This window comes from Pseudomonas sp. 8_5_2 (genome assembly GCF_059295255.1).
Genome location: NZ_CM181238.1, coordinates 2065678 through 2119087 on the forward strand (window position 1 = coordinate 2065678; position 53410 = coordinate 2119087).

Genomic DNA, 53410 nt, shown 5'->3' on the forward strand with positions numbered 1-53410 from the left:
CCTGGTGCTGATGGCCAAGGAGCGCAGCGAGTCACGCCTGCAGCACCTTGCGCTGCGTGATGTGCTGACCGGCAGCTATAATCGCCGGGCCATTCTGCAGCGCTTTGCCGTGGAGCTGGACCGGGCGCGCGAACAACAGAGCAGCCTGGCCGTGGCGATGATCGACATCGACCATTTCAAACGCATCAACGACCTCTATGGGCATCTGGCTGGCGATGAGGTGCTGTGCCATTGCGTGCGCCAGCTGCAGCAGCGTTTGCGCCACGGCGACAACCTTGGTCGTTACGGCGGGGAGGAATTCCTGCTGCTGTTGCCAGGCACCGACCGCAATGGGGCGATGGTGGCGCTGCAAGGGCTGCGCGAGGCCATTGCGCGCAGCCCCGCCTGTTTTGCCGGTGACCAGATCGAGATGCGCTTCAGCGTCGGCTTGTGGTGCGGGGTGCCGGGCGCCGAGGACAATACTGCCAGCCTGCTGGCCCAGGCCGATGCGGCGCTGTACCAGGCCAAGGCCGCCGGGCGCAACACGGTGCACATGGCGGCGCTGGTCGAGGCGGGTTGAATCAGGACCCCGACTGGATCGCCAGCACTACACCATTGGTGGTCTGCACCAGCACGTAGTGGTCGCCCATGCGCACCCAGTGGCTTTCTTTCTCGGGGGCGGGCAGGCCCTTCGCTTTCCAGTCCTTGATTGCCGCGTCGTCGCGTTTGTACTGATCAGGCGCCTTGTCGCCGACCTTGAGCTCACGGTTGTGGGTTTCCGGCGCGGTGATGCTTTCTTCGGGCGCAGGCGCGGCGGTTGCAGCCAGAGGCAGGCAGGGCAGCGCGGCAAATAGCAGATAGTGCAGTTTCATGGCGGTCTCCTTTTGACGTCATGCCTTTATTGCGACAGCGGCAGGTGCGCGACAATTCACTCGCGATGCCAGCTGGTGCTAGAGTCGCGTTCTTTTTCAAAACCCTGAGGATGTAACATGCGTGCGATTCTGCCGATGGCCGCAGCGCTGATGCTGGTCGGTTGTGCTTCTTCGACCATGGAAACGGCACGCGGCGGCAAGCCGACTGCGCACCTCGACTCGCACAAGGCGCCACAGCTGGTTGCCCAGTGCATCCAGTTCAGCTGGCAGGAAGAGAAGGTGTTCGGCGACGATGCCAGTGGTTACCTGGAGTCGCGCAAGCAGGGTGGCTTGACCGTGTATACCCGCGGGGCCGAGGCGTTCGTCGACGTCTACCCGCAGGCGGGTGGTACGGGGGTCGATTACTACGCGCAGAAAAACGATGGTGTGGCGCTGCAGCGTCGCGCGGCGGCGGCGACCTGCTTGTAGCAATTGGCAGCTGCAACGCGCCGCGCCAGCCTTACAATTTTTAGCACGGCAGTGGTGTCGTCGGCGAGCAGGCAGAGGCTAGCATGAGCTTCTCCCCCTCAAGGACGACAGCATGGAACACTCACTGCAACTCAACCGCGCCAGCTGGGACGAACGCGCCCCGCTGCACGCTGCCTCCAGGGACTACGAAGTCGAGCGACTGGTCGAGGCCCCGGGCCACCTTTCCGAAACCGTGCGCTTCGACCTGCCATTGCTGGGCGATATCGACGGGCTCAATGCCGTCCACCTGCAGTGCCACATCGGCACCGACACGCTCTCGCTGGCGCGCCTTGGCGCCAAAGTCTGCGGTCTGGACTATTCGGCCGCGTCGCTGGCCGAGGCGCGGGCACTTGCCAAGCGCTGCGCGGCACCCATCGAGTATGTAGAGTCCGACGTCTACGCCGCCGACCAGGTACTGCCGGCAGGCACTTTCGACCTGGTCTATACCGGCATCGGCGCGCTTTGCTGGCTGCCCCGTATCGAGCCGTGGGCGCGCACGGTTGCAGCACTGCTGAAGCGGGGCGGGCGGCTGTTCCTGCGCGATGGCCACCCGATGCTGATGGCAGTCAACGAAGACCACCAGGACCGCCTGCAGCTCGAATACGCCTATTTCGAGCAGGAGCAACCGACGGTGTGGCACACCGACCAGACCTACGTTGAAACCGATCAACGCCTGGCCCATACCGAGACGCACGAATGGAACCACGGCCTTGGTGAGGTGATCACGGCTTTGCTGGCCAACGGGCTGCAGCTGACGGCACTGGCCGAGCACCAGAGCATCCCTTGGGAGGCGCTGCCGGGGCAGATGGTCAAGGGCGACGATGGCGAATGGCGCCTGCGCGACCAGCCGGCACGCCTGCCCCTGAGTTACACCCTGATCGCGGTCAAGGCCTGATCAGGACAGGTAGCCGCCGTCGACATTGAGCGCCGTGCCGGTGGTATAGCTGGACGCATCGCTGGCCAGGTACAACACCGCGCCGGCCATTTCCTTGGGGTCGGCCACGCGCTTGAGCGGGATCTGCTGCAGCGCGGCATTGAGGATGGCGTCGTTCTTCACCAGTGCCGAGGCGAACTTGGTATCCGTCAGCCCCGGCAGCAGGGCGTTGCAGCGGATGCCGAACGCGGCGCATTCCTTGGCAAACACCTTGGTCATGTTGATCACTGCGGCCTTGGTAACCGAATAGATGCCCTGGAACAGGCCTGGTGACACGCCATTGATCGACGCCACGTTGATGATGCTGCCACTGCCCTGTTCGCGCATCAGCTTGCCGGCCTCCACCGACATGAAGAAGTAGCCGCGGATGTTCACGTCCACGGTTTTCTGGAACGCGCCCAGGTCGGTGTCCAGCACATTGCAGAACTGCGGGTTGGTGGCGGCGTTGTTGACCAGGATGTCCAGGCGCCCGAACTGTTCGCGGATACTGGCGAACACCTGCTGGATCTGCTCCATTTCACCGATGTGGCAGGCCACTGCCGTGGCCTTGCCACCGGCCGCGATGATGGCGTCGGCCACCTGCTGGCAACCGTCCAGCTTGCGGCTGGAGACGATCACGTGGGCACCTTGCTGCGCCAGCAGGTGGGCGATGGCCTCGCCGATGCCGCGGCTGGCGCCGGAAACGAAGGCGATCTTGCCGTCGAGGTCGAACAGGTGGGTCTTGGGCATGCTGTTTTCCTTGTTATCCGTCGTCGTGGGCGCTGCTCAGAGGCTGGATTTGGCAATCACCTGCAGGCTCATCTGCTCCAGCAAGCGGTTCATGTGGATGAACTGGGCGAAGCGCTTGTCCTGGGTCTGGCCGTGGTAGTAGCGGTAGTAGATCTGCTGGACGATGCCGGCCAGGCGGAACAGGCCATAGCAATAGTAGTAATCGAAGTTGTCCAGCTGGATGCCGGCGCGTTCGGCGTAGTAATCGACGAACTGGCGGCGGGTGAGCATGCCGGGGGCGTTGCTTGGCTGGCGGCGCATCAGTTGTACCGGTGCCGGGTCGCCGGCCTCGATCCAGTAGGCCAGGCTGTTGCCAAGGTCCATCAGCGGGTCGCCCAGGGTAGCCATTTCCCAGTCCAGCACACCAATGATGCGCATCGGGTTGTCGGCGTCGAGGATCACGTTGTCGAAACGGTAGTCGTTGTGCACGATGGCGGGCCGCGGGTGGTCAGCGGGCATTTTGTCGTGCAGCCAGGCGGTCACCTTTTCCCAGTTCGGGGCGTCTGGCGTCAGGGCCTTCTGGTAGCGGCTGGTCCAGCCCTCGACCTGGCGCTGCACGTAGCCTTCAGGCTTGCCCAGGTCGGCCAGGCCGCAGGCGTCGTAGTCCACCTGGTGCAGCTCGACCAGACGGTCGATAAAGCTTTTGCACAGGGCTTCGGTGCGGTTGGCGTCGAGGTTGAGTTCTGCCGGAATGTCCGAACGCAGGATAATGCCCTTGACCCGCTCCATCACATAGAACTCACCGCCGATCAGGCTGCTGTCGGTGCAATGTACGTAGGCCTTTGGGCAGTACGGGAAGCCGCTGTTCAGCTGGTTGAGGATGCGAAACTCGCGACCCATGTCGTGGGCCGACTTGGCCTTCTGGCCGAACGGCGGGCGACGCAGCACGAAGTCGCGGCCCGGGTAGCTGACCAGATAGGTGAGGTTGGAAGCGCCACCGGGGAACTGGCTGATCCTCGGCTGGCCCTCCAGACCGGGGATGCTGGCCTTGAGGTAAGGGTCGATGACGGCCGCATCGAGTTCTTCGCCGGGGCGTACCTGGGTGGACTGGTCGGTGAGCGTCATGCGGTTTCCTTATTCTCGATCGCAAGGACTATTGGCTAATCTAATGCGCTGCCAAGGTTGGAACAAGCGTGCCAGGCGCCAAATAGGCGAGGGTGTTGCTGCCCGATCAGCTGCCTTGATAGACCCGCACCATCGGGCAAAAAAAAACCGAAGCCGGTCAGGCTTCGGTTTTCGATCATCCGGTATTCCCTGCCCTCAGGACGGGAACAGCTCGCTGAGCTTCATCGACAGCATCATGTCGCCTTCGACGCGCAGCTTGCCGCCCATGAAGGCCTGCATGCCGTCGGTTTCGCCGCTGACGATACCCTTCAGGGTTTCGCTGTCCATCACCAGGGTGCAGTTGGCATCCGGGTTCTCGCCTTCCTGCAGGTCGCAGGTGCCGTCCTTGACGATCAGTGCATATTTCTTGCCTTCGTCGGTGATGTCGAAGCCGAACACCAGGTCCAGGCCGGCGGCAGCGGATGGGTTGAACTTCTCTTGCATCTTTTTCACGGCATCAGCTACGGAGGTCATGGCGCATTCCTTATAGAGTGATTTACACGTCCCCGCAGGGACACAACTAGCCGGGCTTATCGGTAAGTGACAAGCTCCGGCGCCTTCAACAACTGCACATGGGCCTGGCTGTTGAAGGAAGCCAGTGCCACGTCGCGGCCGCGGAACTTGAGCTGGCTGAGCGACGTGTTGATGATCTGCCAGTTCAGCGCGAACGCCTGGCTGGGGGTAATACCGGTTACCAGGTGGAGCAGGGCGGCAATGGTGCCACCCGAGGTGAAGATGGCGATATTGTCACCGCTGCCGGCAGCGTCGAGTACACGGTGCAGGCCACCTTGCACGCGGGTGGTGAACGCCTGCCACGTCTCCAGGCCCTCGGCGGCATGCTCACCATCGTGCCAGCGCTGCACCATCAATGCGAACAGGCGCTGGAATTCGCTGCGGTGCTGGGCAGCGTTGCGCAGCACGTGCAGGGCATCGGGCTCATCTACCAGCAGCCCGGGCAACAAGGCCCGGATCACGCCGTCGGCATCGAACTCATTGAACGCCACGTCGGTCACAACAGCCGGCACCGGGCAGCCACTGCCGTGCAATGCCTCCAGGGCCAGGCGTGCGGTATCCTGCTGGCGACGCAGGTCGCCTGCCACGCAGCGGTCCAGCCGAACCCCCAGCTGTGCGAGGTGCTCACCCAGGGCCTGGCTCTGGCACACGCCCACAGGCGAGAGGACGTCGTAGTCATCGGCACCAAAGGAGGCTTGGCCATGTCGGATCAGGTAGAGGTTGCCCACGAAAGGTTCCGGCCTGTGGAGGTTGCTGCGAGGTTAGGATGCAGCACACGGGCTGTCAACGAAAAAACATACAAGCGTTTGAAAAGGTTGTTTGAAAGATGTTGCCAGCGTTTACACCAGCTGGCAGCACCTCAGGCGCAACGGTATGCTTGCAACAGTTACGCGCCGTAGTGGCGCATGCATTCAAGGAGTCAACGTGGAGTTTCTTGCCGAGTACGCAAGCTTTCTCGCCAAAACCGCCACCCTGGTGATCGCCATCCTGGTGGTGCTGTCGGCTATCGCCGGGCTGCGCGGCAAGGGGCGGCGCAAACCGGGTGGGCAACTGCAGGTCACCCGCCTTAACGAATTCTACAAGGACCTGCGCGAGCGCCTGGAGTCCGGCCTGCTCGACAAGACCCAGCTCAAGGCCCTGCGCAAGCAGCAGGCCAAGGCGGAAAAACAGCAGAAGAAGGGCAAGGCCAAGGCCGAAGAAAAGGGCCGGGTATTCGTCCTGGACTTCGATGGCGACATCAAAGCTTCGGCCACCGAAAGCCTGCGCAACGAAATCACAGCACTGCTGACCCTCGCCACCCCGCGTGACGAGGTGGTGCTACGCCTTGAAAGCGGCGGTGGCCTGGTGCACAGCTACGGCCTGGCTGCATCGCAGCTGGCGCGCATCCGCCAGGCGGGTATTCCGTTGACCGTGTGCATCGACAAGGTGGCCGCCAGCGGGGGCTACATGATGGCCTGCATCGGCGAAAAAATCGTCAGCGCACCGTTTGCCGTGCTGGGTTCGATCGGCGTTGTGGCACAGTTGCCCAACATCAACCGCCTGTTGAAGAAGCACGATATCGACTTCGAGGTGCTGACTGCCGGCGAGTACAAGCGCACCCTGACCGTGTTCGGTGAAAACACCGAGAAGGGCCGGGAGAAGTTTCAGGAAGACCTGGACATCACCCATCAGCTGTTCAAGGACTTCGTCGCCCGCTATCGCCCGCAACTGCACATCGACGAAGTGGCTACCGGTGAAGTCTGGCTCGGTGTCGCGGCGCTCAATCGGCAGCTGGTGGACGAACTGCAGACCAGTGACGAATACCTCAGCGACCGGGCGCGCAATGCCAACCTGTTCCACCTGCACTACGCCGAACGCAAGAGCCTGCAAGAGCGAATCGGCATGGCTGCCAGCGGCACTGTGGAGAACACCGTGGTGGGCTTGTGGAGTAAACTTGGCCGGCTGCGCTAACACCTTGAACCCGTTGAAATTTTTTTTCGTTCAGGGGGTTGCAAGGTTAGAAGAATGACGACATAATGGCGCCCATCGAAACGCAGCAAACTTTGAAAAAGGTTCAGCGTTTCAAGGAGATAGCAAAGCGCAAGCAGCTAGATCCGACCTTTGAGGCCGAGTAGCAAAGTGGTTATGCTCCGGATTGCAAATCCGTCTACGCCGGTTCGATTCCGACCTCGGCCTCCACCATTCGAAAGCCCCGCAGATTAACGTCTGCGGGGTTTTTCTTTGGGCGAGGGAAAATACCGAAATCCCAAAACCACTTACCGTCAGCTGCCCAAATCAAGGTTTCAAGCCCTGACGGGACATCTCTGGAGGACGACCAGAAAGCTGAACGGAACTGAGATCAGGTAGGCCTTTGGAAACGCCGGCCCGTTAACCCTCAGGCGGGTTGATACCGCAGACGAACTCACTCGAGCCAAGGCGGTGCGAGCCATACTCCACCACGTACTCGTCACCGCGGCGCTGCGCTTCCGCCACGGCTGTTTGCCGGTCGGCATAGACGTCGACAAAGTGCCATGGATGTCTATCCCGCAGCACGCCCCATCCCAGCACCCAGCCTTCGTTACCGGGGTCTGCAGGCAGGTTCTTTGCCAGGCTGCGAATGCTCATTGCGGCTATTTTTCTCAAACGACTATAGGTCGGAAGAAAGCCCGCAGACGAAGTCTGCGGGCTTCATGTGGGCCAGAAGTTTCCCCTGAGGCGAAAACCCCGAAACGTTGTTATCGCTCAGACCTGGTACAGGATGGTGTACGAAGCATCACACTTGGGCCCCAGCACAACCGGTTTCTCAAAGAGTGTGCCGCCACCCACGGCGTTGTAGTTGGTACCACATGCCCCCTCAAGTCGCGTCCATAACCCCACATCGTGAATTTCGATCCGCGTGGCGACGCGGCCATGGGGATGGCTCAGTTCGTACTGGATGCGCTCAACAACATCTTTGGCTTCTTCTTCTGTCATGCTGTCTTCTCCGTTCCAACCGGTACCGCACGGGCCGGCCCGATTACCGGGCAGGATTCACGCTTTTACACAGTTTAGAACTCAAATTGCGCCTGTTGGTTCGTTCCGCCGAGCGGCATGATCAGCTCGGCGCCCTGGTTGCGCACATTGCCTACGGCTTTGCCCACCGGGTACCAGTGAAACGATGCTGCCGGCCGAGATCCCTCCCGCACAATTTCAGCTGCGCGCTCGGCTGACGTGGTCGGGTCGAGCCATTCCCTGGCCGTGTCAGGTGTCAGCACCAGGGGCTTGCGGTCATGGATGTCCACCAGGCCCTGGTCTGCTGCAGCGGTAACGATCACAAAGCCGTCACACGGGTCTGGCTCCATACCTGGGTGAACTTCCGCCAGCGCGGCGAAGTACAGCGGGGCGCCATCGACGCCGGTGATGTACCAGGGTTGCTTGTGCTTCGGGTCGTGCTGGTCCGGGATCCACTCGAACCAGCCATTTGCTGGCGCCAGGGCTCTGCCGCCTGGCCACAGGTCTTTGAAAAATTCGCCGGTCATCACTGTTTCGGCCCGCGCGTTGATCGGGTCTGGTCGTTTTCCCTTCGCCCAGAAAGGCGACCAGCCCCATTTCACCCGGTCCACGCTCAGCCCGTCGTCAAGCTGGCGGACTACCTCTACGCGAGTCGACGGCGCCACGTTGTAGCGGTTGATCGGTTCATGGTCGTACCCGTTGATCACCACCAGGTCCAGCGACAGCTGGCGCAGGTAATGATCCATCGACTCGTAGATCGAGTACCGTCCACACATTTCCCACCTCTCGCCTGTCAGAAATTTCGTCGCTCAGGATTGACCGGACAACCGATGCCGGATTTACTGTATATGCATACAGTTTGCGTCGAGCCGTCCATCATGACCATTACTTTTCTGGGTACGCCCGCCGGCGGTACCCAACCCATCCCGCTTTACGCGTTCCAGATTCCGGCCGGGTTTCCGTCACCTGCGGCGGACCATCTGGAAGGCCATATATCGCTCGATGAATTGTTCGACCTCCGCGCGCCGCATGTGTATCTGGTAAAGGTAGAAGGCGACAGCATGCAGGGGGCCGGTATCTACTCTGGCGATATCGTCATCGTCGACCGTGGGCGCGAGGCGGAGCATGGCGATATCGTGATCGCCGCGGTCAATACCGAGCCGGTGTGCAAGCGCCTGCATCGGCGTGACGGGGTGGTGATACTCAAGTCGGAAAACCCGGCGTATCCGCCGCGCTACATCATGGAAGGCGACGATCTGCTCGTTTGGGGCGTGGTGCGTTATAGCGTGCGTGACCATGCGCAGTGACCCGGTGTTTGCGTTGATTGATTGCAACTCGTTTTATGCAAGTTGCGAGCGGGTGTTCCGGCCGGACCTGGCCAAGACCCCGATCGTGGTGCTGAGCAACAACGACGGTTGCGTGATCGCCAGGTCGTATGACGCGAAACCGTTCGTGAAAATGGGTGAACCGTACTTCCAGGCCAGGGACAGGCTGCGCCGTCACGGCGTCCTGGCCTTCAGCAGCAATTACGCGCTCTACGGCGACATGAGCGAGCGCGTCATGACATTGATCGAGTCGATGGTGCCGGCGGTCGAGATCTACAGCATCGACGAGTGTTTCGCCGACCTCAGCGGCATTGCGCAAAACCTTACCCAGTTTGGCCACAACGTGCGCGCCCGGGTGTTCAAGTGCACGGGCATTCCGGTGGGGGTGGGTATCGCCAGCACCAAGACGCTTGCCAAACTGGCAAACCACATGGCGAAACGCCTGCAGGCTCACACCGGTGGCGTGGTAGATATTTGCGACCCGTTCAAACGGGACTGGGTGCTGCGCAATACCGAGGTGAAGGAAGTCTGGGGAATTGGCCGGAAGATGACTGCGCACCTCGAGGCAATGGGCATACGCACGGCAATGGACCTGGCCAAGGCCGACGCCCGCACGCTGCGTGACAGGTTCAGCGTGGTGGTGGAGAAAACGGCCCGGGAGCTGGCCGGTACACCCTGCCTGGAACTGGATGAAGCCGAGCCGCCGAAGCAGGAAATCTGCTGCAGCCGGATGTTCGGCAAGCGGCTCACCGAACTGACGCCGATCACGCAGGCAGTGGCCACTTACGTCGGCCGTGCAGCGGAAAAACTGCGCGCCCAAGGCTCGGTGTGCAAGCGCATGCGGGTAAGTATCCGCACCGGCATGTTCAACCCGGACGAGGCCCATCATGCCCAGGGTGCGCTGGTCGAGCTGCCGTATCCAACGTGTGACACGTTGTTGCTGACGCGGTTGGCCACCGATGCGGTAGCGCGTATTTTTCGGCCTGGGTTTCGCTACAGCAAAGCCGAAGTGCTGCTGATGGATCTTCGCCAGCCGGGGGAGTTTTCAGAGGACCTGTTTGCGCTCAAGCAGTCAGTGGCGTGCGGCCGGCTGATGCAAGTGATGGACAACATCAACGAGCGCTGGGGCAGGGGGACGATGCGGGCTGCCAGTGTTCCGGCGGTACCGGACTGGGGCATGCGGCGGGAGCTGATGAGCCAGTCCTTTACAACGCGGATCGATCAGCTGTGGACGGTCAAATCTTGAACCTCCTGGCCGTTTTCCCGGTCATCAGAACAGACAGCGACTTGCTGGTCGCAGGATTCTGAAATATTCGGAAGCTATCGTTGGGATCTTCAAGTGGGTTCCACCGACGACGGAGTCATGAAATGGACTATTCAAGCATGGTTGAATCGTTGGATAAAATCCTGAAAGAAGCGGCCATGGCTGAAGATTGCAAAGCGGCGCACACGTGCCTGCACGCATCTGAGGCTGACGGTCACCGGTGCATACGTAGCCATTCATCTGCCACTTCACCCATGGTGGATGGCGTCCCGCTCTTGATCCAGGCCATGAATGTGCGGTCGAACCTGAATGCCTCGCCGCATTCGCTCAGCAGAAACTGACGAACTTTCTGGGTGTTGCGGTAATGCTTGTCCAGCGGGGTAGTGCGGGTGATCGGGCCGGCGTGCCAGTCGAAGCTCATGGTCTGTTCCTTGACGCCCAGCAAAGTAAAAAAGCCCGTAGAGGACGTCTGCGGGCTCATTACGGGTTGTGACATCGACCTTCAGGCTATCAGCCTTCGAACTGGATCACCATTCGCCCCTTGATCTTGCCCTCGAGCATCTCCTCAAAGATCTGGTTGATGTCCTCGATCGGCCGCAGGGTCACCTTGGGCACCACCTTGCCTTCAGCGGCAAACTGGAAGGCTTCCTGCAGGTCCTGCCGTGTGCCCACCAGCGAACCGATCACTTCGATGCCATCCAGCACCAGGCGCGGGATGTTCAGGTTCATGGCTTCTGATGGCAGCCCGACGGCAACCAGGCGGCCACCGGCGCGCAGGGCGTCGACGGCGGAGTCGAAGGCCGCCTTGGCTACGGCAGTAACCACAGCGGCATGGGCGCCGCCGGTCTTGGCCTGGATGACCTTGGCCGCGTCTTCGCTACGTGGGTTGACGACCAGGTCGGCGCCCATTTCGCTGGCGAAGCGCAATTGCTCATCGTTGACGTCGATGGCAATCACTTTGGCGTTGAACACGTTCTTGGCGTATTGCAGGGCCAGGTTGCCCAGGCCGCCGAGGCCGTAGATGGCGATCCACTGGCCGGGGCGAATGTTGGAAATTTTCACCGCCTTGTAGGTGGTCACGCCGGCGCAGGTAACGCTGCTGGCGGCGGCGGAGTCGAGCCCGTCGGGCACTTTTACCGAGTAGTCTGCATTGACGATGCAGGCCTCGGCCATGCCACCGTCCACGGTGTAGCCGGAGTTCTTCACTTCGCGGCACAAGGTTTCATTGCCGCTGGTGCAGTATTCGCAGTGCCCGCAGCCCTGGTAGAACCACGCAACGCTGGCGCGGTCACCGGGTTTGAGCGAGGTGACGCCGGGGCCTACCTGCTGGACCACGCCAATGCCTTCATGGCCCAGCACGACGCCGGTCTTGTCACCGAAATCGCCATTTTTCACGTGCAGGTCCGTGTGGCACACCCCGCAGCACTGCATCTTCAGCAGCGCTTCGCCGTGTTCGAGGGGGCGCAGGGTTTTTTCCACCACCTGCACGCGACGGCCTGGTGCAACAACAGCAGCTTTCATAAGAGCCTCCGTGTCTATCCGAGTGAGCTTGGGTTATGGCTGGGTTAGCATAGCCCTTGCCTGGTCGGGGAAAACTGCTTCAGGTCATGGGTCGGTATGGCGAATACCTGAAAAGCTTCAAAAAAGAAAAGCCCGCGGCAAGAATGCGGCGGGCTGCAAGAACATACGGAGCGAGGCCAGTGTGCCCACCTGGATGTCATCATTTTGTGAAGATCAGGTCGGCAGCGTGTCATGTCTCACTTGGGTAAATGCATAAAAAAGCCCGCCATGAAAGGCGGGCAAATGACGTTTTGAAGGGAGAGCCTGCAGACTGGACCTGGCCGGTTAACCCAGCATTAAGCGGCAACGCATTGACCTGCAAAGGCGATCAGCCTATACAGGCCTGCCACTTGCCCAGGAGCCAGCATGCACGACGAAGACGACCTGCACGAACCCGAACACGATCACCTGCTTGATCACGAATTTCTCTACGAAGACATGGAGCACGAGGCGGATGCCCAAGGCGCCGAGGATGAGGTGGAGGAGGACGAGGAAACGCTGGATGACCTCGATGATGAGGAGCGCGATCACCCAGCCTGGTTTGACGACTGCGTAGACGATTGAATCAGCGCCCGTCCACCGAGAAGCGCCCGGGACCGCTTACGGCCAGCAACAGCAAGCCGCCCATGATGGCGAGGTTCTTAAGGAACTGGGTCATGTTGGCGCTGCGCTCGGGGTCGACCATGTTCCAGAACGGATGCCCGAGCAGCGCCGTGCCCAGCACGAACAGGGCAAACAGCAAGGCCAGCGGCCGCGTATAGAAGCCGAGGATCAGCAGGATGCCGACAACGAACTCCATCAGCACGGCAATGCCAGCTGCCAGCATCGGGGCAGGGGCGCCCAGCGAGGTCATGTAGCCAACCGTGCCGTCGAAGCCAGTCAGCTTTGCCCAGCCAGACAGGACGAACAGGATCATCAGCAGCACGCGGGCAATCAGGATAATGATGTCGCGTTGGCCATCGAACAGGGAGTAGCGCATGGTGGCGTTCCAGTGGACGGGGACAAGCTCCACTTTAGCAGCTGCGCAAAACATTGCTGGCAGGCAGCAAAAAGGCGCCGCAGGGGCGCCTTTTCACAGAAGTTTGGTGCGAGTGGCGGGACTCGAACCCGCAAGGCTCACGCCGACAGATTTTAAGTCTGCTGTGTATACCAATTCCACCACACTCGCACGCTTGAAGGGGTCGCAACGACCAGCTCGCTTCTAAGTAGAAGGGCTTCGCAATCAAGCGCGCTTTATAACCCATCGTTATAGGTGAGTCAACCACAGCACCTATCATCAACAGAATGAACGGTCGATCAAATGCTCAATTGACACCTTGCTGTCATTGCGCCACTGTTGCGGTTTTACCTGGCCCAGTGCTTGTCGAAGAGTGCTGACTGGCGGTAGTTGTCTGGGTGCCCATCGGCGGGCGCCTGGGTTACCCTCATTTAGTTCCTGCTGCTGTGCCAGTGGAGTATTCATGGTTTCAGCTGACTGTCTCGACCACGCTGTCATGCCCGCCCACCGCTATGAACAGCTGGTTCAGTCGGTGGTCGACTACGCCATCTACATGCTCGACCCTTCCGGCCATGTGGTGTCGTGGAATGCGGGCGCGCAACGGATCAAGGGTTACCGCGCCGACGAAGTGATCGGCCAGCATTTTTCGCTGTTTTTCACCCCTCAGGATTGTGCCGATGGCCGACCCGATCGCTTGCTGCGCCAAGCGCTGGAACAGGGTGTGGCACAGGATGAAGGCTGGCGGGTACGCAAGGACGGCACGCAGTTCTGGGCCTTGGCGGCGCTGGATGTGATCCGCGATGATCTCGGCCAGATCGTTGGCCTGGCCAAGGTTACCCGCGACATTACCGACCGCCGTGAGTCGGCCATGCAGCTGGATGCCGTGCGCGCCCAGTTGTTCCAGGCGCAGAAGCTTGAAGCACTCGGCCAGTTGACCGGTGGCCTGGCGCATGACTTCAACAACATGCTGACCATCATCATCAGCTCGGCGCGCCTGGCGCTGGCTACCCAAGATCCGTTGCGGACCCAGCGCATGCTGCAGCACATCCTCGATGCCGGGCAGCGGGGCACTGAACTGACCCAGCAATTGCTCAGCTTTGCCCGCCATCGCAAGCTCGATGTGGCGTGCGTCGCACCGGCTGATCTGGTAACCGCGACCCGTGGCCTGCTGGAGCATGCATTGCCTGATGCGGTTGACCTGCACGTCGTGCTGCAACCGGACCTACCGTTGATCGAGGTGGATGCCGGGCAGTTGCAGATGGTGCTGCTCAACCTGCTGTTCAATGCCCGCGATGCCATCACCGGGCAGGGCCGGATCAGCCTGATGGTGGATGTGGTCGAACTGGTTGGCGAGGTGGAAGGGTTGCGCGGCAGCTTCGTGCGTTTCGAAGTGCAGGACAGCGGCGAGGGTATTGCGCCAGAGGTATTGCCACGTATTTTCGAGCCGTTTTTCACCACCAAGCCTTTTGGCAAAGGCACCGGCCTGGGCCTTAGCCAGGTGTATGGCTTTGCCAGGCAGAGCGGTGGTGCGATTTGCGTCGACAGCGACCCCGGCCATGGAACTTGCATGCAGCTTTACTTGCCAGTGTACCAGCCTCCGACAGACAGCCAACTCCACAGGTAGACAGCATGGCACAGGCACTCAAGCGGCTGGTGACGGGCATAGAAGGCCTTGATGCGTTGCTCAAGGGTGGCCTGGTTGCCGGTTCGTCCTACATCATTCAAGGCCCGCCGGGTGCCGGCAAGACCATCCTGGCCAATCAGCTGGCGTGTGGTCATGTGCGCTCCGGCGGCCGGGTACTGGTAGCCACGCTGCTCAGCGAATCGCATGAGCGGCTGTTCCAGTACCTGGCCACCCTGGACTTCTTCGACCCGGCACTGGTGGGCGACCAGATCCAGTTCGTCAGCGCCTTCGATACCCTCGAACAGGAAGGGCTGGATGCGGTGGTGCGCTTGCTGCGCCAGGAAATCGCCCGGCAGCAGGCCAGCCTGCTGATCGTCGACGGGGTGCTCAATGCCCGCGTGCGCGCGGAAACCGCGCTGGACACCAAGAAGTTCGTCTCCGAACTGCAGGGCCATGCGGCCTTTGCCGGCTGCACCTTGCTGTTGCTGACCAGTGCCCGGCTGGACGAGGGCAGCCCGGAGCACACCATGGTCGACGGGGTGATCGAACTGGGTGAACAGCTGGTGGGCAGCCGCGCCGTGCGCCATGTCCAGTTGCGCAAGACGCGCGGCAGTGCGGCGTTGTCAGGGCGCCACGAGTGCCTTATCGATGAAGCGGGCATGCACGTGTTTCCGCGGCTGGAGTCGCTGTTCAGCCACCCTAGCCAGATGGGCAACGCAAACCTTGGGCGTGTCACCAGCGGTGTGGCCGACCTGGATGAAATGCTTGACGGTGGCCTGGCTACCGGTTCGGTCAGCCTGCTGATCGGGCCTTCGGGCATTGGCAAGACATCGTTGGGCCTGGCGTTTCTCGGCGCCAGCACTGTGCAGGCCCCTGGGCTGCATTTCGGCTTTTACGAAACGCCCGAACGGCTGCGCAGCAAAGCCGCATCGTTGGGCTGTGACTTTACCGCAATGGAGCAGGGCGGCAGCCTTCAGTTGTTCTGGCAGCCGACCACAGAGGGCTTGCTGGACCAGGTTGGCGCACGCCTGCTAAAGCAGGTGGAGGCGCACGGTAGCAAGCGCGTGCTGATCGACAGCCTTGGCGCATTCAGCCGCCTTGCCATCGACCCGACACGGCTCAATGCGTTTTTCCGTGCCTTGGCTGGCGAGCTGCGCGCGCGCGATGTAAGCGTGATGCTGACCTGGGAAATGCGCGACATCTTCGGTTCGGAAATCAGCGCGCCCGCGCCAGACCTGTCGAGCATTGTCGACAATCTGGTGCTGATGCGCTTCGTCGAACTGGATTCGCAGCTGCGGCGCATGCTGTCGATTCTCAAGGTGCGTGACAGCCACCATGACCCCGCCTTGCACGAGCTGCTGATCGGGCCGCAGGGCATTAACTTGCGCAAGGCGTTCGAAGGTGCCAGTGGTGTGCTTTCGGGAACGCCCGTACCGCAAGGGAGCGGCTAACAGGATGAGCAGATGAACACCATCCTGATCGTCGATGACGAGTACCTGATCGCCGATATCCTCGGCTTCGCCCTGGAAGACGAAGGCTACGCGGTGGAAAAGGCGAGCAACGGCTGCAAGGCCCTGGAGGCGCTGAAGGAGAAGCGCGTGCAGCTGGTTATCACCGACTACATGATGCCGCTGCTCAATGGCGAGGAATTGGTGCGCTCAATGCGTGAAGACCCGTCCTTGAGCGAGTTGCCGGTCATCCTCATGAGTGGCGCGCAGGCCAACCAGGGATGCCCGGAACTGTTCGCCGCCGTGTTCGACAAACCGTTCGACATGGATTGTATGATCGCCAAGGTGCGCGAACTGCTGGGCACCTGAGGCGCGGGGCGATCAAGCGCATCCGTGCGGCTTGAGGCAAGTCGCTCAGTGCGAGTCGTCGTGCTTTTCCGGGGCCGGGCTGCCGGCCTGGATGCGTTTGAAGATCTCTTCGCGATGAACCTGGACATCTTTCGGTGCATCGATACCGATCCTCACCTGCATCCCTTTGACGCCCAGAATGGTGACTTTGATGTCATCGTTGATGACGATGCTTTCGCCAACCTTACGGGTGAGTATCAGCATGTAGTTCTCCTTGGTGATGTAAAAAACCGTCGGGCCAGTTGCCTCGGCGGCGGGAGCGTGTCCCTCTTCCTTCTCATTAAAGACGCTTTCGGCGGATAGTAATTCCCCGACAGACAAATTCTGTTGCGTGTCTTCAGTTGCAGGTGGCTGGGCAAACCGTCAGCGGTTTGTCGGCCAAGGTGCTCGGTGTCAAGGATAGGGCGCTTGGCGACCAATGGGAAATTTCTTCGCATCATGGGCTGAATAGACAGGCTCAATGGGCCTCCTGTTCCTCAAGTGCCTGTAAAAACAGCAGCAATGCGACTTCTTCGGGGTCCAGCCCCTTGCGTACCCGGTTTTTCGGCAGGTTGGCCAGACGCCCCAGTGCATAGTGCTCGAGTACAGCAGGGTGAATGTAACAGCGCCGGCACACCGCGGGTGTATTGCCCAGGCGCGCGGCCACCTGGCGGACAATGCCGGCCACCTGGCGCTTGGCCTCGGCTTCGGGTTCCCAGGCCAACGGCCGTAGCAGGTCCAGGGCCAGGCTGCTGCCGGCCCAGGTGCGGTAGTCCTTGGCGGTGAAGTCGGCGCCGGTAAGCTGTTGCAGAAACTGGTTGACCTCGCTGGAGCCGACACTGTGGCGCTGGCCGTCTTCATCCAGGTACTGGAACAGCGCCTGGCCGGGCAACTCCATGCAGCGCTTGAGCAGGCTGGCCAGGCGCCGGTCATTGAGGGTGACGTTGTGCTCGACGCCGCGTTTACCGCGGAACTGGAAACGGATAGTGCTGCCCTTGATCTGCACATGGCGGTTACGCAGCGTAGTCAGCCCGTAGGACTGGTTGTCGCGCAGGTAGCGCTGGTTGCCAATGCGGATCAGGGTATGGTCCAGCAGGCTCACCACCAGCGCCATGACCTTTTCGCGGTCCAGGCCTGGCCGGGCGAGATGGTTTTCCAGTTGCGCCCGCAGCTTGGGCAGGGTCTGGGCAAAGGCCAGCATGCGCCCGTACTTGTGCTGGTCGCGCAGCTCGCGCCACTGCACGTGGTAGCGGTACTGCTTGCGGCCACGGGCATCGATACCGGTTGCCTGCAGGTGGCCCATGGGGTCGGCGCAGATCCACACATCGGTATAGGCCGGTGGGATCACCAGCGCGGCGATGCGCGCCAGGGTTTCGCTGTCGCGCACCCGCTGGCCATCGGCATCCAGATAGATGAAGCGGTCGCGCCAGCGCTTGCGGGTCAGGCCCGGCTGGCTGTCGTCAACGTAATGCAGGGTACGCGGCAGAGGGCAGTCGAGCATGTGCGGCAAGCCTCGATCAAGTTACTGATCAATGGACAACAGCCGCTTCGGGGTTGCTCAGCCCAACAGCGCGACCGACTTGATCTGGGCAAACAGCATCTGCCCCGGGTGCAAGCCCAGCTGGTCAGCCGAGAAGCGCGTGATGCGGGCCAGCAGGGGGCTGCCGCCGGCATCCAGGCTGACCAGCACATGCGCGGGGTTCTCGGCCGGTCGGCTTTCGCGCACGCGCACCGCCAAGCGGTTGAGAATGCTCGAGGTGCTGTCGGCTGCCAGCGCCAGGCTGACGTCACGGGCCTGTACCTTGACGCGCAAGGTGCTGCCCATCACATGCGCCGGGTGAGCGATGCGCAGCAACGGCCCAGTGCTACCGGGCAGGCGCAGGTCGAGCAGGTCGTAGTACGGGTCGTGGCCCACCACCATGCCCTCGAACACCACGCCGGCATCCTCGCCCTGGGCCAGCGACAGGTCGAGGCGGGCCAAGGTTTCGCCAATCGGGCCGCTGGCCACCGCCTGGCCTTGCTCCAGCAGCACCAGGTGGTCGGCCAGCCGCGCCACTTCATCCTGGGCGTGGCTGACGTACACCAGCGGGATGTCCAGTTCGTCGTGCAGGCGCTCCAGGTAGGGCAGGATCTCGCGCTTTCGCGGCCCATCGAGGGCAGCCAGAGGCTCGTCCATCAACAACAGGCGCGGGCTGCTGAGCAGGGCGCGGGCAATGCCTACCCGCTGCGCCTCGCCCCCGGACAAGGTGGCGGGGCGGCGTTGCAGCAGGTGGCCGATCCCCAGCAGCTGGCTGGCCTGGTCGAGGCTGACCTTGCGTTCAGCCGGGGCCACCCGGCGCCAGCCGAACTCCAGGTTGCCACGTACCGACAGGTGCGGGAACAGGCTGGCCTCCTGGAACACGTAGCCCACCGGGCGCAGGTGCGGTGCCTGGAAGTAGCCGCGGTCGCTGTCTTCCCAGACTTCACCGTTGACCTCGATATAGGCGCTGGCAGCCCGCTCCAGCCCGGCCAGGCAGCGCAGGCAGCTGGTCTTGCCCGAGCCCGAGTGGCCGAACAGCGCGCTGATGCCGCGCCCTGGCAGTAGCAGGTCGACATCCAGGGTAAATTCGTCGCGCGCCAGTTTCAGGCGCGCCACAATCGATGCGGTCATTTCAGCTCCAGCCAGCCTTGCCGCGGCGTCCGGCGTACAGCAGGAGCAGCACCAGGAAAGAGAACACCAGCATGGCACCGGCCAGCCAGTGGGCTTGCGAATACTCCATGGCCTCGACGTGATCGAAGATCTGTACCGAAACCACGCGGGTCTTGTCAGGGATGTTGCCACCGATCATCAGCACCACACCGAATTCGCCCACCGTGTGGGCGAAGCCGAGGATGCTGGCGGTGATGAAGCCGGGCCGCGCCAGGGGCAGCACCACATGGACGAACGTGTCCCAAGGGCTGGCACGCAGTGTCGCCGCCACTTCCAGCGGGCGCTGGCCGATGGCGCCGAAGGCGTTCTGCAGCGGCTGGACCACGAATGGCAGGGAATACACCGTAGAACCGATCACCAGGCCGGTGAAGCTGAATACCACGGTGCCCAGGCCCAGTGCCTGGGTCGCCTGGCCCAGCCAGCCGTGCGGGCCGAGGGCGATCAGCAGGTAGAAGCCGATCACCGTTGGCGGCAGCACCAGCGGCAGCGCCACCACGGCGCCCACCGGCCCGCGCAGCCAGGAGCGCGTGCGCGCCAGCCACCAGGCGATGGGTGTGCCGATAATCAGCAGGATCAGGGTGGTCAGGCTGGCCAGCTTGATGGTCAGCCAGATGGCACCCAGGTCACTGGCGTCCAGTGGCATCAGATTTCATAGCCGTAGGCCTTGATCACTGCAGCGGCTTTCGGGCCTTTCAGGTAATCGACCAGGGCCTTGGCGGCCGGATTGTCCTTGCCTTTGTCGAGAATGACGGCGTCCTGGCGGATCGGGTCGTGCAGTTCGGAAGGGACGATCCAGGCCGAGCCGTTGGTGACCTTGCCGTCCTTGTAGATTTGCGACAGCGCCACGAAGCCCAGCTCGGCGTTGCCGGTGGAAACGAACTGGAAGGCCTGGGTGATGTTCTGGCCTTCGACGATCTTGCCCTTGGTGGCGTCAGTCAGCTTGAGCTTGTCCAGAACCTGGGTGGCAGCCAGGCCATAAGGCGCAGCTTTCGGGTTGGCGATGGACAGGTGCTTGTACGCGTTCATTTTCAGCACGTCGCCTTTGGCGTCTACATAACCGTCCTGGGCCGACCACAAGGCCAAGGTGCCGATGGCGTAGGTGAAGCGCGAACCCGGGACGATTGCCTTTTCCTGTTCAAGCTTGGCCGGGGTGCTGTCATCTGCGGCGAGGAACACTTCGAACGGGGCACCGTTCTTGATCTGTGCGTAGAACTGCCCGGTAGCACCATAGGCGGCGACCAGCTTGTGGCCGGTGTCCTTCTCGAAATCCTTGGCGATGGCCTGGATCGGCGCTGTAAAGTTTGCTGCGACCGCAACCTGGACTTCATCGGCCCAGGCAGTGTTGAAGGCGAACAGGCTGGCCAGGGCGGTGACGGCCAGGCAGGACGGGCGGACACGCATGAATACAGCTCCTTGGGGTTATCGTTATGGCCTTAACTATATAGCGGTAGGCCATTTGCCGGGAAGGGGCTGATCGATTCGCCCGCGAAAGGGCCAAACCTGCTTAAGAAGATGCCTGACACCCGACCATTGCCAGCGCCTTGCAGGCAATTTCGCGGGTCAATTCGCCAGCGGGCATATGCCTGCCCAGGCGCAGCGCCTGCCCCGACCACAGGTTGCTGAAGTCGCTGTTGCCCTGCGGCTCGGTGATCGCACGCAGGGGCATCAATGCCCCGCCCGCCAGCGGAAAGCGCGGGGCCAGGTCATTCATCGGTCCCAGTTCGCGCATGATGCGGTTATTGATACCCCGCGCCGGGCGACCGGTGAACAGGTTGGTCAGCGCCGTGTCGCTGGCAGGGGCGCTGTCCAGGGCCCGGCGATGCGCTGGCGAAACCTTGGCTTCGGGGCAGAACAGGTAAGCCGTGCCGATCTGCACGGCCGCAGCGCCCAGGGCCAGTGCTGCCACCAGGCCGCGGTGGTCGCCAATGCCGCCAGCGGCAATCACCGGCACGCTGACCGCGTCGGCCACCTGCGGCACCAGGGCAAAGGTGCCGATCTGGCTGGTGATGTCGCTGCTCAGGAACATGCCGCGGTGGCCGCCGGCCTCATAGCCCATGGCGATGATCGCGTCACAGCCATTGCGCTCCAGCCAGACGGCCTCTTCCACGGTGGTGGCGCTGGACAGTACCTTGGCACCGCTGGCCTTGACCCGTTGCAGCAGGTCGGCCTGGGGCAAGCCGAAGTGGAAGCTCACCACTTCCGGGCGCAACGCCTCGACCAGTTGGCAGCTCTGCTCATCGAACGGCGCGCGGTTGGACACTGGCGTGGGCGCCGCGAAATCGGCACCCACTTCACGGTAATAAGGTTCAAGCGCCTGCTTCCAGCGTGCGTCGTGCTCGGCATCGGGCGCTGGCGGCTGGTGGCAGAAGAAGTTCAGGTTCAGTGGGCGGCCCGGGCAGCCGCTGCGAAAGGCGGCGATCTCGGCGCGCACCTGTTCGCCCGTAAGCATGGCGCAGGGCAGGGCGCCCAACCCGCCAGCCAGGCCCACGGCAATCGCCATCGGCGCGCCGGTTGCACCCGCCATGGGCGCCTGGAGCACAGGCAACTCGATGCCCAGCAGGTCGAGGATACGGCGGTCGGGCCAATGGCTCATGCGATTCTCCTTGCGCGGGGCTGGCGGTGCGGCGGGGCTCACGGCAGTTTTACAGGGCCTTGCTGACCTGGATGTCGCTGATCTTGTCGGCGTCGTCGCCGTGGATCTTGCGCAGGGCATCGAGGGCTTGCTCGAGAGAGGCATCGGGCATCAGCGCGAAGTCCCAGCGGCGCTCGCCGTCGAGCTTGTATTTGATGACGTACTTGATGATCTGGGTCATGGTGGCCTTATCTGAGTTTCGACGACGAACGACGGATGATCTTGATCTTGTGGGTCAGGGTCGGCTTGCGGGTGACCGAGATCGGGCGGGTGGTCACGGTATCGATGGTGATGTTCCAGAAGCCGGTGCTGGGCACCGTGATCTTTGCCGGGAACTGCTCGAAATGGCCGCCGTGGTAAGTGTGACGGCCGCCATTCTTGAAGCTGCGGAAGTTGGCGTCGTTCATCAGGCGGATATTGCAGCGCTGGGAGCACTCGACGACGACGATGTCGTCTTCGTTGAGATGCTCGCGCTGGTGTACGAATTTCATGTGATGCTCCGCAAGGTTTGGATCTGCAAAGGCAAAAGATACCACGATGTGTCGATACACTGCCGCGCTGTTCGCCGGGCGTGGATAAATCTGCCAGTACGAGGAGCAAAATCGCCTGGTCGTGGTCGAACCGAATTCTTGATGGCGGAGGTGCTGCAAATGAAGTGGATGGTGGCGGCGTTGTCGGTAGCGCTGGGTGGCTGTGTCAGTGTTGCAGAACTGGAACAGTCGCATGAAACACTGGATGTGATGTCTGGCAAGAGCCCGCGCGAGTATGCCGATTGCATCAAGCAGAAGCTGGCCGAGACCCGCGACCCGCTGACCGAAGAGCAGCGTGGGGATGGCCTGCGGCTGATCGTGCCGCAGAAGATCACCTCGGGGGTGGGCCCGGCGGCGCTGGTGGACATCGACAAGCGTGGCAGTGGCAGCAGCATCACGCTGCACGAACGGTTGAACAACTTCCCGCTGCGCTTGGGTGATGTGCGCACGGCGGCTACCCAATGCATCTCCGGAAATTGATCTGGGGCAAGTAACAGGCGGTTAAGCGGCCCTTGGCCATGGCTTGGCCCGCCTTGGCGTTGTTGCGATCTCCCTGGCAGGGATAGTATCCATTTGCTTATGTTTTTTAAGCCTAAGCTTATAACAAAAGAAATGGAGGTTCGTGATGACAGCGTTGAGTCGCGTCGTGGTCAGCAGCCTGCTGATCCTGGCCTGGCCCGCGGTACAAGCCGCTGACGGCCAGAAAGTCTTCAATCAGGGCGGGGCCAACCCCGCTGCCATGGCCTGCCTCGGTTGCCATGGCGCGGATGGCAAGGGCATTGCCGCCGCCGGGTTTCCACGATTGGCCGGGCTCCCGGCCGGTTACCTCGGCAAGCAATTGCATGACTGGCGCAGCGGCAGCCGCAAGCATGCGGTGATGGAGCCGCTGGCCAAGGCCCTGAGCGAGGATGAAATCAAGGCGGTCAGCGGCTACCTGGCCAGCTTGCCAGCAGACCCCGCAGGTGACCTGCGCCGCCAGCAGATCGCCGATGACCCCACAACGCGCATGGCCCTTTACGGTGACTGGAGCCGAAAGATCCCGGGCTGCGTGCAATGCCACGGCCCTGGTGGCGGTGGGGTTGGCGAGCATTTTCCACCCTTGGCCGGCCAGCCCGCCAGCTACCTGGTGGCGCAGCTCGATGCCTGGCGCGACGGTAGCCGCCGCAATGACCCCAACCAGCTGATGGTCGGCGTGGCCAAGGCCATGACCGATGCCGAGATCAAGGCCATCGCCGAATTCTTTGCCCGCCCCGCCAGCCAGGAGGTCACGCCATGAAACGGATGACTCCGGCGTTATTGCTGCTGGCCATGGCCAGCGCCCAGGCCACACCGATCGCCATGGAAGACCAGTCGCAGTTGAGGGTGCCCGGCGTGCAGGCCGCGCCGCAGTTCGTGCCCCCCGCTGAAAGCGAGCTGCCTGATAATGCCTTTGGCAAGGCGGTGCGTGAGGGCCATGCCTTGTTCGTCGACACCCGCCGGTTGATGCCGGAGGCCGTGGGCAATGGCATGAACTGCAGCAACTGCCACCTCGATCAGGGGCGGCTGGCGCACTCCGCACCCTTGTGGGGCGCTTACCCGATGTACCCGGCCTACCGCAAGAAAAACGACAAGGTCAACACCTATGCCGAACGTATCCAGGGGTGCTTCCAGTTCAGCATGAACGGCAAGCCGCCTGCCGCTGACAGCCCGCAGATGACGGCGCTGGCGGTGTATGCGTACTGGCTTTCGACCAAGGCGCCGACCGGTGTCGAGATTGCCGGGCGCGGTTACCCTGAGGTTGCACAGCCTAAAGGCGGATACGACTTCACGCGCGGTCAGCAGGTGTACCGTGAGCAGTGCGCGATTTGCCACGGCGACAATGGAGAAGGCCAGCAGGTGGCGGGCGAGTACGTGATGCCGCCGCTGTGGGGCAAGGATGCCTACAACTGGGGCGCCGGCATGCACCGGATCAACACCGCAGCGTCGTTCATCAAGTACAACATGCCGCTGGGCAAGCCGGGCAGCCTCAGTGATCAGCAGGCCTGGGACGTGGCGGCGTGGATCAATCGCCATGAACGCCCGCAGGACCCGCGGTTGGTGGACGGCTCCATCGAGAAGACGCGGGTGAAGTTTCATGCCAATGACGGGGTGAACCTGTATGGGCAGAAGGTGGATGGCGTGCTGATCGGGCAGGGGACCGGCGGTTGATGTGTCGCCTGTGCCGGCCTCAGCGCGGGTGAACCCGCTGCCACAGGGCGAGCGCGACCCTGGGAAAAGGCCGGTGCAGGCTGCCAGATTCGGCTGTCATCCAACGGTCATGTATGACGGTAATATTTACGATCCGCCGGAACTATCTACACTGGGTTATCTCTATCATCCCAACGATCGGCCAGGGGTGGGGCATTGTAAGGTGACTGCCGCCTGATTAGACTGCGCCGAATCCCACAGGCCTAGCCTTTTGTAAGGACGTATATGATCAAAAAATGCTTGTTCCCGGCAGCCGGCTACGGCACCCGCTTCCTGCCTGCTACCAAAGCCATGCCCAAGGAAATGCTGCCGGTGGTCAACAAGCCACTGATCCAGTATGGCGTTGAAGAAGCATTGGATGCCGGTCTGAGCGAGATTTCCATCGTCACCGGCCGCGGCAAGCGCGCCCTGGAAGACCACTTCGACATCAGCTACGAGCTGGAAAACCAGATCAAGGGCACCGACAAGGAAAAATACCTGGTCGGTATCCGTCGTCTGCTCGACGAGTGTTCGTTCTCCTACACCCGCCAGACCGAAATGAAAGGCCTGGGTCACGCCATCCTTACCGGCCGCCCGCTGATCGGCGACGAGCCGTTCGCCGTGGTGCTGGCGGACGACCTGTGCGTCAACCCCGAAGGTGACGGCGTGCTGACCCAGATGGTCAAGCTGTACAACCAGTTCCGCTGCTCGATCATCGCCATCCAGGAAGTCGACCCGCAGGAAACCAACAAGTACGGCGTCATCGCCGGTGACATGATCCGCGACGATATCTTCCGTGTTACCAACATGGTCGAGAAGCCGGCTCCGGAGGACGCGCCGTCCAACCTGGCGATCATCGGCCGCTACATCCTGACCCCCGATATCTTCGATATCATCCAGAACACCCCGCCAGGCAAAGGCGGCGAAATCCAGATCACCGACGCGCTGATGCAGCAGGCTCAGAACGGCTGCGTGATTGCCTACAAGTTCAAGGGCCAGCGTTTCGATTGCGGTGGCGCCGAGGGCTACATCGACGCGACCAACTTCTGCTTCGAGAACTACTACAAGACTGGCAAGGCTTACTGATAAGCCCTGCTGGCCTGATGAAAGCCACCCTTGCGGGTGGCTTTTTTGTTGTGCGCCAGGCATGGCGCGTTGCGCGTAAGCGCAACCTGCTTGGCTGTGGTGGCCGAGCGGGTGACTTGGAGGTGAAAGTCCTCGACACACCCGGCAAGGGGAAGTGTTAGCCGGAGGCAAGGGTGTCGCGGGCGACTGCGAATCTGAAGGAAGCCCGAGGCAAAATGCTGGCCTGACGAACAGGAAGCGGATCAGGCGGCACAGCGGGGTCAGGCGGCAACAATCGCCAAAGCCCAATACTTGCACGGAGCGCTGTGACGTAAATCCGACAGGCATAAGCAGGAAGGTCGCGCGAATTACCCTGGGAGATCTGTACGCTTGCCATAGTGCTACCGAGCGTCGAGAGGCGACGGGATGAGCGTGCAGAAGTCAGCCGAAGCCGTAGTAAGTGGCGGTTAACCGCGCCACCAAGGGCCGAACAGGTTATGCCGCTAGTAGGCGTCACTGTCTCGTTGGTAGCCGTAATGCAGAAATTTCCTACAACGGAATCTGTCACTCCGAATCCCGGCCAGAAGCCGAGGGTGATGCCTGACAGTGCAAAGGTGCCGGCGGCGTCAGCGACGTGGACGAACGCAGAGCCGGACACGCTGATGGAGCGGGTGCTTGCACCGGCCAACCTCAGGCGTGCGTATCAACGCGTGGTTAGCAACAAGGGGGCTCCGGGTGCTGATGGCATGACGGTCGCTGACTTGGCGGGCTACGTGAAACAGTATTGGCCAACCCTCAAGGCCAGGTTGCTGGCCGGTGAATACCATCCCCAAGCAGTGCGAGCGGTTGAAATTCCCAAGCCGCAGGGCGGCACACGGCAACTGGGAATCCCCACCGTCGTGGATCGCCTGATCCAGCAAGCACTGCAGCAGCAGCTCACACTTATCTTCGACCCACTGTTCTCGGACTACAGCTATGGTTTTCGTCCGGGCAGAAGTACGCATCAAGCCATCGAGATGGCTCGTGCTCATGTGACAGCGGGACACCGCTGGTGCGTGGAAATCGATCTGGAGAAGTTCTTCGATCGAGTCAACCACGACATCCTGATGGCCTGTATCGAGCGCCGGGTCAAAGATAAGTGCGTACTCAGGCTTATCCGCCGCTACCTTGAAGCGGGAGTCATGTCAGGCGGTGTCGTCAGCCCACGGCAGGAGGGGACGCCGCAAGGCGGCCCGCTCTCGCCGCTGCTGTCGAATATCCTGCTCGACGAACTTGACCGCGAACTGGAACGGCGGGGTCACCGCTTCGTGCGCTATGCCGATGACGCGAACATTTATGTACGCAGCCCTCGGGCTGGCGAACGGGTACTGGCCAGTGTCGAACGCTTCCTGAATCAACGTTTGAAACTGACGGTGAATCAGAAGAAGAGTCGAGTCGCGAGAGCCTGGAAGTGTGACTACTTGGGCTATGGGATGAGCTGGCATCAGCAGCCAAGGCTGCGGGTGGCAACGACGAGCCTGGGTCGCCTGCGCGACCGGCTCGCAGAGCTGCTACGCGGTGCACGGGGTCGCAAGATGACGAATACCATCGAGCGGATAAACCCTGTCCTGCGAGGCTGGGCGGGTTACTTCAAGCTTAGCCAGAGCAAACGGCCACTTGAGGAACTGGATGGCTGGATCAGGCACAAACTCCGCTGTGCCATCTGGCGCCAATGGAAGCAGCCCTCTACGAGGGCGCGCAACCTGATGCGTCTGGGCTTGAGCGAAGAGCGTGCCTGTAAATCGGTCTGTAACGGCCGAGGCCCGTGGTGGAACTCGGGGCCGCCACATATGAATCAGGCGCTGCCGAAGAAGCTATGGGATCGACTCGGACTGGTCTCGATACTGGATACGATCAACCGGCTTAGCCGCATAGCTTGAACCGCCGTGTACGGAACCGTACGCACGGTGGTGTGAGAGGACGGCGGGTGCGAGCCCGCCTCCTACTCGATTGCGGCGGCCAACGGCGTTATGCTGGGCGCCTGCCTAGGAGACTGAATACATGGCCTACGATTTTGATCTGTTCGTGATTGGCGCCGGGTCCGGCGGTGTGCGCGCGGCGCGCTTTGCTGCGGGCTTTGGCGCAAAAGTGGCGGTGGCTGAAAGTCGCTACCTTGGTGGCACCTGCGTCAACGTCGGGTGCGTGCCGAAAAAGCTGCTGGTGTACGGCGCGCACGTCGCCGACGAGCTGGAGCAAGCCGCAGGTTTTGGCTGGACCCTCGAAGAAGGGCATTTCGATTGGGGCACGCTGATTGCGAACAAGAACCGCGAAATCGAGCGCCTCAACGGCATCTACCGCAACTTGCTGGTCAACAGCGGGGTGACCCTGCTGCAGGGCCATGCGCGCATGACCGGTGCCAATGAAGTCGAAGTCGACGGCAAGTGCTACACCGCCGAACACATCCTGATTGCCACCGGTGGCTGGCCGCAGGTGCCGGACATTCCGGGCAAGGAACTGGCCATCACCTCCAACGAAGCCTTCTACCTCAAGGCGTTGCCACGCCGGGTGCTGGTGGTGGGTGGCGGCTACATCGCCGTCGAGTTCGCCGGGATCTTCCAGGGCCTGGGGGCTGCTACCACGCTGTTGTACCGTGGCGACCTGTTCCTGCGTGGGTTTGACGGTTCGGTGCGCACGCACCTCAAGGAAGAGCTGGAAAAGCGCGGCCTCGTCCTGCAGTTCAATGCGGACATCCAGCGCATCGACAAGCTTGAGGACGGCAGCCTCAAGGCCACCCTCAAGGATGGTCGCGAGCTGCTGGCCGACTGTGTGTTCTACGCCACAGGCCGGCGCCCGATGCTGGACAACCTGGGCCTGGAAAACACCGGCGTCGAGCTGGATGCGCGCGGTTTCATCCGCGTCGATGAGCAGTACCAGACCACCGCGCCGTCGATCCTTGCCATTGGCGATGTGATCGGCCGTGTGCAGCTTACCCCGGTAGCCCTCGCCGAAGGCATGGCTGTGGCGCGGCGCCTGTTCAAGCCGGAGCAATATCGCCCGGTGGACTACCAGAACATCCCCACCGCAGTGTTCAGCCAGCCGCCAATCGGTACCGTGGGCCTGACCGAGGAGCAGGCGCTGGACGCTGGCCACAAGGTGCAGGTGTTCGAGAGTCGCTTCCGCGCCATGAAGCTGACCCTGACAGACATTCAGGAAAAAACCCTGATGAAGCTGGTGGTCGATGCCGAGACCGACAAGGTGCTGGGTTGCCACATGGTTGGCCCCGATGCCGGCGAGATCATCCAGGGCCTGGGCATTGCCCTGAAGGCGGGGGCGACCAAGCAGCAGTTCGACGAAACCATCGGCGTGCACCCGACGGCGGCAGAAGAGTTCGTAACCATGCGCACCGTGACCCGCTGATCACCCGGCGCAGATTCATGCTGCAGGAGCACCCTTGTGCTGCGAAGAGGCCGACATGGGAGCAGGTGGTCTGTTGCCATGCCGGCCTTTTCGCAGCACAAGGCTGATCCTGCCCGAGCGATGTGCGGCCATGGAGCCTGCGCAATCCTTTGCTCAGCCCATTCCCTTCTATTAATAAACCCCGGTTATAGCCAAAACCAATCACAAGCATGAGCTTTGCCAATGAGCCTTGAACGGGATGAACGGTTAGGATTCTTTCCATCAACTGATTCCAACCCCATGAAGGAGCGTCTCTCATGCCAATCATCAACAGCCAGGTCAAACCGTTCAACGCCACCGCCTACCACAAGGGCGAGTTCGTTCAGGTCAGCGAAGCCGACCTGAAAGGCAAGTGGTCCGTCGTGTTCTTCTACCCGGCCGACTTCACCTTCGTCTGCCCGACCGAACTGGGTGACCTTGCCGACAACTACGCCGAGTTCCAGAAGCTGGGCGTGGAAATCTACGGCGTGTCCACCGACACCCACTTCACCCACAAAGCCTGGCACGACACTTCGGACACCATCGGCAAGATCCAGTACCCGCTGATCGGTGACCCGACCCACGTTATCTCGCGCAACTTCGACGTGCTGATCGAAGAAGCCGGCCTGGCCGATCGCGGTACCTTCGTGATCAACCCGGAAGGCCAGATCAAGATCGTCGAACTGAACGACGGTGGTGTAGGCCGCGATGCTGCCGAGCTGCTGCGCAAAGTGAAGGCTGCCCAGTACGTTGCCGCTCACCCAGGCGAAGTGTGCCCGGCCAAGTGGAAAGAAGGCGAAGCCACCCTGGCGCCATCGCTGGACCTGGTCGGCAAGATCTAAGGCCATGTGCCAGTCGCGGGCGGTAGCCAGCCGCCAAAGCTGAAGTTTCTCCCGCCCCGTAAAAACGCCCGGGCGAACTCGCCTGGGCGTTTTTGTATCCGAGTTTTGAAAAAAGGAATCGCCCCGTATGTTGGACGCCACGCTTAAATCGCAACTGAAAACCTACCTGGAGCGGGTCACCCAGCCGATCGAGATCGTTGCCTCCCTCGACGACGGCGCGAAGTCCCGCGAATTGCATGACCTGCTGGTGGAAATTGCCAGCCTGTCTAGCCTGATTACCTTCAGCGCGGACGGCACCGACGCCCGTCGTCCCTCGTTCTCGCTGAGCCGCCCGGGTGCTGCCCTTGATGGCAGAAGCATCAGCCTGCGCTTCGCCGGCATCCCCATGGGCCACGAATTCACCTCGCTGGTGCTGGCGCTGCTGCAAGTTGGCGGCCACCCGTCCAAGGCCAGCGCCGAAGTGATCGAGCAGATCCAGGCGCTGGAAGGCGAATTCAACTTCGAAACCTACTTCTCGCTGTCGTGCCAGAACTGCCCGGATGTGGTCCAGGCGCTGAACCTGATGGCCGTGCTCAACCCCAACGTGCGCCACGTGGCCATCGACGGTGCGCTGTTCCAGGCAGAAGTGGAATCGCGCAAGATCATGGCGGTGCCGAGCATCTACCTGAATGGCGAAGTATTCGGCCAGGGCCGCATGGGCCTGGAAGAAATCCTCGGCAAGATCGACACCAGTGCCGGGGCTCGCCAGGCCGAGAAAATCAACGCCAAGGACGCGTTCGACGTGCTGGTGGTCGGCGGTGGCCCAGCGGGCGCGGCAGCTGCCATCTACGCCGCACGTAAAGGCATCCGTACCGGGGTTGCCGCCGAACGCTTCGGCGGCCAGGTACTCGATACCCTGGCCATCGAGAACTTCATTTCGGTGCAGGAAACCGAAGGGCCGAAGCTGGCCACGGCGCTGGAAGAGCACGTCAAGCAGTACGACGTGGACATCATGAACCTGCAGCGCGGCGAAGCGTTGATCCCGGCTACAGACGGCGGGCTGCACGAAGTTCGCCTGGCTGGCGGCGCTGCGCTCAGGGCCAAGACCGTGATCCTGGCCACTGGCGCGCGCTGGCGGGAAATGAACGTGCCCGGTGAGCAGGAGTACCGCGGCCGCGGCGTGGCCTACTGCCCGCACTGTGACGGCCCGCTGTTCAAGGGCAAGCGTGTGGCCGTGATTGGTGGCGGTAACTCGGGTGTGGAAGCGGCCATCGACCTGGCTGGTATCGTCGCCCAAGTGACGCTGATCGAGTTCGATAGCCAGCTGCGTGCCGATGCGGTCTTGCAACGCAAGTTGCACAGCCTGCCGAACGTGAAGGTGATCACCAGTGCGCTGACCAGCGAGGTGTTGGGCAATGGTGAGAAAGTGACCGGCCTGCGCTACAAGGATCGCACCACCGATCAACAACATGAGGTGGCGCTGGAAGGCATTTTCGTACAGATCGGCTTGCTGCCGAATACCGATTGGCTGAAGGGTACCGTCGAGCTATCGCCGCGTGGCGAGATCATCGTCGATGCCAAGGGCCAGACCAGTATTCCGGGTGTGTTTGCGGCAGGTGACGTGACCACTGTGCCGTACAAGCAGATTGTGATTGCGGTGGGTGAGGGGGCCAAGGCTTCGCTGGCGGCTTTCGATCACCTGATCCGGACGTCGGCGCCGGCGTAAGCCTGCACTGGCCCTCTCGCCGGCAAGCCAGCTCCCACAGGTGATCGCAGAATTCAGATCTGTGGTGCACTTGTGGGAGCTGGCTTGCCGGCGAGAGGGCCTTCGAAGGCTGAGGGTGTCTATGATTAGTGCAGACCCCTCAGGAATCACACCCATGACCCTGATCAGCCGCGAACCCTGGTGGCTAGTCCCTCCAAAGCCCGGCCAGCGAGAGCAGGACCTGCACTGGGGCTACCTCGAGATCTACGCCGACGGCCGCACCGTGTTCGTCGACCAGCGCCCTAGTGACCGGGAGCTGGCCGAGCGCAAGAGTTGTCGCAACTTCCCCGACCCCGAACCCTGATCGCTCAGCCGCCCAGTTCGGTCAGGCGTGCTTCGAGGGCTGCGATGCGCGCCTCAAGGGCTTCGATCCGCTCCTCCGCCACAGTGCCAGCGCTGCTGCGTGCACTGCCTTCGTGCTGGCGTGCGGCCAGAATCGCCTCGATTTCCGCCGGGTCACCCAGGGCATGGGTGTAGCGGTCTTCGCGCTGGCCTGCCTGGCGTGGCAGGTGCACGGCAAGGTCGCGTGAGATCAGGCGCTCCAGCTGGTGCTGGATCTGTTCGGTGTCATCGAATTCGTGCAGGCGGTTGCTGCGGGTGAGCAGTTCGTTGAGGGTTTGCGGCCCACGCAGGAACATCAGGCCCATCAGTATCAGCTGCGCCGGCACCAGTTCCAGCGCTTTGTCCACCCGGTGTTCCCAGCGGTCGGCGCGGCTGCCCATCTGCAGACGGGTCATGCCCTGGCCTTCAAGGGCGCGCAGGGCCTGGCCGACCTGACCTTGGGTAAGGTTCATCACCGGCTCGCGGCTGGTCTTCTGGTTGCAGGCCAAAAGCAGGGCGTTGAGGGTCAGCGGGTAGCTTTCCGGGCTGGTGGCCTGCTTTTCGATCAGTGAGCCAAGGACCCGGATCTCGATGCTGCTGAAGCGGCCTTCACCTGCGGTTTCGTGTTCTGACATGGCCCTGTCTCATTACTGGGGAAAGGCCACTAGCCTAGGTAAAGCGCCAGGCTTAAGCAATCACTGGCATCATCGCCGGCAAGCCAGCCCCCACAGGACTGCATACGAGCTGAGGGCGATACGATCCATGTGGGAGCTGGCTTGCTGGCGAAAGGGCCGCAACGCGGCCCCGGCAATCTCAAGCGTTACGCTGTACTTCGGCTTGGCACGCCGCTGCGGTAAACAGCACATCAGTCGAAGAATTCAGCGCCGTTTCGGCCGAATCCTGCAGCACGCCGATGATGAAACCTACTGCCACCACCTGCATGGCAACCTCGCTGGGGATACCAAACAGGCTGCAGGCCAGTGGAATCAGCAGCAGCGAGCCACCGGCCACACCCGAGGCGCCGCAGGCGCACACCGCCGCCACCACGCTGAGCAGCACGGCAGTCGGCATGTCCACCGGAATGCCCAGGGTATGCACGGCCGCCAGGGTCAGCACGGTAATGGTGATCGCCGCACCGGCCATGTTGATGGTCGCGCCCAGTGGGATCGACACCGAGTAGGTATCTTCATGCAGCCCAAGACGCTGCGACAGCGCCAGGTTGACCGGGATGTTGGCCGCCGAGCTGCGGGTGAAGAATGCGGTGATCCCGCTTTCGCGCAGGCACAGCAGGGTCAGCGGGTAGGGGTTGCGGCGGATTTTGCAGAACACGATCAGCGGGTTCATTACCAGCGCCACGAACAGCATGCAGCCAATCAGCACCGCCAGCAGGTGCAGGTAGCCGAGCAGGGCGTCCAGGCCCGACTGGGCCAGGGTGGAGCTGACCAGGCCGAAGATGCCCAGCGGCGCGAAGCGGATGACCACGCGCACGATCAACGTCACGCCATTGGACAGGTCCTCGACCACGGTACGGGTGGTTTCGCCAGCATGGCGCAGGGCCACGCCCAGGCCGATGGCCCAGGTCAGGATGCCGATGAAGTTGGCGTTCATCAGCGCATTGATCGGGTTGTCGACGGCGCTTAACACCAGGTTCTGCAGCACCTCGGCAATGCCCCCAGGGGCGCTCAACGAGGCATCGCCGGCGCTCAGCGCCAGGGTCGACGGAAACAGCATGCTGGCAACCACCGCTACCACTGCCGCCGCGAAGGTGCCCAGCAGGTACAGCCAGAGGATCGGACGGATATGGGTTTCCTGGCCATGGCGATGGTTGGCAATCGAGGCCATCACCAGGATGAACACCAGGACGGGCGCCACCGCCTTGAGCGCGCTGACGAACACTTTGCCGAGGAAGCCCAGGTCGTTGGCGACGGCGGGCGCAAGCAGGGCCAGGACAATACCGGCGAGCAGGCCGATGACGATCTGGGTCACCAGGCTGACGCGATTGAGAAGGTGGAGGACAGGGGTCATGTGCAGCGAGGTCTCGGAATCCGGAAAGGGCAGGACTTTACCATAGACCTCTGTAGGGCTGTTCCGGCCACTTCTCCATCAACGGCCCCTGATGGCTACCAATGAAACAGCTCCCGCCGCGCCCCCTCGGTAATCGCCACGATGCCCGGGTGCTTGACCTTGCGCTCCACCGAAATGGCATAGAACGACTCGTGCACGGCGTCGGTCTGCCCGACCAGTTGCACGCCATACTGGCGGCACACTTCATCGGCAATCACGCTGGGTGCCACGAATATACCGCTGCCCGACTGCCCGAATGCCTGCATCAAGGCGCTGTCATCGAACTCGCCGACAATCCTGGGCTGCACCTGCTGCTCGCCCAGCCAGCGCAGCAGGCGGCTGCGCACCACGGTTTCCTGGCCAGGGATGAGCAGTGGTGCGTCCTGCAAGCAGGCAGGGAAGGCGCCGGCATGACGCTGTGCCAGCGCGGGCGTGGCGAAGAAGCTCAGCCCGCACTCACCCAGCTTCTGGCTGTAGCCCTTGATGTCCAGGTGGCTGGGCATGGGGCTGTCGGAGATAACCAGGTCCAGCCGCTGGATCGCCAGGTCACCCAGCAACCGTTCGAGCTTGTCTTCGCGGCAGTTGATGCGCAGCACGTCGTCCAGTTCCATGGTCGGGGCCAGCAGGCGATAGACGATGGACTTGGGCACCACGTCAGCCACCCCCACCCGGAACAGTATCTGCTCTTGTGGGCCAGCCCGCAGCATGGCCTCCAGTTCGCTGCCCAGCTGGAACATCTGCTCGGCATAGATCAGCGTCTGGCGCCCGGTTTCGGTCAGTTCCAGTTGCCGGCCCACGCGCTGGAACAGGTCCAGGCCGTAGGTGTGTTCGAACAGGCTGATCTGCCCGCTGATGGTTTGCGGGGTCAGGTTCAGTTGTTCGCTGGCGCGGGCGACGCTGCCGGTCTTGGCCACCGCCCAGAAATAGTGCAACTGCCGATAGTTGAGCATCGGAGCTTTTCCCGATTCGTAAAAGCCGAAGTATAACCGCTGAAAATACGAATTTTCCTGATGTATTGCGTTGGCTAGAATTCTCCACCATCAGGCGCCCTGTGCGCCGCCGGAATATCGACAAGCGAGGAACCCATGCTGCAATTCAAATCCATCGGCACGCCGCTGGTGCTAGCCTTGGCCCTGTTCACCCTGGCCGGTTGCGACCAGGCCGAGAAATCTGCCCAGCAGATGCTCGACCAGGCGGCGCAGTCGGCCAAACAGGCCATCGATGACACCAACAAGGCCGCCCAGCAAGCGTTGAACGAGGCTATCGGCACTGAAGGGCAGAAGCCCAAGGACGCCGAAAACAAAAAACAAGACACCCAGGAAATCTGACCCCAACCGCCGCTGCAGGACTTGAACAATGGAATACTTGCTGGAACTCGCCGCTAGCCCTACCGCCTGGGTCGCCCTGGCTACGCTGGTAGCCATGGAAGTCGTACTGGGCATCGACAACCTGATCTTCATCTCCATCCTGACCAACAAGCTGCCGGTGGAGTACCGCTCCAAGGCACGGCGTATCGGTATCAGCATGGCCCTGGTGATGCGCCTGGCCTTGCTCAGCACGGTGGCCTGGATCGTGCAGCTGACCGACCCGGTGTTCGAGGTGTTCGGCAATGCGTTCTCGTGGAAGGACGTGATCCTGATTGCTGGTGGCCTGTTCCTGCTGTGGAAGGCAACCAAGGAGATTCACGAAAACGTCGACCCGCATGGCGCCAAGGAAGAAGCCAAGGTGGGTTCGACAGTTACCCTGGGCTTTGCTGCGGCAATCTTCCAGATCCTGCTGCTGGACATTGTCTTCTCGGTCGACAGCATCATCACCGCCGTGGGCATGACCGAGCACCTGCCGATCATGATCATCGCCGTGATCACTGCGGTCATCGTGATGATGGTGGCTGCCGACCCGCTGGCCAACTTCATCAACGACAACCCGACCGTGGTCATGCTGGCGCTGGGCTTCCTGATCATGATCGGCATGACCCTGATCGCCGAAGGCTTTGGCGCCCATGTACCGAAAGGTTATGTGTATGCGGCCATGGCGTTCTCGACGGTGATCGAGATGCTCAACATCTTCGCCCGCCGGGCGCGCATGAAGCGCGAGGCGGCGGAAGGTTGATGTGAAAACGGGGCGCGTTGCGCCCCGTTTGCGGGCCTCGGGTAATGCTCAGATCAGTGCACTCCGGCATGCCGCCCCGTGCGGCGCACGGTTTGCGGCTTGGCCGGGGTTTGGGGTGGCAGGTGGTGGGCATGACGCCGCACGATACGCAGTACACCCCACAACATGGCGGCTGCGACGCTCAGCCACATACCCACCAGCATGAGGATTGCCAAGGTCAGGCTCATCTGTGCCTCCATCTCTACAGCAAGCGCTCGGGGATGCCAGCGCTCGCGTTCCAGACACAGCTTTAGTCTAGCTCGGCCCGTGTGACGTTCCATCGAATAAAGCCCTGCGCTTTGGTCCGATTCGCTTCAAGCGGCTGTCGGACTATACCCGCGCCGCCGTGGGACCTATGATCGGTGCCCAGAGCCGGGCGCTGCCTGCCTGGCGTTGGAACAAGCGAGTGTCCATGGAGCACGTTTCCTGCAAGTCGCCATTCACTGGCTCGCGGCGGTTGCTGCTGGCGTGCCTGATTGCGGTAACCCTGGCTGGCTGTGCCGGCACGCCTCCCGGCAATCTGAAGGGCCTGCCGCAACGGGTCGAGATCAGCAGCGTGCCCTTCTACCGTGGCAACGCCAACCACAGCGGCGCCATGGCCCTGGCGGCGGTGCTGTCGCAACAGGGCGCGCCGATCACCCCTGGGCTGCTGGACAAACCGCTGAACCTGCCCCAGGGCGCCGAAACACTGGACAGCGGCATCCCCCGCGTGGCGCGGGACTACGGCATGGTGGTGTACCCGTTGGACAAGCAACTGGACGCGCTGTTGACCCAGGTAGCGGCGGGCAACCCGGTGTTGCTGCGTTATGAGGACGGTTCGGCCTGGTGGAGCGAGCCACGCTATGCCGTGCTGATCGGGTATGACCGCTACAAGCAGCGGGTGCTATTGCGCTCGGGCATGCACCGGCGGCAGGTGATGGCGTTCGATGATTTTGTCTCGGCGTGGGCCAAGCAGGGAAGTTGGGCGGTGCTGGTGCAGCCACCGCGCCAGTTGCCGGCCCAGGTCGACCGCCAGCGTTGGTTGCAGGCTGCGGATGAGCTGGCGCGGGCGGGGCAGGAGATTGCGGCGAAGCAGGCCGTGAACAGCCTGAACAAATAAGTGTGCCGCTGCCGGAACGCCAGTCAGTCAAGCAATTGGGGCCGCTTTGCAGCCCATCGCATTCAAGCCATGCTCCGTACTTGTGGGAGCATGGCTTGCCGGCGACGGGCTGCGCAGCAGCCCCATTAGCCTTTTGACTGGCATTAGCCGCTACCGGCCTGCCTGCATCAGAAGCCCAGGCGATCGCGCAGGCTGTAGTACCAGGCACCGATGGCGCTGAACGGTACGCGCAGCATCTGGCCACCCGGGAACGGGTAGTGCGGCAGGCCGGCGAAGGCATCGAAACGCTCGGCCTGGCCACGCAGAGCCTCGGCCAGCACCTTGCCCGCCAGGTGGGTGTAGGTGACGCCGTGGCCCGAGCAGCCCTGGGAGTAGTAGATATTGTCGCCGATACGGCCGACCTGCGGCAGGCGCGATAGCGTCAGCAAGAAGTTACCGGTCCAGGCGTAGTCGATTTTCACGTTCTTCAGCTGCGGGAACGCCTTGATCATCTTCGGACGGATGATCGCCTCGATGTTGGCCGGGTCACGCGCGCCGTATACCACGCCACCGCCGAAGATCAGGCGCTTGTCGCTGGTCAGGCGGTAGTAGTCGAGCAGGTAGTTGCAGTCCTCGACGCAGTAGTCCTGTGGCAGCAGCGTGCGCGCCAGTTCCTCGCCCAGTGGCTCGGTGGTGATCACCTGGGTGCCGCATGGCATCGACTTGGCGGCCAGCTCGGGTACCAGGTTGCCCAGGTAGGCGTTGCCGGCGACGATGATGAACTTGGCGCGGACCTTGCCCTGCGGGGTGTGTACGACCGGGTTGGCACCGCGCTCGATACGAATGGCCGGGGTTTGCTCATAGATGATGCCGCCCAGCGACTCGACCGCAGCGGCTTCGCCCAGTGCCAGGTTGAGCGGGTGGATGTGGCCGCCGCTCATGTCGAGCATGCCACCGATGTAGCTGTCGCAGGCAACCACTTCGCGGATGCGCTTCTGGTCCATCAGCTCCAGCTGATTATGGCCAAAGCGTTCCCACAGGCGTTTTTGCGACTCCAGGTGGCCCATCTGCTTGCTGGTGATGGCGGCGAATACGCCACCGTCTTTCAGGTCGCACTGAATGTTGTACTTGGCCACGCGCTCACGAATGATGCGCCCGCCTTCGAAAGCCATGTGGCCCAGCAGTTGAGCCTGCTGGGGGCCGACGGTGCGTTCGATGACGTCGATGTCGCGGCTGTAGCTGTTGACGATCTGGCCGCCGTTGCGGCCCGATGCGCCAAAGCCCACCTTGGCCGCTTCGACAATGCTCACCTTGAAGCCGTTTTCCAGCAGGAACAGCGCGCTGGACAGGCCGGTGTAGCCGGCACCGATGATACAGACATCGGTTTCCACCTCACCCTGCAGCGCCGGACGTGGCGGCACCGGGTTGGCCGAGGCGGCGTAGTAGGACTGGGGGTAGGGGGTGTTAGCCATGCTGCAGGAACCTCTGTGTTTTATATTTTTAACGAATGTACCGATGCTATCAATAATAAAAAACACCCGCTAGTCGTCCGTTGAAAATCCTTTACTCGGCCCCGGGGCAGCACCTTTATATAAAGAGGTTAAGATTCAGTAGGTTAGCTCGAAAAAAAGTGTTGACAGGGTTTTTGGAATCAGTAGAATGCGCACCACACGACAGGCACATAGCTCAGTTGGTTAGAGCACCACCTTGACATGGTGGGGGTCGTTGGTTCGAGTCCAATTGTGCCTACCAAATCGAAGAAGGGATGATCCGCAAGGGTCATCCCTTTTTTCATTGTCCCGTTTATCGGGCAATGCGACTGCGATTGAAGGGTGATGCGCTGGCAGTCGAAAGTTTTTGATTTTTCTGAAAAAAAAGCTTTACAGGTACGCATTCGATCACTAATATGCGCACCACACGACAGGCACATAGCTCAGTTGGTTAGAGCACCACCTTGACATGGTGGGGGTCGTTGGTTCGAGTCCAATTGTGCCTACCAAATCCGAAAAGGGCGATCAGAAATGATCGCCCTTTTTGCATGTGCGCTCGTAGCAGCGTGTAACCTTTGGTCGCGGTTCCCGGCACTGCCTGCATGCTAGAATCCGCCCCTTCGAATCTGGAGGTACACGCGTGCGCAAACTGGCTGTGGTAATGGCAGTGCTCGCCCTGGCGGGCTGTGAGAACGAGGTCGAAGGCGTACACAAGCAGGTGGCCGAACACCTGCACAACCCCAAGACGGCCAAGTTCGGCAACGTACGCATCGATACCCAGGGCACCATCTGCGGCCAGGTCCGCGGCAAGGATGATGCCGGGCAGTACGAGGCCTATCGCAGCTACGTGGCGATCAAGCGCGATGGCCAGTACGACATCATCGTCGACGACAGCGGCAATAACCTGCGCATTCGCGAGATCTGCGGTGGTGCCGATCTGCAGCGGCGCGCCGACGCGCTGGCTGACCAGCCGGCCCCGCAAGGCTGGGATGTAGAAGTGGTCCAGGGCGCCAACATGGGCGCGCTCAGCGACATGACCGCACGCCTGATCGAAAAGGGCATCCCGTCCTCGGTTGAGTACCGCAACGGCAAGCCGGTGGTGCTGATGGGGCCATTCCCTACCCGCGAAGAAGCGCAGGCGCGCAGGGACGAGGTAATGGCCAAGCTGGGCACCGACTCGGTGGTCATCCAGCACGGCGTGGCCCGCTGATTTCGCGATCAATCTAGATAGTCTGCAGGTTCCCCGCTAATGCGACGGCGGCTGCGACGGTGAATGGCCGGGGGATATTAGCCAGCAGGCCCGGCCCTGTCGCGGCGGTTCGACGGCTGAAGGGATGTTGGCCAGCCGCTGGTCCTGACCGCAGCCAGTGCTTGCGACATTTTTCACACAAGTTTGGCTATGCTTGGGTTGGGAGATGCTGAACGGGGAGGGCCTCATGTCTACACTGGAGCGGGCCATTGCCGTGGCTGCCAGGGCGCATGAAGGGCAATACGACAAGGGTGGGGCGGCTTATATCCTCCACCCGCTACGCGTGATGATGCGGGTTGCCACACCTGAACAACGGATTGTCGCGGTGCTTCACGACGTGATCGAAGACACGCCGCTGACCTTGTCCGACCTGGCCCGCGAGGGCTTTGCGCTGAAGATCCTTGCCGCCTTGCTGGCGCTTAGCCGCCGCGAGGGCGAAGCTTACCAGGACTTCGTGGTGCGCCTGGGCGATGACCCGTTGGCGCGCAGCGTCAAACTGGCCGACCTGGCGGACAACAGTGATCTTTCGCGCATCGCTTCCCCAGGCCTTGACGACCTGGCGCGGCTGACCCGTTACCGCCAAGCCAGTGCCTATCTGCAGGCATTGGCGTGATGCTCAGCTGCAGGCATTGAGGTTGACCGGCCCGACAAACTCATTGCCACGCCCCATCAGGCAGGCCACTCGCTGGTTGCGTTGCTGCTCCCAGGCTTGCGGCGGGTAGGTCTTGTTCCAGGCTTCGAACAGCTGGCGGTCCTGTCTGGACAGGCGCAGGTTGTATTGCTTGCTCATGTAGAAATAGGTGCGCGCGATCATGCCGCGGATAGACGGGCGCGGCATGACTTTCTTCGCCTTGAAGTCGACCTGGGTCAGGCAGCTGCCATATTGCCCGCGCTGTTCGGGCAACCAGCCGAAACTGTAGTTGCTGCGGTCGCCGTTGACCTCGCCGATGCTGGGCACCAGGTTGTGCAGGTCGGCCTCGGCGCGCTTGTACGCCTCGTCATGCTGCGAACACTGCTTGCGCCCACCGTTCTGCCAGCACTGGCGCTGGTGGCCGATCTGCCAGGCCGGCACGATGTGCTCCCACTCGATGCGCGCTGCGCGCTGGGCATTCTTGCGCGGGGTGTAGCCGCACGACGCCAGGTCGACCTTGTTGCCCTTGTACTTGCAGCCGCAATAGAACTCGGTCGATTGTGGCGCGTACAACTTCCAGGCGACCTTCTTCGCCTCCTGGAAGGTGCGCGGCGCGTCGGCTTGCACAAATGGGGTGATCAATAACAGGCAGGCTGCCGCGAAAAACGAAACTCTCATGCGTGGTCAGTCTTCCTTTGGCACGGTCCAGAAGATCTGCACGCCGCCATCATCGCGGTGGGCGAGGGTGACATTGTCGTTTTCGGCAATCTCCTCGAGCAGGGTTTCCCAGTCTTCCGGGGTTTCCTGTTCCAGGCGATAGATCAGCGCCGCACGGCTGCGCTGGGCGGTGGGGCTGTTGATGATCTTCTGGATGCGTACACCCAGCTGTTCATAGCTGCTTGGGGTGGCAGAGGCGGTCCTGGACACAGGCATTTCCTTGTTTTGCTGTATGCGCATACAGTATTTCACTGTAAGTAATTTCGCAACAGCCTGTCAGGCGAAAACCTTGCTCAAGCCTGGGCCGGACCGTGGGCGGCTGTATCCCGCGTATTCCACAGGGTTCCTCATCGTCGGGTTCTGATTCAGCAGCGAGCAAAAAAGCGGATTGCCATGGACCCGACCATGATCCTGGCAGGCAAGTGTGTGTGGCGCTGGCGAGCCTCAGTGTTCAGCGCGGCGCGGCGGTGGTGCCGCGCACGATCAGCTCGACCGGCAGGCACTCGCTTTGCGGAGCCTGACCGCTGCGGATCCACTGTAACAAGGTACTGGCGGCACGCTGGCCAAGCTCGTAGGTAGGCAGTAACACGGTCGTCACTCCCGGGGTGACCTGTGCGGTGAGGGGCAGGTTGTCGCACCCGACAATGGACAGGTCCGCCGGGACCTCAAGCCCCAAAGCCTGGGCTTCGAACAGGCAGCCCACGCTGAGCACATCATTGCCGCAGAACACCGCCGTCGGACGCTGGTTCAGCTGCAGCAGCTGGTTGAGCCCGGCACGGCCGCCTTCGAAGCCGAACGGCTGCTCGACGATGTTGCCGTCGGGCAGGGTGCAACCGGCAACGGCCAAGGTTTCACGGAACCCGGCCAGGCGCGCGCGGGCCCGATCGTTATGGCGAAAGAAACCCGAGATCACGCCCATCTGCCGATGGCCGAGGCGTAACAGGTGCTCGGCAGCCAGCTGGCCGATACGGTAGTTGTCGAAGGCCAGCGACGGCTGGGTAGGGTGGCTGGCCCAGGTCACCAGCAGGCGTACGTCATGCGCACGCACCATCTCCCACACCGGCTGGGGATGGTCCGCACCCACCAGCACCAGGCCATCGATTGCCTGGCCAAGCAGGGCCCGCACCAGCTCCAGCTCGGCGTTGGGGTTGTATTCGTGGGTTGCCAGCAGCAACTGGTAACCCTCGTTGGCCAGGGTGGTCTGCAGGCCTTGCACTGCGCGGGCGAAAATGGCGTTGTCGAGCGTGGGCATGATAGCGCCGATGATCCGTGCACGCCCCGAGGCCAGTGCCCGGGCCGAGCCGTCGGGCAGGTAGCCAAGGCGCTCGATCGCGTGCTGGATTTTTTCCCGGGTGTCGGCACGCACCAGCTGCGGGTTGGACAGCGCGCGGGAAACCGTGGCGGGGGAGACACCGGCCAGGGCGGCTACATCATGCAGGCGGGGGCGTGAATTCATGGCGGTCTGGTAAGTGAGCGGTACCTGACAATACAACCATTCGGCACTTTTTTCCCAATGTTCTTGATCTTGGCGGAGCAGAGGCTACGTTGAATGAAAGCGCTTTCATTTCTTTGCAAGAACATTTGCCGGAGACACCATGACCATCACTTACCTCAAGCAGGCCAGCAAATCTGCCGACGCCAACACAGCCGAAGCACAGCGGGTGGTAACCGAAATGCTCGAAGACATCCAGCGGCGCGGCGAGGACGCGGTGCGCGACTATGCCCGCACGCTCGACAAGTGGCAGGGCGATATCGTGCTCAGCGATGCCGAGATCGACCGGCGAACTGCGCAGGTGCCCAAACGTGTTCGTGACGACATCGATTTCGCCGCGCGCCAAGTGTATGAATTTGCCTGCGCCCAGCGACGCTCCATCGAAGACCTTGAAGTGACCCTGCCATCCGGAGTAATTGCCGGGCAGCGGGTGATCCCGGTGAATGTGGTGGGCTGCTACGCACCGGCAGGGCGTTATGCGCATATCGCTTCGGCCTACATGGGGGTGGCCACGGCCAAGGCCGCCGGGGTAAGGACGGTGCTGGCATGTTCCAGCCCGTTTCTGGGAGAAAGCATCCACCCCTATGTGCTGTATGCCTTCAAGTCGGCCGGTGCCGACCTGATCATGACCCTGGGTGGGGTGCAGGCCATTGCCACCATGGCTTACGGCCTGTTCAGCGGCAAGCCCGCCGATGTCGTGGTGGGGCCCGGCAACAAGTTTGTCGCCGAGGCCAAGCGCGCCCTGTTCGGCAAGGTGGGCATCGATGTGTTCGCCGGGCCTTCGGAGGTGGCGGTTATCGCCGATGACAGCGCCGATGCGGCTATCGTGGCCAGTGACCTGGTGGGCCAGGCCGAGCATGGTCACGAGTCGCCGGCCTGGTTGTTCACCACTTCGCGCAGCCTCGCCCAGGCGGTGATGGCCAAGATACCGGAGCTGATCGAAGCCCTGCCGCCGGTAGCCCGCGATGCGGCGTTCTGCGCCTGGCGCGACTATGGCGAAGTGATTTTGTGCGACAGCCGTGACGAGGTGGTAGAGGTGTCCGACCGTTATGCCAGCGAACACCTGGAAGTGCACGCGCACGACCTTGGCTGGTGGCTGGACAACCTGACCTGCTATGGCTCGCTGTTCCTCGGTGAAGAAACCACGGTGGCCTTCGGTGACAAATGCAGCGGGCCCAACCATGTGCTGCCGACCAAAGGTGCAGCCCGCTACTCGGGAGGATTGTCGGTGCACAAGTTCCTCAAGACCTTGACCTGGCAACGCATGCCCCGCAGTGCTGTGCGCCAGATCGGCCAGGTGACGGCGCGCATCTCGCGCCTGGAGGGCATGGAGGCCCATGCGCGCACGGCCGATGACCGCCTGGCCAAGTACTTCCCGGGCGAAGGCTTCGATTGCGGTGAGCCGGTTACCCGCTGAAGCAATCGTCCCTGCTCATCTACCCATACCCGCTCGGGCGCTGGCCCGGGCGACAGGAGTGATGCATGAACCCGGCAGTAATGTTTGACCTGCAAGGCCGCACCGCGCTGGTGACCGGGGGCGGTAGCGGCATCGGCGCGCTGATGGCCCAGGCACTGGGGTCTGCGGGCGCCCGTGTGGTGTTGATGGCGCGTAGCGAAGCAGCCTTGCAGCAGCAGGTTGCGCACTTGCAACAGGCCGATATCGAAGCCAGTTACCGATGCTGCGACCTGACCTGCGTGGATGACCTGCAAGCGGCGGCGCGGTCACTCGGCACGGTGGACATCCTGGTCAATGCCGCTGGCGTCAATCGCCGTGAACCCTTCGAGCAGGTAAGCCCGCAGACCTGGGATGAGCAGTTGGCCCTGCACCTGAAAGCGCCGTTCTTCCTGGCACAGGCTCTGGCCCCAGGCATGGCCGACAGCGGTTGGGGGCGCATCATCAACATTGCGTCGCTGCAGTCCAGCCGCGCCTTCGCCGACAGTGCGCCATACGGCGCCGGTAAAGGCGGCATCGTCCAGCTTACCCGCGCGATCGCCCAACGTTGGTCGCGTCACGGCATCACCTGCAATGCCATCGGCCCGGGGTTCTTTCCTACCGCCTTGACGGCTCAGGTGTTCGCCGACCAGGCATTGGCCCAGCGCCATGCCGAACGCACATGCATCGGGCGCAACGGCAACCTCGAGGACCTGGTGGGTGCCACGCTGTTCTTTGCCAGCAATGCCAGCAGCTACGTCACCGGCCAGACGTTGATGGTCGATGGTGGCTACACCGCCAATTAACCAGGCCGCCCAGCAGGCGGCCACAACCGGTTCGACCGTGGAGATAACAACAATGACTTCCACTGCGCCTGCCTCATCCAACCTGCGTCGTGCCACGATCTCGAGCGTGCTTGGCTCGGTGATCGAATGGTATGACTTCTTCCTGTATGGGGTCGTTGCCGGCCTGGTACTGAACAAGCTGTACTTTCCCGCCGACGACCCATTGATCTCGGTACTGTTGTCCTATGGCGTATTCGCCGTGGGGTTTATCGCGCGGCCGGTCGGCGGCATTGTCTTCGGCCATTTTGGTGACACCTTGGGCCGCAAGAAAATGCTCATCATCACCCTGGCGTTGATGGGCGGTGCCACGGTCGTTATCGGCCTGATCCCGACCTACGATCAGGTCGGCGTGCTGGCGCCCATCCTGCTGCTGGTGTGCCGCATCCTGCAGGGCATCGGCCTGGGCGGGGAGTGGGGTGGTTCGGTGCTGATGACCTACGAGTCGGCGCCGCCGGCGCGCCGCGGGTTCTACGCCAGCCTGCCGCAGATCGGCATGTCGCTGGGCCTGGTCATTGCATCGGGGGTGATCGGCCTGCTGTCCTGGTTGCTCAGCGATGAGCAGTTCATGAGCTGGGGCTGGCGTTGCGCATTCCTGCTCAGTGGCGTGTTCGTGCTACTGGGCAGCTACATTCGCACCCACGTCAGTGAAACCCAGGACTTCAAGCAAACCCGCCCGCAGGCTGATGCCCCGGCCCGGCAGGCGCTGCCGATCCTGATCATGTTGCGGCGTTACCCGCGGATGATTTTCGCCTGCATGGGCGCGCGAATGATCGATGGGGTGTTCTTCAATGTGTTCGGGGTCTATTCGCTGAACTACCTGACGCAATCGCTGAACCTGCCGCGCACCAGTGCCTTGGTGGGGATCATGCTGAGCGCCTTGCTGATGAGTTGTTTCATTCCACTGTGGGGCCATGTGGCGGACCGTGTTGGCAAGGCGCGGGTGTATGGTGCCGGGGCCTTGCTGTCGGCCTTGTCGGTGTTCCCGGCGTTCTGGGTGATGCACAGCTTTTCCGGGCAACTGGCGCTGGTGTGGCTGGCGATCATCATCCCCTTCGGGATCTTCCATGCGGCCGTGTTCGGCACCATGTCGTCGTTGTTTTCGGAGTGCTTTGACGCCTCGGTGCGTTACACCGGCATTTCGTTCGTGTACCAGGTGGCCGGGGTTTTCGCGGGGGGCATGACACCCATCATCGCTGCATTGCTGACGGGCATGAACGCCGGCGATCCCTGGTTGCTGTGCAGTTACGTGCTTGGCATCGGCTTGCTCAGTGCCTGGTGCGCCCGCTGGATTGGCCGGCACCAGTCGCAGGGCATGACCGAGCCGGGTTACCAGCCTGCCCCGGCACGCTGAAGCGATGCAGGACCCCAACAACAAGGAGCAGCCATGAAAGCGCTTGTCTACACCCAACCGATGCAAATGCAGTTGCAGGAGCGGCCCTACCCGACGCTGCAGGCCGGGGAGGTAATCATCAAAGTGGCCGCTGCCGGTATCTGCGGTTCGGACCTGCACGCCTTCCACGGCCACGACCCGCGGCGCCAGCCGGGGCTGGTGCTGGGCCACGAACTGGCAGGCGTGGTAGTGGCAAGTGCCAGCCCGCGGCTGCAGGAGGGCCAGCGGGTTACCGCGAACCCGCTGATTACCTGCGGCAACTGCGAATATTGCCGTGCCGGGCGCGACAACCTGTGCGCCAACCGCAGCATGATCGGCATGAGCCGGCCGGGTGCCTTCGCCGAATTCCTGGCGATCCCGGCGGCGTCGGTGATCCACATTCCCGACAGCCTGTCGATGGTGCAGGCGGCAATCACCGAGCCTGCGGCCACTGCCCTGCATGCCATCAACCTGTCATTGCGTGTGCTGGCGCGGCCACTGCCCGAGCTGCGTACCCTGGTCATCGGTGGCGGTGCGGTGGGGCTGCTGGCTGCCCTGCTGTTGCGCAGCTATGGCTGCCGACGGGTGAGCATGGCCGAGGTAAACCCACTGCGCCGCGAGTCTGCCCACGAGCGTGCAGGCTGCGAGGTGTTCAACCCGCTGCAAGCGGATACCCCGGTCGACGCGTTCGACTACGTGATCGATGCGGTGGGGGCCAAAGCCACCCGTCACGCCGCGCTGCAGGCGATAAAGCCGGGCGGTGTGATCATGCACATTGGCTTGCAGGACTGGGCCAGCGAAATCGACATGCGCAAGCTGACGCTGGCCGAGGTGTCGCTGCTGGGTACCTACACCTACAGCATGGCCGACATGCATGCCACGGTACAGGCGCTGGAAGACGGGGCCTTCGGTGATCTGGGCTGGGTCGAGACGCGGCGCATGAGCGAGGGCGCGCAGGCCTTCGGCGACCTGCATGCGCAGCGCACGGCGTCGAGCAAGCTGGTGTTGTTGCCGGACGTCTGACAGGCAGCATGAGCCCGTCCCTGTGCGGTCGTTGCAGGCGCGGGCTTGTCGCGTGAATGGGGCGCAATGCACCCCAGGCTGGTGAGCTCAGGCGCACATTTGCAACGTATCCAGCAACGCCTGCGGCACTTCGATGAAGTCACTGTTGGCCTGCCGCTCGCGCATCCTCCGCTGCCCTGGCAAACGCACGCCAGGCTGCTCCAGCATGGCCGCGAACAACGCTTCGACATGGCTCAGGTAGCCCACCCCGAACCGTTGCGGGTCGATCAGCAACAACAGGTGAGCCACCCCCGGCGCGTCGCCTTGGGCATCGAAAAACGAGCTGGCCTGGAAACCGAAGTGGCTGCCTGTCAGGCCAGCCGTCAGCAACTCGACCATCAAGGCCAGCGCAGCACCCTTGGCATCGCCCATGGGCAGCATGCTGCCGGCCAGCGCAGCCGCCGGGTCGGTAGTGTCGTTCCCGACCTGGTCGATGGCCCAACCGGCCGGGATCGACGTGCCGGCCTGCCTGGCCAGCATCACCTTGCCGCGGGCAACTTTCGACAGCGACAGGTCGATGACAACAGGTGCGTCGTCCAGGCGGGGCGAGGCGAAGGCGATGGGATTGGTGCCGAACAACGGTGTGCGCCCGCCCCAAGGCGCCATTGCCGCTGGCGCATTGCTCAGGGCGAGGGCCAGCAAGCCTTCGCGCGCGGCCCGTTCTACCGGTTGCCCGGCCACACCGAAATGGTGCGAGCGGCTGATGGCCAATGCCGCGATACCCAGCCGCCGTGCCGTGGCCATCGCCGGGCCGAGCCCGGCATCGATGGCCGCGAAGGCCAGGCCGAAGCCAGCGTCAACCCGCACCACCGCGCCTTCGACCGACATATCTGGCACGGCCTTGGCGTCGACTTTGCCAGTGGCCATCTGTTCAAGGTAGAACGGCAAGCGCGACAGGCCATGCGATGGCAGGCCTTCGCATTCGGCCTGCACCAGGGCATAGGCGCAGCTCTGCGCGCTGCTTTGCGGCATGCCGGCGCCGAGCAGGGCCTGCACCGCCAGATCACGGGCACGTCGAACGCTGATTTGCACAGTCATGAATTGGCTCCTTGCAGGGGGTCATGATTTTTTCTGCGAAAGGTTCAGGGGGGCTTGATCAAGCGTCGGCAAGCGGCCAGGGGCGGCCAGTTCAGCGCGGGCCTGGGCGAGGTCGAGCTTGCCTTCCCAGCGGGCAATCGCCAGGGTGCCGACCACATTGCCCATCATGTTGGTCAGGGCCCGTACTTCATTGAGAATGCGGTCAATGCCCAGAATCAGCGTAATCGCCGCTACGGGAATGATGTCGTGGCTGGCCAGCGTCGCTGTCAGCACTATCAGGGCCGCACCGGCCACCCCGGCACCGCCTTTGGAGGTGATCAGCAAGATCACCAGCAGGCTCAGTTGCTGGCCCCACGACAAATCGATGTTCAACGCCTGGGCCAGGAACAGCGAGGCCATGGTCAGGTAGATGGCGGCGCCGTCGAGGTTGAACGAGTAGCCCGTTGGCAGCACCAGGCCGACCACCGACTTGTCGCAACCCAGCCGTTCCAGTTTCTGCATCAGCCGGGGCAACACCGACTCGGTGGTAGAGGTGCCCAGCACGATCAGCAACTCCTCGCGAAAGTACTTGAGCAGCGACCAGATATTGACCCCGCAGGCAAAACTGATCGAGCCCAGGACAATCCCGATGAACAGCAGGCTGGTGACATACAGGCAGACAATCAGCAGGCCCATCTGCTGCAGTGCACCGATGCCGTACTTGCCGATGGTGAAGGCCATGGCGCCGAACGCGCCGATCGGAGCCAGCCACATGATCATGCCGACGATGCGCAGCAGGGTTTCGCCAAACTGTTCGATCACCCGCGCGGCCAGCCGGCTGCGCCTGGACATGCCGGACAACGCCACGCCGAACAGCACCGAGAACAACAATACCTGCAGCAGGTTGCCGCTGGCGAAGGCGCCGACCACCGAGTTGGGGATCAACTGGGTGAGCAGGCTGGAAGACTCCTGCGCGTGTACCTGGTCCAGGTACTGCGACATGGCGCCACCGTCGAGGCTGGCCGGGTCGATGTTCATGCCGGCACCGGGCTGCACCAGGTTGGCGATGATCATGCCCAGCAGCAGCGCCAGGGTGGTCACCACTTCGAAGTACATGAAGGTCTTGAAACCGACCTTGCCCAGCTCCTTCAGGCTTTCCATGCGCGCGATGCCGATGGCCACGGTGCAGAAGATCACCAGGGTGATGAGCATCTTGATCAGGCGGATGAAGGTATCACCCAGGGGCTTCATCTCGACCCCGAGCGAGGGCCAGCAGTAGCCGAGAAGAATACCGGCGATCAGGCCGATGACTACCTGGACATACAGGTTCTTGAGAATTTTCACGGTTGTTTCTCCATGAGCGTATACCCCACGCCAATCGCGCTGATCAGGGCAGGGAACAGGGTCTTTATTTTTGTAGGGCCCGGTGCAGGTCAGTACGGTCGTGGTGGTTGCGCGGGCTGGGGGAGAAACAGCGGAGGGGGAGGAGGAGTGGGGGCAGGGCGGAGCGGTTTCATGAAGGTCTCCATTTATGGTTGTTGTGAGACGTACTTCTTGAACGCAGGCAAAAAACCAACGCCGTTGCCCGTGGCAGGCAACGGCGTGGCCGGTCAGGCGCTTTCGAACAACCGGGTCAGCACGAACTCGCGGTGCCCCAGCGCTTCGGCGGCGGTGAAGCGCCCGTTGGCAGTGCGCATCAGCATGTCGAGCAGGCGGTCGCCCGCATCGTCCATGTTTATCTCGCGCCGCAGCAGGCCAGATACATCGACATCGATATGCTCACCCATGGTACGGAAGGTGCGCGGGTTGGCGCAGATCTTGATCACCGGCAAGATAGGGTTGCCGATGACGTTGCCCTGCCCGGTGGGGAAGAAATGCGCCACATACCCGGACGCTGCGCACAAGGTCACCATTTCGGCGGCGGCAGACGACGAGTCCATGAACCACAAGCCCGGCCCGGTGGGTTCCTCAGCCTTGTCCAGCACACCGTCCACCCGGCATTTACGGCCGATCTTCTGGATATTGCCCAAGGCTTTTTCCTCGATGGTGGTCAGGCCCCCCTCGATGTTGCCCTTGGTCGGTTGCGACTCGGACAGGTCGCTGGTTTTCCAGCGGTCGATCATGGCGCTGTAGCGGTCGAACATGAACTGGAATTTCTCCCGCACCGCCGGGGTGCTGCAACGCTCGGCGACCAGGTGCTCGCCGCCAGTCAGCTCTGATGTTTCGCCAAACACCAGGGTACAGCCCTGGGCGTACAACTTGTCGAAAGCGTTGCCGACGGTGGGGTTGGCGCCACAGCCGGAAGTGGTGTCGGACTCGCCACACTTGGTCGACACCCACAACTCGCTGATGTCGCATGCCTCGCGGCGCAGCTCGGTGGCGTACTGCACGAACTCGCGGGCCTTGCGCGAGGCGGCGCAGATGGTGTTGTGGTCGCCGTTCTGCTCGATCCAGAAGCCTTCCACCGGTTTGCCGGTGGCGCGGATACCCTCGACGACGCGTCGGGTCCAGCCTGGCTCGATGCCGATCACTACCACTGCTGCGACGTTGGGGTTGCAGCCGGTGCCGATCAGGGTGCGGAAGTGCAACTCCAGGTCCTCGCCGAACTGCAGCCGACCATAAGGGTGGGGCAGCCCGAGGGTGCCCTTGATGTTGTTGGCCACCGCTTCGGCAGCGGCATTGGAGATGTCGTCCACCGGCAGGATGATCACGTGGTTGCGAATGCCCACACGGCCATTGTCGCGGCGGTAGCCCAGGAAAGTGCGCCCGTTGAGTTCCATGCTTACCACCTCTTGGTTTTGACGTTGTGGACGTGGAGGTGCTCGCCTTCACGGATGGGCTTGACGACCCGGCCGATATCGACCCCGTACTTGATCACGGTATCGCCTTCCTGCAGGTCACGAATGGCCAGTTTGTGGCCGATCGGGATGGCGTCACGCACCACGAATTCCAGGGTCTGGTCCTGGTCCATGACCCAACCTGTCAACTTCTGGCCCGCCTGCACGCCTTCGACTACGACGACGCCGACAGCGTCGTCGGCGTCGTGGACGACAAAATCAATGCTCATTGTTGTTCTCCTGTGACGGTCATTCATATGCCGTAGGTCATGTATAGGACATAGGTTGTAGGATAGTCAAGGCGAGATGCTTTTTCCCTCGTTCGGGTTATACTCCAGCTCTACGAACTGCCGACGCCAGATGCCCATGAACGACGCCCTGCAAAATCCGCCCAAGGCCCCGACCTTTCAGCCGCTGTACATGCAGATCAAAGACTTGCTGATGGAGCGCATCCAGTCAGGGGAGTGGTCACCTGGCACGTTCATTCCCAGCGAGGCGGCATTGGCGACCACTTATCAGGTCAGCGTCGGCACGCTGCGCAAGGCGCTCAATGAGCTGGTGGCCGAGAATGTGGTGGTACGCCAGCAGGGCAAGGGAACGTCGGTTGCCACCCATGATGGTGACCATGCCTTGTTCCGTTTCTTCAATATCTGCCGCCCGGACGGCGAACGCTGCCTGCCGGTGTCGATCGTGCTGGGGCGCAAGGTACGCAAGGCCAGCGTGCAGGAAGCACAAGCGCTGGGCCTGCAGCCGGGGGCCAAGGTCATCCATATTTCGCGTATCCGCGAACTGGACGGCAAGCCAGCCATCTACGAAGACATCATCCTGTGTGCCGAGCGTTTCTTCGGCCTGGAGCGCCAGCCGGAAGTGCTGCCCAACACCCTCTACCGGCTATATCAGCAGCGCTTCGGGGCAACGGTGGCGCATGCCGATGAGCGTATTTTCGCTATCTGTGCCGATGCCGATCAGGCCCAGTTGTTGGGTCTGGAGCCAGGCGCGCCGCTGCTGCAGATCGTGCGCATTGCGCTGGATTACCAGGGCAGGGCAATCGAGAAGCGGCTGTCGGTGGTCAGCACCCAAGGCCACTGTTACATCAACAGGATCTAGGCCTGCGTTACCAAGACCCTTTGAATTCATCTATCTGCTTTCGTATACCGTGCCAGCCGCACGGTGGCGTTGCCCCGGGCGTGACCTGCAAAGGGTCGGCCTGGGTTTCAGGAAGTTTTGCATGTATCAAATCCCTTCTCGTTTACCCGCACGCACGGGCCTTGCCCTGTTTCTGGCAGGGGGCATGAATGCCGCTGGCCATGCCGCCCCCCGTGCCCCCGATGTGGTGGTCATGGACCCCATGGTGGTCACCGGTGCCTATGCGCCCACCAGCAGCTTCGACTTGCCGTTTTCGGTCGATACCGTTGACCTGTCCAACGGCACCGACGGCCAGCTTGGCGTCAACCTGTCGGAAGTTCTGACCAAGGTGCCGGGGCTGGTGGTGCAGAACCGCCAGAACTACGCCCAGGACCTGCAGATTTCCTCGCGCGGCTACGGTGCCCGTTCAGCGTTCGGTGTACGCGGCATCAAGCTGCTGAGCGACGGTATACCCGCCAGCACCCCCGATGGCCAGGGGCAGGCGGCCACGCTCAACCTGGACGTGGCCGAGCGCATCGAGGTGCTGCGCGGCCCTGCCGCGACGCTGTACGGCAGCAATGCCGGTGGGGTGATCCAGATGTTCACCCGTGACGGCCAGGGGCCGGCCCGGGTCGGCGCCGAAACCACCTTCGGCAGCGATGGCAACAAGAACCACCTGTCTGCCGAAGGCGGTACCGACACCGCCGGTTTCGTCCTGGATGCATCGCGCATGGACACCGATGGCTACCGCGACCACAGTGCCGCGCGTCGCGATCAGACCTTCGCCAAGGTCAATTTCAAGCTCGACGATGACTCGCGCCTGGCGCTGATCTACAGCAGCCTGGAGCAGAACAACACGCAGGACCCGCTGGGGCAGACCTGGGACGCCTACAAACACGACCCGCGTTCAAGCGCCCCAGTGGCGGATACCTACAACACCCGCAAGAGCATCGATCATCAGCAGCTTGGCATAAACTACGAGCGCTATTTCGGCGATGCCACGCTGCAGTTCAACCTGTATGCGGGGCAGCGCAGTGTGGTGCAGTACCTGTCCATTCCCAGGGCAGTTGCCTCCAACAGCCAGCGCGGTGGCGGGGTGGTGGATTTTGATCGGCAGTTTCACGGTGGCACCCTGCGCTGGATCCAGCCGGTTGCCGCTG

The 53410-nt window shown here is 62.3% G+C and carries 61 protein-coding genes and 4 tRNA genes (2 of these 65 running past the window's edge); 33 read left to right on the plus strand and 32 right to left on the minus strand.

Features of this window, described 5'->3' with window-relative positions:
- Positions 1 to 559, plus strand: partial view of a GGDEF domain-containing protein gene (locus AC5O5R_RS09435; RefSeq protein WP_172218651.1) — the 3' end only. It extends 602 nt beyond the left edge of the window; 559 of the gene's 1161 nt are visible here — the last part of the coding sequence; its start codon lies beyond the left edge, outside the window; it ends in the stop codon at positions 557 to 559.
- A gap of 1 nt (position 560) precedes the next feature.
- Here the strand turns inward: AC5O5R_RS09435 and AC5O5R_RS09440 are convergent, their stop codons facing one another.
- Entirely contained in the window at positions 561 to 851 is a 291-nt protein-coding gene (locus AC5O5R_RS09440; RefSeq protein ID WP_172218649.1) for an RcnB family protein, read from the minus strand.
- 117 nt (positions 852 to 968) lie between these two features.
- On the opposite strand from AC5O5R_RS09440, the gene AC5O5R_RS09445 reads away from it, so the two are divergent.
- Positions 969 to 1319: a hypothetical protein gene (locus tag AC5O5R_RS09445; protein ID WP_494515215.1), complete on the plus strand. Its 351-nt coding sequence runs from the start codon at positions 969 to 971 to the stop codon at positions 1317 to 1319.
- A gap of 112 nt (positions 1320 to 1431) precedes the next feature.
- Positions 1432 to 2253 carry a class I SAM-dependent methyltransferase gene (locus tag AC5O5R_RS09450; RefSeq protein ID WP_172218645.1) on the plus strand — a complete coding sequence of 274 codons (822 nt, stop codon included), beginning with the start codon at positions 1432 to 1434 and terminating at the stop codon, positions 2251 to 2253.
- Here the strand turns inward: AC5O5R_RS09450 and AC5O5R_RS09455 are convergent, their stop codons facing one another.
- From AC5O5R_RS09455 to AC5O5R_RS09470, 4 genes are all read right to left on the minus strand, one after another.
- Positions 2254 to 3021, minus strand: coding sequence for an SDR family oxidoreductase (locus AC5O5R_RS09455; RefSeq protein WP_172285330.1), 768 nt, complete (start codon positions 3019 to 3021; stop codon positions 2254 to 2256).
- A 36-nt stretch (positions 3022 to 3057) separates the two neighbouring features.
- Positions 3058 to 4125 carry a phosphotransferase family protein gene (locus tag AC5O5R_RS09460; protein WP_172285329.1) on the minus strand — a complete coding sequence of 356 codons (1068 nt, stop codon included), beginning with the start codon at positions 4123 to 4125 and terminating at the stop codon, positions 3058 to 3060.
- A gap of 195 nt (positions 4126 to 4320) precedes the next feature.
- Entirely contained in the window at positions 4321 to 4638 is a 318-nt protein-coding gene (locus tag AC5O5R_RS09465) for an SCP2 sterol-binding domain-containing protein (protein ID WP_172218639.1), read from the minus strand.
- A gap of 56 nt (positions 4639 to 4694) precedes the next feature.
- The gene (locus tag AC5O5R_RS09470) at positions 4695 to 5405 is read right to left on the minus strand and encodes a histidine phosphatase family protein (RefSeq protein ID WP_494515216.1); all 711 of its coding nucleotides are present in this window, start codon (positions 5403 to 5405) and stop codon (positions 4695 to 4697) included.
- Positions 5406 to 5601: 196 nt separating this feature from the next.
- Between AC5O5R_RS09470 and sohB the strand changes: the two genes are divergently transcribed.
- Entirely contained in the window at positions 5602 to 6627 is a 1026-nt protein-coding gene (gene sohB / locus AC5O5R_RS09475; protein WP_172218619.1) for a protease SohB, read from the plus strand.
- Between the two features lie 154 nt (positions 6628 to 6781).
- Positions 6782 to 6855: transfer RNA gene (locus tag AC5O5R_RS09480), tRNA-Cys, on the plus strand.
- Between the two features lie 189 nt (positions 6856 to 7044).
- Here AC5O5R_RS09480 and AC5O5R_RS09485 read toward each other — a convergent pair.
- The 3 genes from AC5O5R_RS09485 to AC5O5R_RS09495 form a co-directional block, all read right to left on the minus strand.
- A complete protein-coding gene (locus AC5O5R_RS09485) occupies positions 7045 to 7281 on the minus strand; it encodes a hypothetical protein (protein WP_172218925.1) in 237 nt (78 codons plus the stop codon).
- 117 nt (positions 7282 to 7398) lie between these two features.
- Positions 7399 to 7629: a hypothetical protein gene (locus AC5O5R_RS09490; protein ID WP_172218923.1), complete on the minus strand. Its 231-nt coding sequence runs from the start codon at positions 7627 to 7629 to the stop codon at positions 7399 to 7401.
- Positions 7630 to 7703: 74 nt separating this feature from the next.
- A complete protein-coding gene (locus tag AC5O5R_RS09495; RefSeq protein WP_494515217.1) occupies positions 7704 to 8423 on the minus strand; it encodes an SOS response-associated peptidase family protein in 720 nt (239 codons plus the stop codon).
- A 102-nt stretch (positions 8424 to 8525) separates the two neighbouring features.
- Between AC5O5R_RS09495 and AC5O5R_RS09500 the strand changes: the two genes are divergently transcribed.
- Together AC5O5R_RS09500 and AC5O5R_RS09505 are read left to right on the plus strand one after the other, a co-directional pair.
- On the plus strand, positions 8526 to 8954 hold the full coding sequence (locus AC5O5R_RS09500; protein ID WP_172218919.1) for a LexA family protein: 429 nt from the start codon (positions 8526 to 8528) through the stop codon (positions 8952 to 8954).
- Positions 8944 to 10218, plus strand: coding sequence for a Y-family DNA polymerase (locus tag AC5O5R_RS09505; protein ID WP_172285326.1), 1275 nt, complete (start codon positions 8944 to 8946; stop codon positions 10216 to 10218). Before AC5O5R_RS09500 ends, AC5O5R_RS09505 begins: the two co-directional genes overlap by 11 nt.
- Before the next feature lie 232 nt (positions 10219 to 10450).
- Here the strand turns inward: AC5O5R_RS09505 and AC5O5R_RS09510 are convergent, their stop codons facing one another.
- Together AC5O5R_RS09510 and adhP are read right to left on the minus strand one after the other, a co-directional pair.
- Positions 10451 to 10657 (minus strand): DUF6434 domain-containing protein, encoded by a 207-nt coding sequence (locus tag AC5O5R_RS09510; protein ID WP_172218915.1) that lies wholly within the window; start codon positions 10655 to 10657, stop codon positions 10451 to 10453.
- Between the two features lie 89 nt (positions 10658 to 10746).
- The gene (adhP, locus tag AC5O5R_RS09515) at positions 10747 to 11757 is read right to left on the minus strand and encodes an alcohol dehydrogenase AdhP (protein WP_494515218.1); all 1011 of its coding nucleotides are present in this window, start codon (positions 11755 to 11757) and stop codon (positions 10747 to 10749) included.
- A 405-nt stretch (positions 11758 to 12162) separates the two neighbouring features.
- Here adhP and AC5O5R_RS09520 point away from each other — a divergent pair, with 405 nt between their 5' ends.
- On the plus strand, positions 12163 to 12360 hold the full coding sequence (locus AC5O5R_RS09520; RefSeq protein WP_494512499.1) for a hypothetical protein: 198 nt from the start codon (positions 12163 to 12165) through the stop codon (positions 12358 to 12360).
- Position 12361: 1 nt separating this feature from the next.
- Here the strand turns inward: AC5O5R_RS09520 and AC5O5R_RS09525 are convergent, their stop codons facing one another.
- Together AC5O5R_RS09525 and AC5O5R_RS09530 are read right to left on the minus strand one after the other, a co-directional pair.
- Positions 12362 to 12775, minus strand: coding sequence for a DoxX family protein (locus AC5O5R_RS09525; protein WP_172285325.1), 414 nt, complete (start codon positions 12773 to 12775; stop codon positions 12362 to 12364).
- Positions 12776 to 12879: 104 nt separating this feature from the next.
- Positions 12880 to 12964, minus strand: a tRNA-Leu gene (locus AC5O5R_RS09530).
- 292 nt (positions 12965 to 13256) lie between these two features.
- Between AC5O5R_RS09530 and AC5O5R_RS09535 the strand changes: the two genes are divergently transcribed.
- The 3 genes from AC5O5R_RS09535 to AC5O5R_RS09545 are packed head-to-tail and all read left to right on the plus strand — an operon-like array spanning position 13257 to position 16234.
- Positions 13257 to 14417 (plus strand): two-component system sensor histidine kinase NtrB, encoded by a 1161-nt coding sequence (locus tag AC5O5R_RS09535; RefSeq protein WP_494515219.1) that lies wholly within the window; start codon positions 13257 to 13259, stop codon positions 14415 to 14417.
- A gap of 5 nt (positions 14418 to 14422) precedes the next feature.
- Complete coding sequence (locus AC5O5R_RS09540; RefSeq protein WP_494515220.1) at positions 14423 to 15868, plus strand: ATPase domain-containing protein; 1446 nt, start codon at positions 14423 to 14425, stop codon at positions 15866 to 15868.
- A gap of 12 nt (positions 15869 to 15880) precedes the next feature.
- The gene (locus tag AC5O5R_RS09545; RefSeq protein ID WP_172218903.1) at positions 15881 to 16234 is read left to right on the plus strand and encodes a response regulator; all 354 of its coding nucleotides are present in this window, start codon (positions 15881 to 15883) and stop codon (positions 16232 to 16234) included.
- Positions 16235 to 16279: 45 nt separating this feature from the next.
- Here AC5O5R_RS09545 and csrA read toward each other — a convergent pair whose 3' ends face one another.
- The 8 genes from csrA to AC5O5R_RS09585 form a co-directional block, all read right to left on the minus strand.
- Complete coding sequence (gene csrA / locus AC5O5R_RS09550) at positions 16280 to 16477, minus strand: carbon storage regulator CsrA (RefSeq protein WP_004375914.1); 198 nt, start codon at positions 16475 to 16477, stop codon at positions 16280 to 16282.
- A gap of 253 nt (positions 16478 to 16730) precedes the next feature.
- Positions 16731 to 17753 (minus strand): DNA topoisomerase IB, encoded by a 1023-nt coding sequence (locus AC5O5R_RS09555; RefSeq protein WP_494515221.1) that lies wholly within the window; start codon positions 17751 to 17753, stop codon positions 16731 to 16733.
- 57 nt (positions 17754 to 17810) lie between these two features.
- On the minus strand, positions 17811 to 18902 hold the full coding sequence (gene modC / locus AC5O5R_RS09560; RefSeq protein WP_172218899.1) for a molybdenum ABC transporter ATP-binding protein: 1092 nt from the start codon (positions 18900 to 18902) through the stop codon (positions 17811 to 17813).
- 1 nt (position 18903) lies between these two features.
- Complete coding sequence (modB, locus tag AC5O5R_RS09565; RefSeq protein ID WP_172218884.1) at positions 18904 to 19584, minus strand: molybdate ABC transporter permease subunit; 681 nt, start codon at positions 19582 to 19584, stop codon at positions 18904 to 18906.
- Positions 19584 to 20342 carry a molybdate ABC transporter substrate-binding protein gene (gene modA, locus AC5O5R_RS09570; RefSeq protein ID WP_494515222.1) on the minus strand — a complete coding sequence of 253 codons (759 nt, stop codon included), beginning with the start codon at positions 20340 to 20342 and terminating at the stop codon, positions 19584 to 19586. Before modA ends, modB begins: the two co-directional genes overlap by 1 nt.
- Before the next feature lie 103 nt (positions 20343 to 20445).
- On the minus strand, positions 20446 to 21534 hold the full coding sequence (locus AC5O5R_RS09575; RefSeq protein WP_172218872.1) for an NAD(P)H-dependent flavin oxidoreductase: 1089 nt from the start codon (positions 21532 to 21534) through the stop codon (positions 20446 to 20448).
- A 49-nt stretch (positions 21535 to 21583) separates the two neighbouring features.
- Complete coding sequence (locus AC5O5R_RS09580; protein WP_172218871.1) at positions 21584 to 21754, minus strand: hypothetical protein; 171 nt, start codon at positions 21752 to 21754, stop codon at positions 21584 to 21586.
- Positions 21755 to 21761: 7 nt separating this feature from the next.
- Entirely contained in the window at positions 21762 to 22064 is a 303-nt protein-coding gene (locus AC5O5R_RS09585) for a DUF1883 domain-containing protein (RefSeq protein WP_172218870.1), read from the minus strand.
- A 159-nt stretch (positions 22065 to 22223) separates the two neighbouring features.
- Here AC5O5R_RS09585 and AC5O5R_RS09590 point away from each other — a divergent pair, with 159 nt between their 5' ends.
- The 9 genes from AC5O5R_RS09590 (at position 22224) to AC5O5R_RS09630 (ending at position 31677) form a co-directional block, all read left to right on the plus strand.
- Positions 22224 to 22583, plus strand: a complete 360-nt coding sequence (locus AC5O5R_RS09590; RefSeq protein ID WP_172285319.1) for a hypothetical protein — start codon at positions 22224 to 22226, stop codon at positions 22581 to 22583.
- A gap of 145 nt (positions 22584 to 22728) precedes the next feature.
- Positions 22729 to 23379, plus strand: coding sequence for a c-type cytochrome (locus AC5O5R_RS09595; protein ID WP_172231046.1), 651 nt, complete (start codon positions 22729 to 22731; stop codon positions 23377 to 23379).
- Positions 23376 to 24290: a c-type cytochrome gene (locus tag AC5O5R_RS09600; protein ID WP_172231043.1), complete on the plus strand. Its 915-nt coding sequence runs from the start codon at positions 23376 to 23378 to the stop codon at positions 24288 to 24290. Before AC5O5R_RS09595 ends, AC5O5R_RS09600 begins: the two co-directional genes overlap by 4 nt.
- 264 nt (positions 24291 to 24554) lie before the next feature.
- The gene (galU, locus tag AC5O5R_RS09605; RefSeq protein ID WP_172231040.1) at positions 24555 to 25394 is read left to right on the plus strand and encodes a UTP--glucose-1-phosphate uridylyltransferase GalU; all 840 of its coding nucleotides are present in this window, start codon (positions 24555 to 24557) and stop codon (positions 25392 to 25394) included.
- A gap of 476 nt (positions 25395 to 25870) precedes the next feature.
- Entirely contained in the window at positions 25871 to 27292 is a 1422-nt protein-coding gene (ltrA, locus tag AC5O5R_RS09610) for a group II intron reverse transcriptase/maturase (protein WP_494515223.1), read from the plus strand.
- Positions 27293 to 27413: 121 nt separating this feature from the next.
- A complete protein-coding gene (gorA, locus tag AC5O5R_RS09615; RefSeq protein ID WP_494515224.1) occupies positions 27414 to 28769 on the plus strand; it encodes a glutathione-disulfide reductase in 1356 nt (451 codons plus the stop codon).
- A 296-nt stretch (positions 28770 to 29065) separates the two neighbouring features.
- Positions 29066 to 29629: an alkyl hydroperoxide reductase subunit C gene (gene ahpC, locus AC5O5R_RS09620; RefSeq protein ID WP_004375926.1), complete on the plus strand. Its 564-nt coding sequence runs from the start codon at positions 29066 to 29068 to the stop codon at positions 29627 to 29629.
- Between the two features lie 127 nt (positions 29630 to 29756).
- Complete coding sequence (gene ahpF / locus AC5O5R_RS09625) at positions 29757 to 31334, plus strand: alkyl hydroperoxide reductase subunit F (RefSeq protein ID WP_172287252.1); 1578 nt, start codon at positions 29757 to 29759, stop codon at positions 31332 to 31334.
- A 154-nt stretch (positions 31335 to 31488) separates the two neighbouring features.
- Positions 31489 to 31677, plus strand: coding sequence for a hypothetical protein (locus tag AC5O5R_RS09630; RefSeq protein WP_172231016.1), 189 nt, complete (start codon positions 31489 to 31491; stop codon positions 31675 to 31677).
- Positions 31678 to 31681: 4 nt separating this feature from the next.
- Here the strand turns inward: AC5O5R_RS09630 and AC5O5R_RS09635 are convergent, their stop codons facing one another.
- The 3 genes from AC5O5R_RS09635 to nhaR all read right to left on the minus strand — a co-directional run bounded on the left by AC5O5R_RS09635 (position 31682) and on the right by nhaR (position 34708).
- Positions 31682 to 32329 carry a YceH family protein gene (locus AC5O5R_RS09635; protein WP_172287251.1) on the minus strand — a complete coding sequence of 216 codons (648 nt, stop codon included), beginning with the start codon at positions 32327 to 32329 and terminating at the stop codon, positions 31682 to 31684.
- Positions 32330 to 32507: 178 nt separating this feature from the next.
- Positions 32508 to 33719, minus strand: a complete 1212-nt coding sequence (gene sstT / locus AC5O5R_RS09640; RefSeq protein ID WP_172231022.1) for a serine/threonine transporter SstT — start codon at positions 33717 to 33719, stop codon at positions 32508 to 32510.
- 95 nt (positions 33720 to 33814) lie between these two features.
- Positions 33815 to 34708: a transcriptional activator NhaR gene (gene nhaR / locus AC5O5R_RS09645; RefSeq protein WP_172231025.1), complete on the minus strand. Its 894-nt coding sequence runs from the start codon at positions 34706 to 34708 to the stop codon at positions 33815 to 33817.
- A gap of 135 nt (positions 34709 to 34843) precedes the next feature.
- Here nhaR and AC5O5R_RS09650 point away from each other — a divergent pair, with 135 nt between their 5' ends.
- Both AC5O5R_RS09650 and AC5O5R_RS09655 read left to right on the plus strand, forming a co-directional pair.
- A complete protein-coding gene (locus AC5O5R_RS09650) occupies positions 34844 to 35086 on the plus strand; it encodes a hypothetical protein (RefSeq protein WP_172231028.1) in 243 nt (80 codons plus the stop codon).
- Positions 35087 to 35114: 28 nt separating this feature from the next.
- Positions 35115 to 35867: a TerC family protein gene (locus tag AC5O5R_RS09655; protein ID WP_172287250.1), complete on the plus strand. Its 753-nt coding sequence runs from the start codon at positions 35115 to 35117 to the stop codon at positions 35865 to 35867.
- A gap of 53 nt (positions 35868 to 35920) precedes the next feature.
- On the opposite strand, the gene AC5O5R_RS09660 is transcribed toward AC5O5R_RS09655, so the two are convergent.
- A complete protein-coding gene (locus tag AC5O5R_RS09660; protein ID WP_172232841.1) occupies positions 35921 to 36094 on the minus strand; it encodes a hypothetical protein in 174 nt (57 codons plus the stop codon).
- A gap of 167 nt (positions 36095 to 36261) precedes the next feature.
- Between AC5O5R_RS09660 and AC5O5R_RS09665 the strand changes: the two genes are divergently transcribed.
- Positions 36262 to 37005: a peptidase C39 family protein gene (locus AC5O5R_RS09665; protein WP_172232844.1), complete on the plus strand. Its 744-nt coding sequence runs from the start codon at positions 36262 to 36264 to the stop codon at positions 37003 to 37005.
- Between the two features lie 167 nt (positions 37006 to 37172).
- Here AC5O5R_RS09665 and AC5O5R_RS09670 read toward each other — a convergent pair whose 3' ends face one another.
- Complete coding sequence (locus tag AC5O5R_RS09670; protein WP_172287248.1) at positions 37173 to 38456, minus strand: NAD(P)/FAD-dependent oxidoreductase; 1284 nt, start codon at positions 38454 to 38456, stop codon at positions 37173 to 37175.
- Between the two features lie 203 nt (positions 38457 to 38659).
- Here AC5O5R_RS09670 and AC5O5R_RS09675 point away from each other — a divergent pair.
- From AC5O5R_RS09675 to AC5O5R_RS09690, 4 genes are all read left to right on the plus strand, one after another.
- Positions 38660 to 38736, plus strand: a tRNA-Val gene (locus AC5O5R_RS09675).
- Positions 38737 to 38906: 170 nt separating this feature from the next.
- Positions 38907 to 38983 (plus strand) — tRNA-Val (locus tag AC5O5R_RS09680).
- Between the two features lie 131 nt (positions 38984 to 39114).
- The gene (locus AC5O5R_RS09685; protein ID WP_172230717.1) at positions 39115 to 39684 is read left to right on the plus strand and encodes an SPOR domain-containing protein; all 570 of its coding nucleotides are present in this window, start codon (positions 39115 to 39117) and stop codon (positions 39682 to 39684) included.
- A 226-nt stretch (positions 39685 to 39910) separates the two neighbouring features.
- On the plus strand, positions 39911 to 40336 hold the full coding sequence (locus tag AC5O5R_RS09690; RefSeq protein ID WP_172230720.1) for a GTP pyrophosphokinase: 426 nt from the start codon (positions 39911 to 39913) through the stop codon (positions 40334 to 40336).
- Between the two features lie 3 nt (positions 40337 to 40339).
- Here the strand turns inward: AC5O5R_RS09690 and AC5O5R_RS09695 are convergent, their stop codons facing one another.
- The 3 genes from AC5O5R_RS09695 to AC5O5R_RS09705 form a co-directional block, all read right to left on the minus strand.
- Positions 40340 to 41032 (minus strand): endonuclease, encoded by a 693-nt coding sequence (locus AC5O5R_RS09695; protein WP_172230723.1) that lies wholly within the window; start codon positions 41030 to 41032, stop codon positions 40340 to 40342.
- A gap of 6 nt (positions 41033 to 41038) precedes the next feature.
- Positions 41039 to 41281 (minus strand): DUF1654 domain-containing protein, encoded by a 243-nt coding sequence (locus AC5O5R_RS09700; protein ID WP_172230726.1) that lies wholly within the window; start codon positions 41279 to 41281, stop codon positions 41039 to 41041.
- A gap of 241 nt (positions 41282 to 41522) precedes the next feature.
- On the minus strand, positions 41523 to 42527 hold the full coding sequence (locus AC5O5R_RS09705) for a LacI family DNA-binding transcriptional regulator (protein WP_172230729.1): 1005 nt from the start codon (positions 42525 to 42527) through the stop codon (positions 41523 to 41525).
- A 139-nt stretch (positions 42528 to 42666) separates the two neighbouring features.
- Here AC5O5R_RS09705 and hpsN point away from each other — a divergent pair, with 139 nt between their 5' ends.
- The 4 genes from hpsN to AC5O5R_RS09725 all read left to right on the plus strand — a co-directional run bounded on the left by hpsN (position 42667) and on the right by AC5O5R_RS09725 (position 47232).
- Positions 42667 to 43980, plus strand: a complete 1314-nt coding sequence (gene hpsN, locus AC5O5R_RS09710; RefSeq protein ID WP_172286377.1) for a sulfopropanediol 3-dehydrogenase — start codon at positions 42667 to 42669, stop codon at positions 43978 to 43980.
- A gap of 65 nt (positions 43981 to 44045) precedes the next feature.
- On the plus strand, positions 44046 to 44801 hold the full coding sequence (locus tag AC5O5R_RS09715) for an SDR family NAD(P)-dependent oxidoreductase (RefSeq protein ID WP_494515225.1): 756 nt from the start codon (positions 44046 to 44048) through the stop codon (positions 44799 to 44801).
- A gap of 52 nt (positions 44802 to 44853) precedes the next feature.
- On the plus strand, positions 44854 to 46191 hold the full coding sequence (locus AC5O5R_RS09720; protein ID WP_172231608.1) for an MFS transporter: 1338 nt from the start codon (positions 44854 to 44856) through the stop codon (positions 46189 to 46191).
- 33 nt (positions 46192 to 46224) lie between these two features.
- Positions 46225 to 47232, plus strand: coding sequence for an alcohol dehydrogenase catalytic domain-containing protein (locus tag AC5O5R_RS09725; protein ID WP_494515226.1), 1008 nt, complete (start codon positions 46225 to 46227; stop codon positions 47230 to 47232).
- Between the two features lie 87 nt (positions 47233 to 47319).
- On the opposite strand, the gene AC5O5R_RS09730 is transcribed toward AC5O5R_RS09725, so the two are convergent.
- From AC5O5R_RS09730 to AC5O5R_RS09745, 4 genes are all read right to left on the minus strand, one after another.
- Positions 47320 to 48309: an Ldh family oxidoreductase gene (locus AC5O5R_RS09730; RefSeq protein WP_494515227.1), complete on the minus strand. Its 990-nt coding sequence runs from the start codon at positions 48307 to 48309 to the stop codon at positions 47320 to 47322.
- Positions 48310 to 48330: 21 nt separating this feature from the next.
- Positions 48331 to 49632 (minus strand): C4-dicarboxylate transporter DctA, encoded by a 1302-nt coding sequence (dctA, locus tag AC5O5R_RS09735; protein ID WP_172225365.1) that lies wholly within the window; start codon positions 49630 to 49632, stop codon positions 48331 to 48333.
- A gap of 266 nt (positions 49633 to 49898) precedes the next feature.
- A complete protein-coding gene (locus AC5O5R_RS09740) occupies positions 49899 to 51068 on the minus strand; it encodes a UxaA family hydrolase (RefSeq protein ID WP_172225362.1) in 1170 nt (389 codons plus the stop codon).
- Positions 51069 to 51070: 2 nt separating this feature from the next.
- Positions 51071 to 51355 carry a UxaA family hydrolase gene (locus tag AC5O5R_RS09745; protein ID WP_172225359.1) on the minus strand — a complete coding sequence of 95 codons (285 nt, stop codon included), beginning with the start codon at positions 51353 to 51355 and terminating at the stop codon, positions 51071 to 51073.
- 136 nt (positions 51356 to 51491) lie between these two features.
- Between AC5O5R_RS09745 and AC5O5R_RS09750 the strand changes: the two genes are divergently transcribed.
- Positions 51492 to 52232, plus strand: a complete 741-nt coding sequence (locus AC5O5R_RS09750; protein ID WP_218583479.1) for a GntR family transcriptional regulator — start codon at positions 51492 to 51494, stop codon at positions 52230 to 52232.
- Positions 52233 to 52362: 130 nt separating this feature from the next.
- Positions 52363 to 53410: the 5' end (the start) of a TonB-dependent receptor family protein gene (locus tag AC5O5R_RS09755; RefSeq protein ID WP_494515462.1), read on the plus strand. 1049 nt of this gene lie beyond the right edge of the window; 1048 of the gene's 2097 nt are visible here — the first part of the coding sequence; its start codon is at positions 52363 to 52365; the stop codon falls past the right edge of the window.

Coding starts and splice junctions, on each gene's coding strand:
- AC5O5R_RS09440 (WP_172218649.1), bottom strand. CDS start 851: ATGAAACTGCACTATCTGCTATTTGCCGCGCTGCCCTGCCTGCCTCTG.
- AC5O5R_RS09445 (WP_494515215.1), top strand. CDS start 969: ATGCGTGCGATTCTGCCGATGGCCGCAGCGCTGATGCTGGTCGGTTGT.
- AC5O5R_RS09450 (WP_172218645.1), top strand. CDS start 1,432: ATGGAACACTCACTGCAACTCAACCGCGCCAGCTGGGACGAACGCGCC.
- AC5O5R_RS09455 (WP_172285330.1), bottom strand. CDS start 3,021: ATGCCCAAGACCCACCTGTTCGACCTCGACGGCAAGATCGCCTTCGTT.
- AC5O5R_RS09460 (WP_172285329.1), bottom strand. CDS start 4,125: ATGACGCTCACCGACCAGTCCACCCAGGTACGCCCCGGCGAAGAACTC.
- AC5O5R_RS09465 (WP_172218639.1), bottom strand. CDS start 4,638: ATGACCTCCGTAGCTGATGCCGTGAAAAAGATGCAAGAGAAGTTCAAC.
- AC5O5R_RS09485 (WP_172218925.1), bottom strand. CDS start 7,281: ATGAGCATTCGCAGCCTGGCAAAGAACCTGCCTGCAGACCCCGGTAAC.
- AC5O5R_RS09490 (WP_172218923.1), bottom strand. CDS start 7,629: ATGACAGAAGAAGAAGCCAAAGATGTTGTTGAGCGCATCCAGTACGAA.
- AC5O5R_RS09495 (WP_494515217.1), bottom strand. CDS start 8,423: ATGTGTGGACGGTACTCGATCTACGAGTCGATGGATCATTACCTGCGC.
- AC5O5R_RS09500 (WP_172218919.1), top strand. CDS start 8,526: ATGACCATTACTTTTCTGGGTACGCCCGCCGGCGGTACCCAACCCATC.
- AC5O5R_RS09505 (WP_172285326.1), top strand. CDS start 8,944: ATGCGCAGTGACCCGGTGTTTGCGTTGATTGATTGCAACTCGTTTTAT.
- AC5O5R_RS09510 (WP_172218915.1), bottom strand. CDS start 10,657: ATGAGCTTCGACTGGCACGCCGGCCCGATCACCCGCACTACCCCGCTG.
- adhP (WP_494515218.1), bottom strand. CDS start 11,757: ATGAAAGCTGCTGTTGTTGCACCAGGCCGTCGCGTGCAGGTGGTGGAA.
- AC5O5R_RS09520 (WP_494512499.1), top strand. CDS start 12,163: ATGCACGACGAAGACGACCTGCACGAACCCGAACACGATCACCTGCTT.
- AC5O5R_RS09525 (WP_172285325.1), bottom strand. CDS start 12,775: ATGCGCTACTCCCTGTTCGATGGCCAACGCGACATCATTATCCTGATT.
- AC5O5R_RS09535 (WP_494515219.1), top strand. CDS start 13,257: ATGGTTTCAGCTGACTGTCTCGACCACGCTGTCATGCCCGCCCACCGC.
- AC5O5R_RS09540 (WP_494515220.1), top strand. CDS start 14,423: ATGGCACAGGCACTCAAGCGGCTGGTGACGGGCATAGAAGGCCTTGAT.
- AC5O5R_RS09545 (WP_172218903.1), top strand. CDS start 15,881: ATGAACACCATCCTGATCGTCGATGACGAGTACCTGATCGCCGATATC.
- csrA (WP_004375914.1), bottom strand. CDS start 16,477: ATGCTGATACTCACCCGTAAGGTTGGCGAAAGCATCGTCATCAACGAT.
- AC5O5R_RS09555 (WP_494515221.1), bottom strand. CDS start 17,753: ATGCTCGACTGCCCTCTGCCGCGTACCCTGCATTACGTTGACGACAGC.
- modC (WP_172218899.1), bottom strand. CDS start 18,902: ATGACCGCATCGATTGTGGCGCGCCTGAAACTGGCGCGCGACGAATTT.
- modB (WP_172218884.1), bottom strand. CDS start 19,584: ATGCCACTGGACGCCAGTGACCTGGGTGCCATCTGGCTGACCATCAAG.
- modA (WP_494515222.1), bottom strand. CDS start 20,342: ATGCGTGTCCGCCCGTCCTGCCTGGCCGTCACCGCCCTGGCCAGCCTG.
- AC5O5R_RS09575 (WP_172218872.1), bottom strand. CDS start 21,534: ATGAGCCATTGGCCCGACCGCCGTATCCTCGACCTGCTGGGCATCGAG.
- AC5O5R_RS09580 (WP_172218871.1), bottom strand. CDS start 21,754: ATGACCCAGATCATCAAGTACGTCATCAAATACAAGCTCGACGGCGAG.
- AC5O5R_RS09585 (WP_172218870.1), bottom strand. CDS start 22,064: ATGAAATTCGTACACCAGCGCGAGCATCTCAACGAAGACGACATCGTC.
- AC5O5R_RS09590 (WP_172285319.1), top strand. CDS start 22,224: ATGAAGTGGATGGTGGCGGCGTTGTCGGTAGCGCTGGGTGGCTGTGTC.
- AC5O5R_RS09595 (WP_172231046.1), top strand. CDS start 22,729: ATGACAGCGTTGAGTCGCGTCGTGGTCAGCAGCCTGCTGATCCTGGCC.
- AC5O5R_RS09600 (WP_172231043.1), top strand. CDS start 23,376: ATGAAACGGATGACTCCGGCGTTATTGCTGCTGGCCATGGCCAGCGCC.
- galU (WP_172231040.1), top strand. CDS start 24,555: ATGATCAAAAAATGCTTGTTCCCGGCAGCCGGCTACGGCACCCGCTTC.
- ltrA (WP_494515223.1), top strand. CDS start 25,871: ATGCCGCTAGTAGGCGTCACTGTCTCGTTGGTAGCCGTAATGCAGAAA.
- gorA (WP_494515224.1), top strand. CDS start 27,414: ATGGCCTACGATTTTGATCTGTTCGTGATTGGCGCCGGGTCCGGCGGT.
- ahpC (WP_004375926.1), top strand. CDS start 29,066: ATGCCAATCATCAACAGCCAGGTCAAACCGTTCAACGCCACCGCCTAC.
- ahpF (WP_172287252.1), top strand. CDS start 29,757: ATGTTGGACGCCACGCTTAAATCGCAACTGAAAACCTACCTGGAGCGG.
- AC5O5R_RS09630 (WP_172231016.1), top strand. CDS start 31,489: ATGACCCTGATCAGCCGCGAACCCTGGTGGCTAGTCCCTCCAAAGCCC.
- AC5O5R_RS09635 (WP_172287251.1), bottom strand. CDS start 32,329: ATGTCAGAACACGAAACCGCAGGTGAAGGCCGCTTCAGCAGCATCGAG.
- sstT (WP_172231022.1), bottom strand. CDS start 33,719: ATGACCCCTGTCCTCCACCTTCTCAATCGCGTCAGCCTGGTGACCCAG.
- nhaR (WP_172231025.1), bottom strand. CDS start 34,708: ATGCTCAACTATCGGCAGTTGCACTATTTCTGGGCGGTGGCCAAGACC.
- AC5O5R_RS09650 (WP_172231028.1), top strand. CDS start 34,844: ATGCTGCAATTCAAATCCATCGGCACGCCGCTGGTGCTAGCCTTGGCC.
- AC5O5R_RS09655 (WP_172287250.1), top strand. CDS start 35,115: ATGGAATACTTGCTGGAACTCGCCGCTAGCCCTACCGCCTGGGTCGCC.
- AC5O5R_RS09660 (WP_172232841.1), bottom strand. CDS start 36,094: ATGAGCCTGACCTTGGCAATCCTCATGCTGGTGGGTATGTGGCTGAGC.
- AC5O5R_RS09665 (WP_172232844.1), top strand. CDS start 36,262: ATGATCGGTGCCCAGAGCCGGGCGCTGCCTGCCTGGCGTTGGAACAAG.
- AC5O5R_RS09670 (WP_172287248.1), bottom strand. CDS start 38,456: ATGGCTAACACCCCCTACCCCCAGTCCTACTACGCCGCCTCGGCCAAC.
- AC5O5R_RS09690 (WP_172230720.1), top strand. CDS start 39,911: ATGTCTACACTGGAGCGGGCCATTGCCGTGGCTGCCAGGGCGCATGAA.
- AC5O5R_RS09695 (WP_172230723.1), bottom strand. CDS start 41,032: ATGAGAGTTTCGTTTTTCGCGGCAGCCTGCCTGTTATTGATCACCCCA.
- AC5O5R_RS09705 (WP_172230729.1), bottom strand. CDS start 42,527: ATGAATTCACGCCCCCGCCTGCATGATGTAGCCGCCCTGGCCGGTGTC.
- hpsN (WP_172286377.1), top strand. CDS start 42,667: ATGACCATCACTTACCTCAAGCAGGCCAGCAAATCTGCCGACGCCAAC.
- AC5O5R_RS09715 (WP_494515225.1), top strand. CDS start 44,046: ATGAACCCGGCAGTAATGTTTGACCTGCAAGGCCGCACCGCGCTGGTG.
- AC5O5R_RS09720 (WP_172231608.1), top strand. CDS start 44,854: ATGACTTCCACTGCGCCTGCCTCATCCAACCTGCGTCGTGCCACGATC.
- AC5O5R_RS09725 (WP_494515226.1), top strand. CDS start 46,225: ATGAAAGCGCTTGTCTACACCCAACCGATGCAAATGCAGTTGCAGGAG.
- AC5O5R_RS09730 (WP_494515227.1), bottom strand. CDS start 48,309: ATGACTGTGCAAATCAGCGTTCGACGTGCCCGTGATCTGGCGGTGCAG.
- AC5O5R_RS09740 (WP_172225362.1), bottom strand. CDS start 51,068: ATGGAACTCAACGGGCGCACTTTCCTGGGCTACCGCCGCGACAATGGC.
- AC5O5R_RS09745 (WP_172225359.1), bottom strand. CDS start 51,355: ATGAGCATTGATTTTGTCGTCCACGACGCCGACGACGCTGTCGGCGTC.
- AC5O5R_RS09750 (WP_218583479.1), top strand. CDS start 51,492: ATGAACGACGCCCTGCAAAATCCGCCCAAGGCCCCGACCTTTCAGCCG.